Below are 54,515 nucleotides of genomic sequence, written 5' to 3'. Positions count from 1 at the left end.
GTGGCTTGCTGCTGGGTACCTGGCTGGGTGGATCACGGCGGGCGCAGACCCTGGTACTGCCTACCTTCATCGCCCTGGCGCAGATCCCGACCCTGGCCTGGATCCCGCTGTTCATGCTGTTCTTTGGTATCGGCGAACTGCTCAAGCTGGTGGTGCTGGTCAAGGCCGTGGTGGTGCCGGTCACGCTGCATACCCTGGTGGGTGTGCGCGATGCCCAACCTAAACTGCGCGAAGCCGCCGCCGTCCTGCGCCTGCCCCCTCACCTGCTGTTCCTGCGCCTGCTGCTGCCCGCCGCGCTGCCTGCGTTTCTTGCCGGTGTGCGGCTGGCCCTGGCCACCGGCTGGACGTCATTGCTGGCGGTGGAACTGCTGGCCTCCAGCGAAGGCATCGGCTACCTGATGGTCTGGGGGCGGCAGTTGTTCATGCTCGACCTGGTGTTCCTCTGCATCTTGCTGATCGGCCTGGTCGGCGCACTGATGGATCGCGGCTTCTCACGCCTGGAACGCGGCCTGTTGCACTGGCCGCAACCGGCCACGGGCGAACAGCTGCGCGGCCAGGTGCCACGCGGCTGGCAAAGCCTGCTGCTGCCCGCGGGGCTGTTGCTGCTGTGGCAGGCGGCCAACAGCCTTGGCTGGGTCGATGCCAACATCCTCTCTTCACCGCTGGATGTGCTGCGCAGCCTGTACGCAGGCCTGCTCGACGGTTCGTTACCCGAGGCCCTGCGCCTGAGCCTGCAACGCACCCTGGCCGGTCTGCTGCTCGGCGGCGGGGCAGGCTTCGTGCTGGGCCTGCTGCTGGGCCTGTCAGCCAACGCCGAGCGCCTGCTCGGCCCGAGCCTGTCAGCGTTGCGCCAGGTGGCGCTGTTCGCCTGGGTGCCACTGCTGACTGCCTGGTTCGGCCTGGGCGAAGGCGCCAAGCTGGTGTTCGTCGCCTTGGCGGCGTTCTTCCCGCTGCTGATCGCCACCCAGCGCGGCATCGCCAGCCTCCCGCCACAGCTGGGCGAGGCGGCACAGGCCCTGCGCCTGGACCTGCCACACCGGCTGCGCCTGCTGGTGCTGCCCGGCGCCGCCCCGGCGATCTTCGCCGGACTGCGCCTGGCGCTGATCTACGCCTGGCTCGGCACCATCGGTGCCGAGTACTTCATGCCCTCGGACGGCGGCATCGCCAGCCTGATGATCGGCGCCCAGCAATTGTTCCGCATGGACCAGGTGATGGCCGCCATGGTCCTGATCGGCCTGGTCGGCGCCCTGCTCGGCCACCTCGGCCAACGCCTCGAATCGCGCGCCACGCGCTGGAGATCCGCATGAACGCCTTCATCACCCCGGCCCTGCACGCGGCCAACCAACCCGACGCCACGCCGCCGCTGGTCAGTTTCGAGGGGGTCGGCAAGACCTTCAGCGTCGATGGCCAGCCGTTCGAGGCGATCCGCGACTTCGACCTGTCGATCAACGAAGGCGAGTTCATCGCCATCGTCGGCTCCTCCGGCTGCGGCAAGTCCACTCTGCTGCGTCTGCTGGTGGGGCTGGACACCGACTACAGCGGTACGATCCGGGTCGACGGCCAGCCGGTCAACGGCATCGGCGGCGAACGCGGCATCGTGTTCCAGGAGCACCGCCTGTTCCCATGGCTGACGGTGGCGCAAAACATCGGCCTGGGGCTGGTCAACGAGACACTCACCCAGGGCGAGCGCGCCCGGCGCGTGCACGAGTACGTGCAACTGGTGGGCCTGGTCGGCTTCGAATCGGCCTATCCGCACCAGCTGTCCGGCGGCATGGCCCAGCGCGTGGCCATCGCCCGCGGCCTGGTGGCCAGCCCACGGATCCTGCTGCTGGACGAACCCTTCGGCGCCCTCGACGCGCTGACCCGCCAACAGCTGCAGGATGAACTGCTGGCGATTCGCGAACGCTCGGGGATCACCATCCTGCTGGTCACCCACGATGCCGAGGAGGCGACCTACCTGGCCGACCGGGTGGTGGTGCTGGAGCCGAGGCCCGGACGGATCAAGGCGGTGGTGGAAATCGACCTACCGCACCCGCGCCAGCGCACCGGCGTGGCATTGCATGGCTTGCGCGAAAAGGTCCTGCACCAGATCACCGGGGATGGCGGGTATCTCAAGCCTGCGGGACAGCGGGTGGAGGGGCTACGGCCGGAGCTGATCGCGCTGTGACCGGCACCCGCTGTCCCCCCGGGAAAAAACTCCACAGATCAAGGCCATGGACGCCACCGACACAGATGGGTATCATGCGGCCCGTTGCACTCGTAGCTCAGCTGGATAGAGTACTGCCCTCCGAAGGCAGGGGTCGTGGGTTCGAATCCCGCCGAGTGCGCCATGACATCAGCAAAAGCCCCGCTCAGATCGCTCTGGCGGGGCTTTTTCGTTTCCAGGCCTCAGCACTGCACGATGATCTGGCCTTGCAAGTTCCGGAACAATGGTCTCGAGGGGGCTTCTCTGGTGACACGATGCTTATTACAAAAAACGCTAATGATACGCATTTTTGTCATAAACCTGCGGGCCGCGCCGTAGATGAAAGCTTGCACGTTTGTGCAGAAAAGCACATTGCCACCTCTCCCGTGCCGGTGGTCATTGGTGATAGCTTGAGCATCTTCCGTTTGCGTAAACGGTCACCCTCCACCCCTTGCAAAGGAATGCCCACACCCATGCCCTTCACCAAGCTATCCGCCGTATCGCTCCTGCTGGCCAGCGTGGCCATGTTCTCGATCCCGGCCCAGGCCAACCTCTCCCAGCAGCAGTCCGCCGCCATCATCAAGGCCTACGACGGCAGCGACCCGGCCGACTTCAAGCAGTTCCTCGGCAAGCTGGCCGGCAGCGACCTGGCCAAGGCCGCCAAGCTGGACGACACCCTCAAGCTGTACCTGGCCGGCAAGCCGCTGAGCGCCGAGCAGCAGGACGAGATCAACCGCCTGCTGGGCCTTTACACCCGCATCAAGTACGGCAAGGCCGCCAAGGAAACCCTGCGCGAGCTGGTGGAAATCCCGACCGTTCGCAAAGAGGGTGTGCCGCAGCACGAGAACCCTGAGTTCATCAAGATCGCCGACAAGATCAAGGCCCTGGCCGAGGGCTTCGGCCTGACGTTCCGCAACATCGACAACCGCGTCTACGAGATCACCCTCGGTGAAGGCAAGGAAGTGATCGGCATCCACGCCCACGCCGACGTGGTACCGGTCACTCCGGAAAACTGGAAGCTCAAGGACGGCACCAAGCTCGACCCGTTCAAGGTCACCCTGGTGGGCGACCGCATGTATGGCCGCGGCACCGAGGACGACAAGAACGGCATCGTCGTCGCGCTGTACGCGCTGAAGGTGGCCAAGGACGAGAAGCTGCCGCTGGCGCGCCAGTTCAAGCTGTTGGTGGACACCACCGAGGAAACCACCGGCGACGCCATCCCCTACTACTTCGAACGCAACGCCACCCCCGACTACAACCTGGCGCTGGATGGCGGCTACCCGGTGGTGATCGCCGAGAAGGGCTATGGCACCGTCATGGCCACCTTCGCCAAGCGTGCCGGTGACGGCAAAGGCGCCGAGGTGATCAACCTTACCGGCGGCCTGGCCACCAACCAGATCCCCGGCAGCTCGGTGGCGACATTGACCGGCGACAAGCCGGCCGACCTGGCCAAGGCGCTGAACAAGGCCGGTGAGGCCTACGTCAAACGCCATGGCGGCGACTTCAGCATCGACGCCAAGGTCGACGGCAAGCAGGTGCTGCTGACCGTGACCGGCGTGTCGGCGCACTCCTCCGAGCCCGAGTCCGGGGTCAACCCGGTGGCGCGCATGCTCGACTTCCTCAACGGCCTGGGCAAAGACGTACCGCTCAAGCACAACCACATCACCGACGCCGCCCGCTACGCCGCCGACAACTGGGGCCTGGACTACCTGGGCAACAAGCTCGGCGTCGGCTTCAAGGACGACTTCATGGGCCCGCTGACCACCTCGCTGACCTTCGTCGGCCTGGATGACCAGGCGCTGAAGCTGGCCGTGAACCTGCGCATTCCAAAGGGCAAGTCGCTCGACACCCTGAAGGGTGAGATCGCCGGCAAGCTCGATGCGTGGAAGGCCAAGAGCAAGACCCCGGTGGCCTTCGACTACACCCTCGACGAGCCGATGTACCGCAACCCCGAGGGCGAATGGGTCAAGGCCCTGCTGGCCGTGGCCAGCGAGAACCTGGGCATGAAGCACGAGTACGGCACCTCCGCCGGCGCCACCTCGGTGCATGACCTGCCCAATGGCGTGCAGTTCGGCCTGGCCATGCCGGACGTGAAGTACACCGGGCACAACGACAACGAGTTCAAGACCGTGGAGCAGTTCATGCTCGACCTGCAGATCGTCAGCGAGATGGTGGCGCGGATCGGGCAGATGCCGAAGCTCTGAGGTTCTCGTCGCCTTAGGTCCGTCCCTTTCAAGGCTTTTGCGATTTTTGGGATATGGCCGCTCCGATTCAAGATTGCCGGGGTCGCTTTGCGACCCTTTCGCGGCACAAGGCCGCTCCTACAGACGACCGCGCCCTGGTAGGAGCGGCCTTGTGCCGCGAAAGGGCTGCAGCGCGCCCTGGTGGACGCGATGACGTTTTTCAATCACCTCGATGCCGTTTCCTGCATTGCCGTGCAGAGCGCCGTGCCGGATGCTTTATTTACTCCGACACGTCGCGTTTCCACCCACAGAGGCCCGTATGAAGAACGTCGAACAAATCCTCAAAGCCAAGTCCCAGCACCACACCGTCTACACCATCAACCCTGACGACTCGGTGCTGGATGCCTTGAGGCTACTGGCGGAGAAAAACGTCGGTGCACTGCCGGTGGTAGAGAACGATCAGGTAGTGGGAATCGTCAGCGAACGCGACTACGCGCGCAAGCTGGTGCTCAAGGGTCGCTCTTCGGCGGCCACGCCGGTACGCGACATCATGAGCTCTCCGGTGGTTACGGTTGAGCCCAAGCAGAACCTCGAGTACTGCATGAACCTGATGACCAACCGCCATCTGCGCCACCTGCCGGTGGTTCACGAAGGCAAGCTGCTCGGGCTGCTGTCGATCGGCGACCTGGTCAAGGAAACCATTGCCGAACAGGCCAACCTGATCCTGCAGCTGGAACAGTACATCCGCGGTGAATGACCCTGCTCAGTGATAGGCGCGCTCCAGCTCGTCCAGCTGATGGTCGAAGCTGCGCAGGCGCGCCGACCAGGTGTACACCAGCACTTCCAGATCCCGGTTGAGCACGGCGGTGTTGCCGCCGTCACGGGCCGGCGCGTCGCACAGGTCCAGCTGGTAGCGCTCGCGGGCCATGGCCGTGGCCACGCTGGACAGGTCGCGGGCATTGGCCAGCCAGTGATGGTGGTGGTCGTGCACTTCCCGGTCGAGTTCCCGGCACTGGCGCTTGAGGGCGTCCAGGCTCTGCTCCAGCGGCGTGCCCTTGAGCTCGCCCATCACCTCCTCGAAGGTGCGCCCGGAGTGCCAGTAGCTGCCCCAGAAATAGCGGTCGAACACCGTCTCGACCCGGCGCAGGGCGACCTTGGTGTTCCAGATGGTCAGCAACGTTCGCCCCTGGGCGACTTCGCGCCTGTTCAGGTGCAGCTGCTGCCAGGCGATCCACGCCAGGCCGCACAACGCCACCGCCGCGGTCACGGCGGCGGCGGCATAGAGAAACTGCACGGCCTGGTTCATCGTGTGGGTGTGCCGGATACCGTAGAAGTAGCCGGCGGTCAGGGTGCCCAGGATCGTCACGGTGCACCAGAAACCGGGTGCGTAGGGATCTTTCATTGCGCCATCCCCTCTTGTTTTCCCTGAGCATAGCAACGGCCCGATCACCCATCAGGTGCCGCTCGGCGCTTTATTTGCGGGGACGGCGCAGCGCTTCGTTGAGTTGGTCGAACAACTCTGCCCAATCGGCATCCTCAAGGATGCTGTCCCTGAGGAACGAGCGCTGGGACTCGTTCCAGAACGGCGCATCCACCAGCTTCACATCCCCCTTGAGCGGCGAATGACTGGTGATGAACTGGTCGATGCCCAGCGCATCGTCCGGCAGCCCCAGTTGCTTGAACAGTTCGGAAAACTTGTGGATCGGCGCTTCCATGATTCACTCCTATGGCCGGGCCGGTCGTCCACGACGCCAGCTCGGCGTGGGTTGCGAGCATCAGCTCAGTTCGCGCACTTCGGCGTGCGGCACCAGTTTCAAGTATTGCTCCATGCTCATGTGGATAAGGTGATCGTGGTCACCTGCCTCGAGATAGACATCACCCTGGCGGGTAAGGGTCCGGTCGAGCAGCATGGGAATGTTGTAGGCGTCGCCCAGGGCCGGGATGGCGCCGCGTTCGCAGTCGCCGAACAGGCTCGGCAGGTTGCTTTCGCGGGTCAGCTGCCAGGCGCCGGTCATGCGTACCTCGGTCATGTCCAGGTGCCGGTTGGCCGGCAGCACGGCCATGATGTAGTTACCATGGCGGTCATCGAGCATCACCGACTTGGCGACCCGCTCGGCGGGTACGCCGGCCGTTCGCGCCGACTCCAGGCTGGTGGCCGAATGGGGATGGGGAATGATGTCGTAGTCGCAGTTGGCCTGGTCCAGGCGCTGCTGAAGGGTCTTGGCCATACGCATGATGCACCTCCGGTTTTGCCCCCACCCTCAAGTTTAGGCCGTGGCCCGGCAGCCACGGCTAAACTTCAAGGACAGGTCCGCATGAGGTGACGACAGGTGATCGCCCGGCGCTGGTGCGTGCTGCTGTTGCTACTGATCCTCGGCTTCGCCCCGGGCGGCCAGGCCGCGCCCGGCGGCAACGTGTGGCTGCTGAGCGTCGACGATGCCATCGGCCCGGCCAGCGCCGACTACCTGCTGCGCGGACTGGACCAGGCCCAGGCCCAGGGCGCGCAACTGGTGGTGATCCGCCTCGACACCCCCGGCGGGCTCGACAGCGCCATGCGCCAGATCATCAAGGCCATTCTCGCCAGCCCCGTGCCGGTGGCCACCTACGTCGCCCCGGGTGGCGCCAGGGCGGCCAGCGCCGGCACCTACATCCTCTATGCCAGCCACGTGGCGGCCATGGCCCCGGGGACCAACCTGGGCGCGGCGACGCCGGTACAGATCGGCGTCCCCGGCAAGGACGAAAAGCCCGCCGCGAACAACGAACAGGACACTCTCGCCCGCAAGCAGATCAACGACGCCGCGGCCTACATCCGTGGCCTGGCGCAACTGCGCGGGCGCAACGCCGACTGGGCGGAAAAGGCCGTGCGCGAGGCGGTGAGCCTGTCGGCCAGCGAAGCCCAGCGGCTGAAAGTGATCGACCTGGTCGCCGCTGACCTGCCCGACCTGCTGCGCCAGCTCGATGGCCGGACGCTGACCGTCGCCGGCCAGTCAGCATCAATGCAGACCGCCGGAGCCAGTGTGGTGGAGCACCTGCCGGACTGGCGCACTCGCCTGCTGGCAGTAATCACCAACCCCAGCGTGGCGCTGATCCTGATCATGATCGGCGTGTACGGCCTGCTGTTCGAATTCATGAATCCGGGCTCCGGGGTCGGCGGCGTGGTCGGCGGCATCTGCCTGCTGCTGGCGCTGTACGCCCTGCAATTGCTGCCGGTGAGCCACGCCGGGGTGGCGTTGATCCTGCTCGGGGTGGCGTTCATGGTCGCCGAGGCGTTCCTGCCCAGTTTCGGGGTGATCGGCTTCGGCGGCATCGTCGCCTTCGTGGTCGGCGCGGTGATCCTGATGGACACCGACGCCCCTGGCTTTGGCATTCCGCTGACGCTGATCATCAGCCTGGCGGTGCTCTCGGCGCTGTTGCTCGGTGGCGTGCTGGGCATGGCGCTGAAGGCACGCAAGCGCGCCCTGGTCAGCGGCGATGCCGGGCTGGTCGGCAGCCTGGTGACGGTGACCCAGGTCCGCGCGGACAACCCGTTCTGCGGCTCGGTACAGGCCCAGGGCGAACAGTGGCAGGCGCAGTGCGCGACACCGCTGCAGCCGGGCCAGCACGTGCGGGTAACGGCCCGTCATGGCGTGACGCTGGAGGTCAGCGCCACTGCGCCCACGGCGCAAGGAGAGTAGACGATGTTCATGCAATTCGGATTCAGCGCCGTGCTGGTGCTGCTGGGCATACTGCTGCTGTCGGCCCTGCGCATCCTGCGCGAGTACGAGCGCGGCGTGGTGTTCCAGCTCGGGCGCTTCTGGCAGGTCAAGGGCCCAGGGTTGATCATCCTGATTCCCGGTATCCAGCAGATGGTCCGCGTGGACCTGCGCACCGTGGTCCTCGACGTGCCGCCCCAGGATGTGATCACCCGCGATAACGTCTCGGTCAAGGTCAACGCCGTGCTGTACTTTCGCGTGCTCGACCCGCAGAAGGCGATCATCCAGGTCGAAGACTTCCTCACCGCCACCAGCCAGCTGGCCCAGACCACCCTGCGCGCCGTGCTCGGCAAGCACGAGCTGGACGAACTGCTGGCCGAGCGCGAGCAGCTGAACTCGGACATCCGCGAGGTGCTGGACGCGCAGACCGACGCCTGGGGCATCAAGGTGGCCAACGTCGAGATCAAGCACGTCGACCTCAACGAGTCGATGGTCCGCGCCATCGCCCGCCAGGCCGAGGCCGAACGCGAACGACGGGCCAAGGTGATCCATGCCGAAGGCGAGCTGCAGGCGTCGGAGAAACTGATGCAGGCGGCGCAGATGCTGGGCAAGGAGCCGGGGGCGATGCAGTTGCGCTACATGCAGACGCTGGGGTCGATCGCCGGGGACAAGAGCTCGACCATCGTGTTTCCGATGCCGATGGATCTGCTCAAGGGGCTGGTGGACAAGCAGAAATAGCGGCGCGGCATTCGCGGGTATACCACTCCTCTCCAGGACAGTGGCGTACCTGTGGGAGCGGGTTTACCCGCGAATGGCTTCATGCGATTGATCAGATCGGCGCCCGGCGCAGAGTGGCGAGGAACGTCGCCGCACCGATGAACAGCCCGGCAAAGGTGCGGTTCAGACGCTTCTGCTGCTTCGGTGTGCGCAACAGGCGCAGCACCCGCGAAGCCAGCCCGGTGTAGCCCGCCATCACCAGCAGGTCGACACTGATCATGGTCACGGTGATCGCCACATACTGCGGCAGCAACGCCTCGTGCGGGTTGATGAACTGCGGCAGCACCGCCAGCATGAACACCAGCGCCTTGGGGTTGCTGACGTTGACCAGGAAGCCGCGGAACACCAGGCTCAACGGCTTGCCGATCGGCCGCACACCGGACTCGTCGCTCATGTCCATCGGCAGGGCGCGCCATTGCTTGTAGGCGAGGTAGACCAGGTAGGCGACGCCGAACCACTTGATGACCTGGAAGGCAGTGGCCGACGCGGCGAGGATGGCGCCGACGCCGGCGGCGATGATGGCGATCTGCACGATCAGGCCCAGTTGCAGGCCCAGGGCGTTCCAGTAACCACGCCAGAAACCGTACTGCAGCCCGCTGGACATCGAGGCAATGGCCCCGGCGCCCGGCGACAGGCTGATCACCCAGCACGCGGCAAAGAAGGCCAACCACGTTTCCATCGACATCGCACACCTCGCTCGAACAGCTTTTGCAAACCGCTAAACTAAGGTGTTGGCGAAAAAATAACCAGTGGTTTTTGCAGTGTCTCAGCAGGCCTCTTCGCGGGTAAACCGCTGACCACGCCGACCTGCGCGTTCCCTGTAGGAGCGGCCTTGTGCCGCGAATGGGCTGCGAAGCAGCCCCAAGATTTCAGTACTGGCAACGTTGCCGGGGCCGCTTTGCAGCCCATTCGCGGCACAAGGCCGCTCCTACAGACGAATGAGCCAGACTTAATCGGCCTCGATGGCCGGGTCTATGGCTGGAGCAGGTACTTCAGCCCCCCGCCAACGGCGCACGGCCTTCTGGAAGAACTGGCTGTTCGGCACCTGTACCAGCGCCCCACCCGCCTCCGGCGTTTCCATCAGCGTGGTGTACAGCAGGTTGATGGCGATCACCCGGCCTTTCACCCCCGGCTTGTCGAGGGTATCGACCAGCTCGACCACATCGCCGATGCGAAACGGCCCGACGGTGAAGATCAGCACCGCGCACAGCAGGTTGGAGAGCACGCTCCAGATGGCGAAAAACGCCACCGCCGCCACCGCGACAAAGCCCGACAACGCCGTCCACAGCACCGTCGCGGACACCCCCATGCGCTCCAGCACGAACAGCAGCGCGCTGCCCATGATCAGCCAGCGCAGGGCACCGCGCACCGGCACCATCAGCTCGTGCGGCAACGGGTAGCGTTCGCCCAGGCTGCGCAGGCCGCGGGCGACCATGCGCTGCAGGATGAACGCGGCGATCAGGATCAGCAGGATCTGCAGCCCCAGCCAGAACGTGTCCATCCACTGCCCGGGCAGCAGCGAACGCAGCTCCTCCATCAGGACAGCGCCTCGAGCTCGGCCTGCATGCTTTCGAGCGTTTCCAGGGCTTCCATCCAGGCTTCCTCAAGCTCGCCTTCGCGTTGCTTGAGCTTGGTCTGGCGGGCCAACAGATCGCGCAGCTCGTCCTTGCGCGAGGCCTCGTACAGACCGCTGTCGCCCAACGCGGCTTCGATCTCGGCCAGTTGCTGGTGCACCTGGTTGAGTTCGGTCTCCAGCTTGTCAGCCGCCTTCTTGTGCGGCGCCAACTGCTGGCGCAAGGCCGCGGCGGCCTGGCGCTGGGCCTTCTTGTCGGTCTTGTCCGGGTTCGCGGGCGTGCTGCTCACCGGCGCGTTGCGCTGGCGGTACTCGACCAGCCAGCGGCTGTAGTCGTCCAGGTCACCGTCGAAGGTGTCGACCTTGCCGTCGGCCACCAGCAGGAAGTCGTTGGTGGTGCTCTTGAGCAGGTGACGGTCGTGGGACACCACCACCACGGCACCGGCGAACTCCTGCAGGGCCATGGTCAGCGCCAGGCGCATCTCAAGGTCGAGGTGGTTGGTCGGTTCGTCGAGCAGCAGCAGGTTCGGCCGCTCCCAGGCGATCAGCGCCAGGGCCAGGCGGGCCTTTTCGCCACCGGAGAAATTCACCACAGGCTCATCGACACGGTTGCCGTGGAAGTCGAAGCCGCCGAGGAAGTCGCGCAGGGTCTGCTCGCGCTCACCCGGGGCGATGCGCTGCAGGTGCAGCAGCGGGCTGGCCTTGTCGTCCAGCGAGTCGAGCTGGTGCTGGGCGAAGTAACCGACGGCGAGGTTCTCGCCGCGCACCAGGCGCCCGGACAACGGCTGCAGCTCGCCGGCGAGGTTCTTGATCAGGGTCGACTTGCCCGCGCCGTTGGGGCCAAGCAGACCGATGCGCGCACCCGGCGCCAGTTGCAGCTTGACCTTCTCGAGGATGGCCTTGTCGCCATAGCCCAGGCGGCCTTCGGACAGGTCGAGCAAGGGGCTGGAGATCTTCTCCGACTCGCGGAACACGAAGTCGAACGGCGAATCGACATGGGCCGCCGACAACTCCTCCATGCGCTCCAGGGCCTTGATCCGGCTCTGCGCCTGGCGGGCCTTGGTGGCCTGGGCCTTGAAACGGGCGATGTACTTTTCCATGTGCGCGCGCTGCGCCTGCTGCTTCTCGTAGGCCTGCTGCTGTTGCGCCAGGCGTTCGGCGCGGGTGCGCTCGAAGGCGCTGTAGCCGCCCTTGTAGAGATTGAGCTTGCGCTGTTCGACATGCAGCACATGGTCGACCACGGCATCGAGGAAGTCGCGGTCGTGGGAGATCAGCAGCAGCGTGCCCGGGTAGCCCTTGAGCCACTCCTCCAGCCAGAGGATGGCATCGAGGTCCAGGTGGTTGGTGGGCTCGTCGAGCAGCAGCAGGTCGGACGGGCACATCAGTGCCTGGGCCAGGTTCAGGCGCATCCGCCAGCCACCGGAGAAGTCGCCGACGCGGCGGTCCATCTGCTCGTTGCTGAAGCCCAGGCCGGCCAGCAGCTTGCGCGCACGGGCATCGGCGGTGTAGCCGTCGGCGCTGTCCAGCTCACTGTGCAGGCGCGCCAGGGCGGTGCCGTCGTGGGCCTGCTCGGCGGCCGCGAGATCCGCCTGGACCTTGCGCAGGCGGGCATCACCGTCGAGCACATAGTCCACGGCGATGCGGTCGAGGGTGTCGACCTCCTGGCGCATGTGGGCAATGCGCCAGTCGCCGGGCAGCAGGCAATCGCCGGCATCGGGCGACAGCTCACCGCGCAGCAGGGCGAACAGGCTGGATTTGCCGGCGCCGTTGGCGCCGATCAGGCCGGCCTTGTGACCGGTGTGCAGGGTCATCTCGGCGCCTTCTAGCAGGCGCTGGGGACCACGCTGTAAAGTGAGGTTCGATAGTCTGATCATGATGGTCGCGGAGTCTACCAGCTTCGCCGATCACTGGCGCGAGTGAAACCATGCACACCGACCTGTGGAATCACGCCCTGGCCTTGTATGCCCGGCCAGGCGTCGAGGCTGCCAGCCTGGCCCTCCAGGAACTGGGCGGCGATGTCTGCCTGCTGCTCTGCGGCACCTGGCTGCAGGCCCGCGGCGTGGCCGCCGATGAACAGCGGATCGCCGCCCTGCAGGCCCTGGCCGGCCCCTGGCAACGCGATGTGGTGACGCCGCTGCGCGCGCTACGCCGGCAATGGCGCGAGCAGGCGCTGGCCGACCCGCAACTGAGCGTGATGCGTGAGCAGGTGAAGGCGCTGGAGTTGCAGGCTGAACGCACCTTGCTGGAGCGTCTGGAGGCGTTGGCGCACGAGTGGCCTGCGCAAGCGGGCGCCGCGCAGGACTGGCTGACCCGGCTGGCGCCGGACCAGACCCGGGACCACGACGCACTGCATCAGCTGCGCGCCGCGGCCCGTGAGCTTCAGGACGCCGAAGTCGGCGACTGAGCCGGTGTGGCGGTTGCCGCAGGCGTGGCCGCGCTGGTCGCAGGCGTCGGGGTGGCGCTGGCGGTCGGTGTGGCTGGCTTGCTTTCGGCTGGCTTGCTGGCTACAGACTTGGCCGGAGCTTTGGCAGCGGCCGGTTTGGCTGCTGGCTTGGCTGCAGGTTTGGCGGCAGGCTTGGCCGCTACTGGCTTGGCCGGGGCCTTGGCGGCAGCAGGCTTGGCCGCTGGTTTGGCTGCTGGTTTCGCTGCAGCGGTCTTTGCCGGTGCCTTGGCAGCAGCTGGTTTGGCCGCTGGCTTGGCAGCAGGTTTCGCGGCGGCGGTCTTCGCCGGGGCCTTGGCAGTAGCAGGCTTGGCCGCTGGCTTGGCGGCAGGTTTCGCGGCGGCGGTCTTCGCCGGTGCCTTGGCGGCAGCAGGCTTGGCCGCTGGCTTGGCCGCAGGTTTCGCGGCGGCGGTCTTCGCCGGTGCCTTGGCAGCAGCAGGCTTGGCCGCTGGCTTGGCGGCAGGTTTCGCTGCAGCGGTCTTCGCGGGAGCCTTGGCAGCAGCCGGTTTGGCCGCTGGCTTGGCGGCAGGTTTCGCGGCTGCAGTCCTCGCCGGGGCCTTGGCCGCAGCAGGCTTGGCCGCTGGTTTGGCAGCAGGTTTCGCGGCCGCTTTCGGTGCCGCAGTACGCGAGTCCAGGGCCTTGGCGGCCGCCTCACGCACTTTGCCAACACCCTGGGCCAGTTTCAGGCTTTCCTGGGCATCACGCTTGAGTTGCTGGATGTAAGTTCGGGTCTGGGCCTGGCGATCCTTGAGCGAATCGAGCAAGTGTTCAAGTTCACCCGCGGCTTTTTGCGCCTTGCCCTGAGCCTTGGCTTTACCGGCCTTGGCGGCGTCCTGCAACTTCAGGCGAGCGTTATGCAGTTTTTCCTGGGCCTTGCCACGTTGTTTTTCCAACTTGGCCAACAGTTTCTCGGCATCCGCCAGCGCTTGGGAGCAGGCATCTTCCAAATGTTCGAGCAAGCTACCCGAAAGTTGCTGGAGCAGGTGCAACGGCGTACTGACTGCTTTCTTCTTGGCCGACATGGTTTACCTCCTGGCTGACGAGAGTGCGGCTCATACTATGCTTCTGCTGCTACCGCCGCTAGGGCATGTTGACAGTCTCAGTAGCGCCGCGTTGCATGCCTGGGCAAAGTTGTTGTCTTGCAGCTGGAAACAAGTGTAGTTGCCCATTAGTGCACTGCCGATATTTACACATCTTCGCCCAACAACGCTGGCATACTTTGCGCTCTTTACCGCAGGAACCGTCCATGCCTCGTTATCTGATTCTGGGCCTGTGCCTGGTGATGCCGCTCTCCCTGGCCAACGCCGAAACCGCCCCCGCCAACGACAGCGACCTGGCCTACAGCCTTGGTGCCAGCCTGGGCGAGCGCCTGCGCCAGGAAGTCCCCGGCCTGCAGCTCGACGCCCTGGTCGAAGGCCTGCGCCAGGCCTACCAGGGCCAGCCGCCACGCATTGCCAAGTCACGCATGCAGGCCATCCTCGAGCAGCACGAGACGCAAGCCAACGCCGCCGCCGAACAGGCCCAGGTGGACAAGCTGGTGGAAGCGGAGAAACGCTTCATTGCCGGCGAGCGGGCCAAGGCCGGGGTACGCGAGCTGCCCGAGGGCATCCTCTACAGCGAACTGGCCAGCGGCAGCGGCGCGCAACCCAAGGCCAGCGGTCGCGTGCAGGTGCGCTATGTGGGGAAACTGCCGGATGGCACGGTGTTCGACCAGAACCTGCAACCGCAATGGTTCAAGCTGGACTCGGTGATCGAGGGCTGGCAGGTGGCACTGCCACGGATGAAGGCGGGGGCGAAATGGCGCCTGGTGATCCCGTCGGCGCAAGCTTATGGCGCCGACGGTGCGGGTGACCTGATCGCACCCTATACCCCACTGGTGTTCGAGATCGAACTGCTGGACGTGGCCAACTGAATCAGGCCTGCAGCGCGTCCTCTTCCTTGTGCGCGGTATGCAGCACTTCGATGAGGCAGTCCTCCAGCTCGAAGCGTTCTCGCAACAGGCCACCCAGCTTGCCCAGCTTGTCCGCGAAGCGCTCGGGGTCGGTGCACTCGCCCTTCTCGCAATGGTCATTGAAAGCCAGCGCGATCTGGGTGCTGTCATCGATACGCGGGTTGATCTGTGTGGCAAGCTCCAGGGCCTTGGTATCGCCAAAGGCCTTGGCTTCGCTGACCAGCTGCTCGCTGACTTCGAAGTGCCAGGCCGAGACATAGTCGACCAGGAGCGCGCAAAAATCGCGGTTCTTGTCCTTGTCGGCAAAGGCCGGCTTGGCATCGCGCAAGGCGCGGAAGGCATGCACCAACTCCTGGCGCTCCTCCAGCCAACGATCGATCAGCTTGTGAACACCGCCCCAGCGTTCCTGGGCGTTCTGGCAACTATCGAGCATGGCGATCTCTTCCCTTCTGGGTAGATGCCGCTGCACCTCGCGACACAACACCGTGGCACAAAGGTGACGTCAGCAAACGGCATCGAGCAGTTGTATTTTCGGTAAGCGTGCTGGGAGATTATTCCCGTGCGACCTGCCCTTCAAGGTACGCAGCAGACTAAGTTCATACAAGCGTTTAATCCCGCCGTCGGCCACCGCTGGTCGCGCAATCCCAGGTGCATTGCCGTGGATCAACCCGCCGCGTCCTGGCGCAATCGATACAGCACCAGCCACGACAACGGCACCGCCGCCAGCAACAGGAACGCCAGCAGGCTCCATTCCGGCAGGGTCAGGTCGAGGAAGCTCCAGTTGACCGACACGCAGTCCGGGCTGCCCAGCAGGAATGCCTGCAGGATCTCGCTCCACGGGCGTTCGACCACATGCGCCAGGGGCAGGTGGCAACCACTGGCGGGCAGCGGCTCGGCCTGCAGCCAGACATGCCGCCCGGCCAGCAAGGCGCCAGCCAACGCGAACAGCAGCGCCAGCCAGGCAGGCCAGCGGCGGCCGCCAGCGTGGAACATGGCAACCAGGCAGGCCAGCGCAAAACAGCCCAGCATCAGGCGCTGGCTGAAACACAACGCGCAGGGGTCCAGGCCGACCACGTTTTCGAGACGAAACGATGCGACCAGCACCGCCACGGCGGCCAGGAAGGCGGGAAGGAACGAGCTGCGCAAGCAGGCCAGCGACATGGGCAGAAGTGATCCGAAAATGAAGGAAGTGGTGTGAAACGGTAGAGGAAAGGGGCGCTTTGTATCAAGGCGCTACAGTGCAGACAAGTCGCTGAATGGCTAGGGAATCATTTTCGCGGAACGTGGGAATATTCCGACGCGGACGAAGGACGATTCGACGCCCTCTACGCAGAGGGCGTCTTGAGTCATCGCTCATCAGATAATGCAACGCGCCGCTGGCAAAACATCGCACCGGCACAAGCAGGTATGCCCGCGATGCGCGACAGGTCCATCCCTTTCAAGGTCTTTGCGCTTTTTCGGATATGGCCGCTTCAATTCAATATTGCCGGGGCTGCTTTGCAGCCCATTCGCGGCACAAGGCCGCTCCTACAGGATTGCGCGATCACCTGTAGGAGCGGCCTTGTGCCGCGAAAGGGTCGCAAAGCGACCCCGGCGAGTCCAAGTCGAACGCCCCTTCTCAACACCTTGAAAGGGTTGGGTCTCAGGCCCGAACCCCCTCCGGCAGCGGCAACGCCAGCAGGCGCTCATCCAGCAGCCCCAGGCCCTCCTGGAACAGCTGATTGCTGCGCTCGGTCTCGCCGAGACCGGCCAGCAAGCGTGCCAACTCGGCGCAGGTTTCCGGATTACGCTCCAGGCGCAGACTGCTTTCCAGATAGTCCCGCGCCTTGCCCCACAAGCGGTTCTGCAGGCTCAGCCGGCCGAGGGTGAGCAGCAGGCTAGGATCCTGCGGATGCTCCTTCAGCCAGCCTTCGGCCGTCTGCAGCTGGCGCGCCGGATCGTCGCCGCGCACCAGCCCGTAAAGGCGCGCCAGATGGCTTTCGTAGCCGCGCTTGAGCGCGCCGCGAAGCACCTGTTCGGCCTCGCCCTGGGCACCGACCTGACGCAGTTGCTCGGCATAGGCCGACACCAGTTGCGGTTCCTGGCGCTGGGCATTGGTCAGCTGCTGCCAGGCGCGCTCGAGCGCCTGGCGTGCCGTCTGCGGATCCTCGCCACGGGCCGCCGCCAGGCCCAGGTTCTGGCCCCAGGCGCGCTGCTCCAGGTCAGCCAGTTCCGCCGCAGGCAACACCTTGTGCTTGCGCAGGTCCGGCAGCAGGCGGATCAACGCCGGCCAGTCGCCCCTCTCCAGGTGCAGGCGCTGCAACAGGCGCAGCACCTGGGCGTTGTGCGGATGACGCTCCTGCATCGCCTGCAGGGCCTCCAGGGCACCCTCGCTCTCGCCCCGGTCCATCTGCAATTGGGCATGGGTCAGGGCGACGGCGAGCTCGGCCTGGGGCTGGCGTTCCAGGGCGCGTTCGAGCAGATTGTCGCGTTCCTCGACCCGTCCCTGTTCGTTGGCGGCACGCGCGGCGCCGAGGTAGTAGAGCAGCGGCTGGCGGTCGGACTCGGCAGCACGCTGCAAGTGCCGCTGGGCACTGGCCCAGCGCCCCTCGGCCAGGTCCAGCTGGCCTTGCTCGACAGCGATACGGGTGCGGCGGCTGCGATTGCGTCGCGACCACGGGTTGACCACCCCGGACGAAGTCAGCACCAGCCCGACCAGGTAACGCACCAGCAACAGCAGCAGGATGATACCGACCAACGCGCCGAGCGCCGCCCACAGTCCCGACTGGTAGCGGAAGCTGCCGTAGGCGATCAGTACGTAGCCACTGTGCTTGGCGATCGCGATGCCCAGCGCCGCGGCGACGACAATCGCCAATACCGCCAGCAGGTAGACACGCTTCATGGCTTGGCCCCTTCGGCGGCAGCCGGCAGGTGGCGACGCTGGATATAGGCCTGCACTGCGGCCAGGCTCTCGCTCAGGTCAGGCGTGACCACCGACACTGGCTGTTCGGCCAGCTGGTTGAGGTTGTCGAGCATCGCCTTGCTTTGCGGGTTGTCCGGGTTGAAGTTGGCCAGCAACACGCTGCGCGCATCGTCCAGGGCCTGGGCATAGACCTTGGCCTCGCCGTTGAGCGCCGCCCACTGCGCCTGCTCGATGGTCAGGCTCAGGGCCAGGCGCAGCTGGTTGAGCGACTGCCCGGACAGCAACGGGCGCACGTTGTCGTCGGCATTGAACTCGATCTGGAAGTACTTGGAGATCTCGGCCCACCACTGCGACCAGCGGCTGGCGCCATCGCCATCGGCGGTCAGCGCGCCCATGGCGTCAGCCTTGCTGTCGAATTCCGGCGACTGGGCACTGAGCTGCTGCACCAGCTCGCGTTGCGCGGCGAGCTTGAGGAACAGCCCGGTGCGATCCGGCTGCTCGGTGCCGGATAGCGTCGCCAGGCTGCGGGCCAACTGTTCGCGGGCGGCGAAGGCGCCGGGATCGCTCTGCTCGCGAAGGATCTCATCGGCACCTTCGACCAGCGCCTTGGCGCTGGTGATGTCCTGCAACGCCGACAGGCGCAGGGTGGCCAGGCGCAGCAGGTGCTCGGCCTCGGCCAGGCGCCACTCCTTGCGGCTCTCCCCGAGCACGGTCTCCAGGCGCTGGCTCAGGCGTTGCTGGTCGCCCTGCAGTTGCGCCACCAGGCGCCGGCGGTCTTCCAGCTCACTGGCCGCCGGCAGGCTGCCCAGCTGCGCACTGAGCTGCTGCTCACGCTGCTGCAGCGCGTCGGCGCGCTGATTGAGCGCTTGCAGGTGTTCGCCCTGGTCATGCTCGCTGCCTTGCAGCTGGCGGACCTGCCAGGCGCCCCAGCCGCCAACCGCGACGCCGGCGGCGCCCAGCAGCAGGGCCAGTAGCGCCAAGCCGTTGCCGGAGCGTCGGGCGGGTTTGGCGGTGACGGATTGCGACGCTTCTGGCGCCGAGGGCTGTTCGGTGTTGGACAAGACAGTTTCGCTCACGTATCCATCCTTTGCATGGTGGCGCATCGCTCTCTAGCTTAGCGCCTTAAGAGGCAGGCGCAGCGCTTCGCTGCACGGCTGCCAGCAAGGCCGCGGCGCTGGCGCCACGGCAATCCACAATGTCTTTTGCCCCGAGTGCACGGGCCTGCTCGGCCACCCGGGGGCTGGGCACGAACAGCGGCAAGCGGGAAAACCGCGGCCAATCCGCACCTGCCAATCGATGCAAGTGTTCCAGACCCTGCCCACTGCTGACCACCAGGCCATTGAGGCGTTCCCCATCGATGCGCTGGGCGAGGGTCGTGGCGGGGTAGTGCGGCAGGCAGCGGCGATACAATTCCAGATAATCGACACTAGCACCTTGCTCGGCAAGACGCTCGGCCAGCAGTTCACGACCTCCGACACCGCGAACGATAAGGACGCGGGGTGCCGGCACGGCCATAGCCTCGCGCAGGGCGGGCAGTGCGAGCAAGGCTTCGCTGTCATCGCCGGCCGCCGGAAAGGCCACCTGCAACCGGTGCTCCTGAAGGATCCGCGCCGTCGCCTCGCCCACCGTGAACCAACCGGCGGACGGCGGCGTCACCCCTGTCTCGGCGAGCTGCTCCAACAGCAGGCGGGCCGCCGGCTTGCTGACCACGATGATGGCCCGGGCCTCGCCGATCGCCCGCAGGCGCTGCACCTGCTCAGGGCCTGGAGCAATCGCCTCGATCACCAGCAACGGCAGGCTGGCGCTGGCGATGCCCGCGTCGGCCAGGGTCTGCGCCAGCGCCGCACAGTCCTCTTCAGGCCGGGTCAGCAGCAGGCGCCAGGGGCTCACGGGTGGCCGGCCTCGCCGTAGACTTCCTTGAGGATCGCCTCGGCGCCCTGCCCGAGCAGGTCTTCGGCGACCTGCACGCCCAGGCGCTCGGCATCGGCACGCGGCGCCCGGGCCTCGGCCACCAGCAAGATGCCGCCGGAGGGCTGCCCGACCAGGCCGCGCAGCCACAGCTGCTCGCCTTCGAGCACCGCGTAGCAGGCGATCGGCACCTGGCAGCCGCCATTGAGGCGCTTGTTCAGGGCACGCTCGGCCACCACCCGGTCGGCGGTGTCGGCATGGTGCAACGGCGCCAGCAAGGCATGAATCTCGGCGTCGGCGCTGCGGCATTCGATGCCCACCGCGCCCTGGCCGCCCGCCGGCAGGCTGTCATCGACGCTGATGGAGGCAGTGATGCGGTCCTCGAAGCCGAGGCGGATCAGGCCGGCGGCGGCGAGGATGATGGCGTCGTACTCGCCGGCATCGAGCTTGGCCAGGCGGGTGTTGACGTTGCCGCGCAGGAAGCGGATTTCGAGGTCGGGCCGGCGCGCCAGCAACTGGGCTTGGCGGCGCAGGCTGGAAGTGCCGACGATGCTGCCGGCCGGCAAGGCCTCAAGACTGGCGAAGTTGTTGGAAACGAAGGCGTCGCGCGGGTCTTCACGCTCGCAGATGCAGTACAGGCCCAGGCCCTCGGGGAAGTCCATGGGGACATCCTTCATCGAGTGCACGGCGATATCGGCCTCGTTGTCGAGCAGGGCGGTTTCCAGCTCCTTGACGAACAGGCCCTTGCCGCCGATCTTCGCCAGCGGCGCGTCGAGCAGCTTGTCGCCGCGGCTGACCATTGGCACCAGGGTCACCAGAAGGCCGGGATGCGCCTGTTCCAGGCGGGCTTTGACGTATTCGGCCTGCCACAGGGCCAAGGCACTTTTACGGGTGGCAATGCGGATTTCGCGAGTGGACATGAAACGCACCGATCCAGAGAAATACCGCCGATGATAACAGCTCCTCCGGTTGTGCCCGCAGATTCAGATCAGCAATCACGCTCCCTGCACAGTCGATACTGGTCGCGATTTGCGTGGGAGCGGGCTTGGCCCGCGATTGCGATGGCGGATCTTGCACTGCTATCGCGGGGCAAGCCCGCTCCCACGTTCCCTGAGGCCTTTCAGTGCAGGCTCTGCATCATCTTGCGCACCCCCGCCACATGGCGGCGGCTGACGGTCAGGGCGTCGCCTTCCAGGCCCTTGAGATAGAGCTGGAAATGCCCCAGCGGCGTGCGCTGCAGGCGCTCGATGCGCTCACGGGCGACCAGCGCGTTGCGGTGGATGCGCACGAAACGCTCGCCAAACTCGTCCTCCAGGGCCTTGAGCGGTTCATCGAGCAGTACCTCGCCCGCTTCATGGCGCAGGGTGACGTACTTGTGGTCGGCGATGAAGTAGATGACCTGGGGAATGGGGATCAACTCGATGCCTTTGCGGGTACGGGCACTGATATGGCTGCGCGGGCCGCCACCGGCCTCGCCGGCCGGGCGGGTCAGCGCCGCCAGTTGGGCACGGTTGGGTTTTTCCGCCCGGCGCAGGGCGTCGCGCAGGGCCTGGGGCTGGATGGGCTTCTCGACATGGCTCAGGGTGCTGTCCCTGAAGGCTTCGCTGCCGTATTCATCGTCGCCGGTGCAGAACACCACCGCCGGCGGCGACTCGCGCTCGCACAGCCGGGCGGCGACCTGCAGGCCATCGAGGCCCGGCATGCCGATATCCAGCAGCACTACATCGGGCTTTAGGCTTTCGATCAGGGTCAGGGCCTCCTCGCCGTTGGTGGCGCTGGGCTCCATCACGGTGTAACCCTCCAGCTCGCCAAGCAGCCGGCTCAGGCGCTCGCGGCCCAGGGGTTCATCATCAACGATCAGGACATTCATAATTGCGCTGGATTCCTGAGTGAGTCTCGCACGGGTATAGCGTAGACAAGTGTGGGGCGACCGAAACGCGGTCACGCTACAGACCGGTGCGAAGGCCAAAGATTCACTGGTCTGGCAGATTCACCGCCAGTCCTTTGTCCAACTGTAGACGCTCCGTGGAACACTGCCGTTCAATCGTTGAATATGCCGCACCCCCTTGTAACCGGACGATTCTCGCGACCAGCGCCCTGCGGCGGCGGGCGCAACCCTGCTATGATCGCGACACTTTTTCCGTTCACGCCTTCAACGAGTGAATCCATGAGCACCGACAAGACCAATCAGTCCTGGGGCGGCCGCTTCAGTGAGCCCGTCGACGCCTTCGTCGCCCGCTTCACCGCCTCGGTCGATTTCGACAAGCGCCTGTACCGCCACGACATCATGGGTTCGATCGCCCACGCCACCATGCTGGCGCAGGTCGGCGTCCTCACCGATGCCGAGCGCGACACCATCATCGATGGCCTGAAGACCATCCAGGGCGAAATCGAGGCCGGCACCTTCGACTGGCGCGTCGACCTCGAAGACGTGCACATGAACATCGAAGCGCGCCTGACCGACCGCATTGGCATCACCGGCAAGAAGCTGCACACCGGCCGCAGCCGCAACGACCAGGTGGCCACCGACATCCGCCTGTGGCTGCGCGACGAGATCGACCTGATCCTGGCCGAGATCACTCGCCTGCAGCAGGGCCTGCTGGAGCAGGCCGAACGCGAGGCCGAGACCATCATGCCCGGCTTCACCCACCTGCAGACCGCGCAGCCGGTGACCTTCGGCCACCACCTGCTGGCCTGGTTCGAGATGCTCAGCCGCGACTACGAGCGCCTGGTGGATTGCCGCAAGCGCGCCAACCGCATGCCCCTGGGCAGCGCCGCGCTGGCCGGCACCACCTACCCGATCGACCGCGAACTGACCTGCAAGCTGCTGGGCTTCGAAGCCGTGGGCGGCAACTCGCTGGACAGCGTCTCGGACCGCGACTTCGCCATCGAATTCTGCTCGGCGGCGAGCATCGCGATGATGCACCTGTCGCGCTTCTCCGAAGAGCTGGTGCTGTGGACCAGCGCCCAGTTCCAGTTCATCGACCTGCCCGATCGCTTCTGCACCGGCAGCTCGATCATGCCGCAGAAGAAGAACCCGGACGTGCCGGAGCTGGTGCGCGGCAAGAGCGGCCGCGTGTTCGGCGCCCTGACCGGCCTGCTGACCCTGATGAAAGGCCAGCCGCTGGCCTACAACAAGGACAACCAGGAAGATAAGGAGCCGTTGTTCGACGCCGCCGACACCCTGCGCGACTCGCTGCGCGCCTTCGCCGACATGATCCCGGCGATCAAGCCCAAGCACGCGATCATGCGCGAAGCGGCCCTGCGCGGTTTCTCCACCGCCACGGACCTGGCCGACTACCTGGTGCGCCGCGGCCTGCCGTTCCGTGACTGCCACGAGATCGTCGGCCACGCCGTGAAGTACGGCGTCGATACCGGCAAGGACCTGGCCGAGATGAGCCTGGACGAGCTGCGCCAGTTCAGCGACCAGATCGAGCAGGACGTGTTTGCCGTGCTGACCCTGGAAGGCTCGGTCAACGCCCGCAACCACATCGGCGGCACCGCGCCGGCCCAGGTGCGCGCGGCAGTGGTTCGCGGCAAGGCCCTGCTGGCTTCGCGCTAAACCACAATCGCGGGGCAAGTCGCATCGGCGCACCGCCGCTCCCACCAGCCTCGCTCAGGCTCGTGGGAGCGGCGGTGCGCCGATGCGACTTGCCCCGCGATCGTTTGTGGCCTCAGCGCTTGCTCTTGATCATTTCGAGGAACGCCGGCATCGCCGCGTCCTTGTCCGCCACGATCCGCGCCATGTGCGGGTTCTCGCGCAGTTTCTCCAGCAACGCCGTCGCCTGCGGGAAATCCGCCAGGAAGTCGATGTTCAGCACCTTCTTGCCCACCGCGCAGGCCAGGTCGACCGAGAAGCAGAACATCAGGTCGGCGATGGTCAACTGCTCCCCGGCCACGTATGGCTGGAACCGTCCATTGCGCTTGAGGGTGGCGAAGCCTGCCAGCAGGTCCGCCCGCGCCCGCTCCTTGATCAGCGGCTCCACCGCCGCGCCGAAGAACGCCTCGGCGTAGCAGGTACGCGCCGGCAACTCGATATACAGCTCGATCTCCCGCAGCAGCTCGCGGACCTTGGCCTGGCCGAAGGCATCGGCTGGCAGCAGCGCCTTGCCCGGCTGGGTCTGCGCGATGTAGTCGAGGATCACCCCGGTCTCGCTGATGAAACCATGCTCGGTCTGCAGCGCCGGCACCTTGCCACGCGGGCTTTTGGCCAGGGCCTCGGGGGCCTGGCCGCCGAAGAATGGTACCTCTTCGAAGGGCACGCCTTTCTCCAGCAAAGCCAGCTTGACCATGTTGTAGTAGTTGCTGACCGCGAATCCATGAAGCTTGAGCATTGAGACAGCCTCCAAGGCCGTATGGGGTTGGCCCGGCTTTTATAGCCCCCTTCCCCACCCTTGGCCAGCGTCATGCCCGGCGTCGATGACCGGGCATTGCCGGCACGGGCGTGGCACACTGTGCATCCCACCACAGGAGTAACGCCATGAGCGAGCCCACCGACATCGACAATGACGACGAAGACTTCGCCGAGGCGACACTGACCCAGGCCATCGAGAACCAGATCGAAAGCGGCGAGCCGCCGGCGGCCAAGGCCACGTTCAACAAACTGAGCCTGGTCGGCTACGAGCGCGAGGACATCCTCAACCTCATGGCCCACGTGCTGGCCATCGAAATCGACGCCATGCTCGACGAAGACCGCCCGTTCAACACCGAATGGTACGAAACCGCCCTGCGCGCCCTGCCGGAGCTGCCACCTGAGGCGGATCAAGGCGACATCGAATAAACCTGACTACACTCCTGACTTCCATCCTTGTCTCGAAGTCAGGAGTAGCCCATGCCCTTCAACCCCGAACTGATCGCCGAACTGGAAGTGCTTGCCCAGTTCAACCTGGACAGTCACCAGGAAGGCATCAAGGTTTGTAGCGACGCCTCCCCGGCATTGGTCGCCGCAGCCAAGCGCCTGCACGACAAAGGTCTTACTGACCAACCCGACGGCGGCTACCTCACCAGCCTGGGCACTGATGCCGCCGAAAGTATGCAGTTACTCCTCAGGGTGCTTAAAACTCCGCAGCCTGCCTGAGTTCACCAAGCCCGCCCCCGTGGGAGCGGGCTTGCCCCGCGATGAGCCCCAGAGAATCGCTGTAAATCTGACGTCAAAAAGCCACCAACCCCTTATCCGACCGCCCCACTCAGGCTAAACTCGCCAGTGCTCCCCCTGCCTGCCTGAGTGCGCAATGAACCACCCCCATGAAATCCGCCCCGATCTCGACCAAGGCATCGACCGCAAGGAGCTGTCCAAGCTGCGCGCGCGTTTCCTGAAGATCAACCAGGGCCGCCTGGCACGGGCCATGGAGGGGCTGTCCACGCGCCAGCAGCAGGTCCTCACCCTGTTGCCGCTGTTCTTTCACGTCAATCACCCGCTGCTGCCGGGTTATGTCTCGGGCACCACCCCCGCTGGCGTGTCCGGCTTCGAACCCGACAGCGACCTGCTGGCCGAGGCCCAGCGCCTGACCCGCTCGTTCACCTACAAGCCGCGCCACGGCAAGCCGCCGCAACCGATCCACGGCCTGTTCCTGATGGGCAGCCTGGGCACCCTGGCCCAGGCCGAGCAGAGCGACATGGACCTGTGGGTCTGCCACGCCCCCGACCTGGACGAGCAGGCCCTGGCCGACCTGCGGCGCAAATGCCAGCTGCTCGAGGCCTGGGCCACCAGCCAGGGCGCCGAGGCGCACCTGTTCCTGATCGAGCCACGCGGCTTCGTCCAGGGCGAGCGCGACAGCCAGCTCAGCTCCGACGACTGCGGCACCACCCAGCATTACCTGCTCCTCGACGAGTTCTACCGCACCGCCATCTGGCTGGCCGGACGCACGCCGCTGTGGTGGCTGGTGCCGGTCTACCAGGAGCACAACTACCGCGACTACACCCAGACCCTGCTGTCCAAGCGCTTCATCCGCGCCCAGGACGATCTCGACCTCGGCCACCTGGCGCACATCCCGTCGGGCGAGTTCGTCGGCGCCGGGCTGTGGCAGCTGTTCAAGGGCATCGACTCGCCCTACAAGTCGCTGCTCAAGCTGCTGCTCACCGAGGCCTACGCCAGCGAGCACCCGCAGGTGCGCTGCCTGAGCCTGGACTATAAGCAGGCCGTGTTCGCCAACCAGCTGGACCTGGACGAGCTCGACCCCTACGTCATGGTCTACCGGCGCATCGAACGCTACCTGCTCCAGCGTGGCGAATCGGCACGCCTGGAGCTGGCGCGGCGCAGCCTGTACCTGAAGGTGAACAAGAAGCTCAGCGACCTGGGCCGCACCCGCAGCGGCGGCTGGCAGCGCCAGCTGCTCGGGCGCCTGACCGAGGAATGGGGCTGGGACGAGCGCCAGCTGGCGCTGCTCGACAGCCGCAGCCAGTGGAAAGTGCGCCAGGTGGCGGTCGAGCGCCGTGAGCTGGTGGCCGAGCTGAACCACAGCTACCGCTTCCTGACCCAGTTCGCCCGCCTGCAGAACGCCAACAGCCGAGCCGACCAACGCGACCTCAACGTCCTCGGCCGGCGCCTGTACGCCGCCTTCGAGCGTCGGGCCGGCAAGATCGAGGTGATCAACCCGGGCATCGCCCCGGACCTGGCCGAAGACACTCTCACCCTGGTCCACTCGCCCAACCGCAAGGAACCGGGCACCCATCACTGGGGCCTGTACAACGGCAACCTGGGCGTGCACGAGTGGGAACACTTCAGCCCGATCAAGCGCTGCCGCGAGCTGCTCGAGCTGCTCACCTGGGCCCATCGCAATGGCGTGATCGACAGCGGCACACGCCTGGCCCTGCACCCTGGCGCCAGCGACCTCAGCGAGTTCGAGCTGTTCAACCTTGTCGGCAGCCTGCAGCAGAGCATCCCCCTGCCGTTGGAGACGGTCAGCGAGGTGCGCCTGCTGCAACCGAGCGTGGCCGACGAGATCCTGCTGCTGGTGAATGTCGGGGTCGATCCGCTGCGCCATCACCGCGACCTGAATATCCTGATGACCACCGAGCGCACCGACTCGCTGAGCTACGCCGGGGTGCGCGAGAACCTTGTACTGACCCTCGACCAGATCACCCTCAACAGCTGGAACGAGGTGCTGGTGCATCGCTACGACGGCGAGCATGCGCTGATGCGCTGCCTGCGCGACTTCCTCAACAGCCTGGGCCAGCGCAGCCACCGCCCGCGGGTGCGGGTGCGCTGCTACTGCCACAACCGCGCCCAGGCCATCAGCCAGCGGGTCGAGGACATCTTCGACACCGTGCAGCTGCTGCTCGACCAGGGCCTGAATCACCGCTACCTGCTGCAGGTCGCCCAGCACACCCACATCCTCGACTTGCAGCCCGGGCAAGTCACCCTGGCCAGCCTCGCCGACCATGATGCGGTGCTGGCGGCCCTAGGCGAAGAGCGCATCCGCTACAGCCCGCTGCACCTGGACGCCCACGCCTTGCAGGACCACGACCTGCCGCTGGTCCTGGGCCAGGGTCGCCCCGGCTGCATCCAGGTGTTCTACCGTCTGCTCGAAGGCTGGGCCGACCTGTACGTGCTCGACGAGCACAACGCGCTTTGGCAACAACGGTTGCCGTTGCAGGACGAGCAGCACCTGCTGCTGCCGCTGCAACGTTTCCTGCAATCGATGCTGATGCGCCGCGATGCCCAACTGCCCCTGGACAGCCTGCCGCTGGCGTCGCTGGACATCCTTTACTACCAACTGCTGCCTTCAGGCATTGGCAAGGCGCGCAGCCTGGAGCCGCGGCAGACACGGCTGGACAGCCAGAGCCAGGCGCACTACGAGGTCCAGGCGATCCTCCAGACGGGTACCGGCGACGAGGTGCATGTCACGCTCTACTGCGACCAGCAGGAGTTTTCCGAACTGGAGCACGGCGACCAGCTGTATGCCGTGGTCGCCCGGCAGATCCTGGGCCAGCGCCGCAGCAGCGGCCGTTACCGCTGCTACATCACCGACCTCGACCTGTCCGAGCTGCTGGAAGACGAGCAGGGGTCCACCAGCCTGTACCTGCGCTACAAGCGCGAGCTGGAGCAGGCGCTCAACGATGGGCTGGAACAGCTGCAGGCGCGGCTGGAGCCCTGATTTTCTCTGCCTTCACCGATCCCTCTGTAGGAGCGGCCTTGTGCCGCGAAAGGGCCGCGAAGCGGCCCCGGCACTATATGCCCTGGCACAGCAGGTGGGGCCGCTTCGCAGCCCTTTCGCGGCACAAGGCCGCTCCTACAGGGCATTTACGCAGCATCAGAGATCGAAATCCCCCGCCGCCTCCGGCTGGTACTCGACCGCCAGCAGCTCCAGCTTGAGGGTCTTGCCGCCCGGCGCCGGCCAGTCGATCTGGTCGCCCACCGACAACCCCAACAAGGCACAGCCGATTGGCGCGAGGATCGAGACATTGCCCTCGGGGCCGGCATCCTTCGGGTACACCAGGGTCAGGTGATAGTCCTTGCCACTGGCGATCTCGCGGCAGTGCACGCGCGAGTTCATGGTCACCACGCCGGCCGGTACTTCCTCGTGACCCACCACATTCTCGGCACGGTCCAGCTCGTCCTGCAGGGCGAGCACACCCGGGGTGCTTTCATCGAGGTCGTCGAGCAGGCGCTCAAGACGCTGCACGTCCAAGCGGGTGAGGATGAGGGAAGGCTTGGTGCTCATGATCCAGTCAGACTCCTTTGAACAGGCAATTTTCAACAGGCAGATAAAGCAAAACCCCGCCCAAGGGCGGGGTTTGCGAAATGCTGTGGCGTCATCGACGCAGACCCTGACACTACCACAGCGGGGCAAATACTCAAGCCCACACCTTCGTTGTGCCTATGCCGATGCCCGCGATTTCAGGGCCAGCGCCTCACGACAGATCTGCCGGCGCCGCTCGTCATCGGCCGAGCGCCACTCGCGGATATGCTCGACGTGGCGGTGGCAGCCGGTGCAGACCTTGTGCTCATCCAGCCGACATATGCTGATACAAGGTGACGGCACCGCCGGGCTCACGTTGCTGTAGAGCGGCTTGGGTGGCCGGGGCAGGTCGCTCATCTCAGATCTCGTCGAAGTCCAGCTTCTCGCCGGCGCGCTCCCAGACGATGCGCTCGAGCATCTCGCCCAGCAGCTCTTCGCTCTTCTCGCAGACCCACTTGCCGCTCTCTTCGTCGTAGTCGAAGTGGAAGCCGCCGGACTTGTCCGCCAGCCACAGCTGGCGCAGCGGCTCCTGGCGGCTGAAGATCAGCTGGCTGCCGTTGTCGAACTTGACGGTGAGAACGCCGGCGGAGTTCTCCATGTCCAGGTCCATGCCGCTTTCATCGAACAGGTCTTCCAGGGCCTGTTGGGTCGCATCGACCAGGTCGTGGAAACGCGCTTCGCTCAAACTCATTGCAGGGACCTCGAAAAATGGCTGTACACACGCAAGCCGGGCACGATAAGGGCGAACGCCTCAAGCTACAAGCTAATCGCTGTAAGAAAAAGCCGCATGTCCTTCGGTCGCCCACGCCCGCCGAGCGGGGGCGCCCCTTGCATAGGCAATCAGGTGGGCGCTCGGTATACTCGGCCGCAATACTGCATATTTCCAAGGATTTCACCCATGAAACGCCTGATTTCCTCCCTCGCGGCGCTGGTCGCGGTTGCCTGCCTCGTTTCGGCCTGCGGTCAGAAAGGCCCCCTGTACCTGCCTGAAGACGGCAAGGACGGCAAAGGCCCGCGCAAATCGCACCAGCATGCCAAGCCTGTCCAGCCGCAACCGGTGCTGGTGCAGCCGCAAGAGCAGCCAGAAGAGTCGCCCGCGCAGTAAGGAAATCTCATGGACGCATTCAACTACCGCGGCGGCGAGCTGTTCGCGGAAGGGGTGGCCCTGACGGCGATCGCCGAACGCTTCGGCACGCCCACCTACGTGTACTCGCGCGCCCATATCGAGGCCCAGTACCGCAGCTACACCGACGCCCTGCAAGGGGTCGAGCACCTGGTCTGCTTCGCGGTCAAGGCCAACTCCAACCTGGGCGTGCTGAACCTGCTGGCGCGCCTCGGCGCGGGCTTCGACATCGTCTCGGGCGGTGAGCTGGAGCGCGTCCTGGCTGCCGGCGGGCGCGCCGATCGCGTGGTGTTCTCCGGGGTCGGCAAGACCCGTGAAGACATGCGCCGCGCCCTGGAAGTGGGCGTGCACTGCTTCAACGTCGAGTCCACCGACGAGCTCGAGCGCCTCCAGGTCGTTGCCGCCGAAATGGGCAAGACGGCCCCGGTTTCGCTACGTGTGAATCCGGACGTCGACGCCGGCACCCATCCGTACATTTCCACCGGCCTCAAAGAGAACAAGTTCGGCATCGCCATCGCCGACGCCGAGGCAATCTACGTGCGCGCCGCGCAGTTGCCCAACCTGGATGTGGTCGGCGTCGACTGCCACATCGGCTCGCAGCTGACCACCGTCGAGCCCTTCCTCGACGCCCTCGACCGCCTGCTGGTGCTGGTCGATCGCCTGGCCGAGTGCGGCATCCACTTGCGCCACCTGGACCTCGGTGGTGGTGTCGGCGTGCGCTATCGCGACGAACAGCCACCGCTGCTGGCCGACTACATCGCCGCCATTCGCGAGCGCGTCGGCGAGCGTGACCTGACCCTGGTGTTCGAGCCGGGCCGCTACATCGTCGCCAACGGCGGCGTGCTGCTGACCCGCGTGGAATACCTCAAGCACACCGAGCACAAGGACTTCGCCATCATTGACGCGGCCATGAACGACCTGATCCGTCCTGCCCTGTACCAGGCCTGGATGGACGTCAGCGCGGTCAAGCCCCGTGACGGCGAAGGCCGCGCCTACGACCTGGTCGGCCCGATCTGCGAGACCGGCGACTTCCTGGGCAAGGACCGCGTAATGGACCTGGCCGAGGGCGACCTCCTGGCCGTCCGCTCCGCAGGCGCCTATGGTTTCGTCATGAGCTCCAACTACAACACCCGTGGCCGTTGCGCCGAAGTGTTGGTCGATGGTGACCAGGCCTTCGAAGTGCGCCGCCGTGAAACCATTGCCGAACTGTTCGCCGGCGAAAGCCTGCTGCCGGAGTGAACCCATGTTGCTGCGTTTTACCAAGATGCACGGGCTGGGCAACGACTTCATGGTCCTCGACCTGGTCAGCCAGCACGCACACATCCAACCCAAGCACGCCAAGCAATGGGGCGATCGCAATACCGGTATCGGCTTCGACCAGTTGCTGATCGTCGAGGCGCCGAACAATCCGGAAGTGGACTTCCGCTACCGGATCTTCAATGCCGACGGCTCCGAAGTCGAGCAGTGCGGCAACGGCGCGCGCTGCTTCGCCCGCTTCGTGCTGGACAAGCGCCTGACCGCCAAGAAGCGCATTCGCGTCGAGACCAAGGGCGGCATCATCGAGCTCGATGTGCGCAACGACGGCCAGATCTGCGTCGACATGGGCCCGCCGCGCTTCGTGCCGGCCGATATCCCGTTCATTGCCGACGAGCAGGCCAGCAGCTACGCGCTGGAAGTCGATGGCCAGGTGCACCAGATAGCCGCCGTGTCCATGGGCAACCCGCATTCGGTACTGCGCGTCGACGACGTGCGCAGTGCGCCGGTTCATGAGCTGGGGCCGAAGATCGAGCATCACCCGCGCTTCCCGCAGCGGGTCAATGCTGGCTTCATCCAGGTGGTCGACCGCCACCGCGCCAACCTGCGGGTATGGGAGCGTGGCGCCGGCGAGACCCAGGCCTGCGGTACCGGCGCCTGCGCCGCGGCCGTGGCGGCGATCAGCCAGGGCTGGATGGACTCGCCGGTGACCATCGACCTGCCGGGTGGCCGTCTGAGCATCGAGTGGGCAGGCCCTGGCAAACCGGTGCTGATGACCGGCCCTGCAGTCCGCGTGTTCGAAGGACAAGTTCGTCTCTAAGCGAGTATCCGCCATGACCGATCAGCCTAACGTTGCATCCCCGCAGGCCAGTGAGCTCGATGCCGAAGCGGTGGTCGCCTACCTGCGCGACCACCCGACCTTCTTCGCCGAGCACGACGAACTGCTGCTCGAACAGCGCATCCCCCACCAGCGCGGCGATAGCGTGTCGCTGGTGGAGCGCCAGCTCAAGCTGCTGCGCGACCGCAACATCGAGATGCGCCATCGCCTGTCGCAGCTGATGGACGTGGCCCGCGACAACGACCGGCTGTTCGACAAGACCCGCCGGCTGATCCTCGACCTGCTCGACGCCGGCACCCTCGAAGAGGTGGTGATGGCGGTCGAGGACAGCCTGCGCCAGGAATTCCAGGTGCCCTTCGTCAGCCTGATCCTGTTCGGCGAAAACGCCGCGCCCGTGGGCCGCTGGGTCTCCGGTGCCGAGGCGCAACAGGCCATCGGTGGCCTGATCGGCGGCGGCAAGACCATCAGCGGCAGCCTGCGCGAGCATGAGCTGGCCTTCCTGTTCGGTGATGCCCAGCACAAGGAAGTCGGTTCCAGCGCCGTGGCCACCCTCGAGTACCAGGGCCTGCACGGCGTGCTGGCGATCGGCAGCCGCGACCCGCAGCACTACAAGAGCAGCGTCGGCACCCTGTTCCTCAGCTACATCGCCGAGGTGCTTGGCCGCGTGGTGCCGCGCTTCACCCAGACGCTGCGCTCGGTGCGCTGATGGAACGCCAGCTGGAGGCTTATTGCGCTCACCTGCGCAACGAGCGCCAGGTGTCCGAGCACACCCTGCTGGCCTACCGTCGCGACCTCGAGAAAGTCATCGAATTCTGCAACACCCAGGGCATCGCCGGCTGGGGCGCCCTGCAGGTCCAGCAGCTACGCCAGCTGGTCGCCCGCCAGCACCACCATGGCCAGTCCTCGCGCAGCCTGGCGCGCCTGCTTTCGGCGGTGCGCGGCCTGTACCGCTTCCTCAACCGCGAAGGCGATTGCCAGCACGACCCGGCCAACGGCCTGGCGCCGCCCAAGGGTGAGCGGCGCCTGCCCAAGGTGCTGGACACCGACCGCGCCCTGCAACTGCTCGATGGCGGCGTCGACGACGAATTCATCGCCCGTCGCGACCAGGCGATCCTCGAACTGTTCTACTCGTCCGGCCTGCGCCTGTCGGAGCTGACCGGGCTCGACCTTGAACACCTGGACCTGGCCGCCGGGCTGGTGCAGGTGCACGGCAAGGGCGGCAAGAGCCGCGTGTTGCCGGTCGGCCGCAAGGCCCGCGAGGCGATGCAGGCGTGGCTCAAGCTGCGCGGTATCGCCGGCCCACGGGACGGCGCGTTGTTCCTCAGCCGCCAGGGCAAGCGCCTCGGCCCCCGCGCCATCCAGCTGCGGGTGAAGGCCGCCGGCGAGCGCGAGCTCGGCCAGCACCTGCACCCGCACATGCTTCGCCATTCCTTCGCCAGCCACCTGCTGGAATCGTCCCAGGACCTGCGCGCGGTGCAGGAGATGCTCGGTCATGCCGACATCAGTACCACGCAGATCTATACCCACCTGGACTTCCAGCACCTGGCCGCGGTGTACGACAGCGCCCACCCTCGGGCCAAACGCAGCAAGGACACGGACTCATGAGCATCAAGCTGATCACCTTCGACCTGGACGACACCCTCTGGGACACCGCGCCGGTCATCGCCAGCGCCGAAGTCGTCCTGCGCGACTGGCTCGAAGCCAACGCGCCGATCCTCGGCGGCGTGCAGGTGGAGCACCTGTTCGCCATCCGCGAGCGCCTGGTACAGGCCGAGCCGGGCCTCAAGCACCGTATCAGCGCCCTGCGCCGGCGGGTGCTGTTCCACGCCCTGGAAGAGGTCGGCTACAGCGAGAAACACGCCCAGGAGCTGGCCAACGAAGGTTTTGAAGTGTTCCTGCATGCCCGGCACCAGGTCGAGGTGTTCCCCGAGGTGCAGCCGGTGCTGGAGATCCTGCGCCACCACTACACCCTCGGCGTGGTCACCAATGGCAATGCCGACGTGCGCCGCCTGGGACTGGCGGACTACTTCCGCTTCGCCCTGTGCGCCGAGGACCTGGGCATCGGCAAACCGGACCCGGCACCGTTCCTCGAAGCGCTGAAGCGCGGCGAGGTGGACGCGGGGGCGGCGGTGCACGTCGGCGACCACCCGGGCGACGACATCGCTGGCGCCCAGCGCGCCGGGTTGCGGGCGGTGTGGTTCAACCCGCAACACAAGCCCTGGAGCGGCGAGCAAGCGCCGGATGCCGAGATCCAGCGGCTGTCGCAGTTGCCCGATGTGCTCGCGCGCTGGCGCTGAGCAGGCTTCGCTATCCCTGTAGGAGCGGCCTTGTGCCGCGAAAGGGCTGCGCAGCGGCCCCAGGATTTTAGTATCGACAACGACCCTGGGGCCGCTTTGCGACCCTTTCGCGGCACAAGGCCGCTCCTACAGAGACCGTGCCAACCTGACAGGCACAAAAAAGCCCGCAGCGACGGCGGGCTTTTTTGCGTTCAGCCACTCAGATAGGGCGGCTGCCGTACTTGTTGTCCGGCTTCTTGGGCGGATCGGCGACCACGTTGGCCTCCACTTCCTGCACCTTGCCACCGCGCGACAGGAACTCTTCCATCGCCTTGGCCAGCGCATCGCGCTCTTTCTGCTTGGCTTCCATGCTCGGCATCTCGTCTACCGAGACCGCCGCCTTGGACTTGCCCTTGGCCGCCGGAGCCGGGCTGCTGTCGTCGTCGCCGGAGTCTTCCGCGCCGTCGTCAGCCGCTGCCTCAAGGCCTTCATCAGCCTCGTCTTCGTCGCCTACCTCGAGGTCGTCATTTTCCAGATCGTCGTCGCTCATGTTCTACCTCATGACTTGCGAAAAGCAGGTTAGTTATAGACCGGTGCAGCCGTAGACCGGCAGCCACCAGTGAAAATTCAACTGGCCGTGGATTGGCCACTGCCCTGGGTGTCCACCCCCTCATGGGGGGTCCGGCACCCTGCAGGCCCTGCTCCTGGCAAGGCCTGACAAAATTTTTTGAGCCCTTGCTGGCCACAGGCTATTGGCAAGCCTAGCAAAGGGTAGCGAAGTGTGTGGACTACTCGTCCAGCTTCCTTCGGCGCGCATTCTAGCGCGCTCGCAGAAAAAGCAAAGCACCAGAAACACCCGATGGCTTGTAAGTTTTAACCCCAGGTCGCGATCAGCGCAGGGAAACCGTTTGCCCCAGGCCAAACGGTAAATTACAGGCAAAAAAATGCCCGGCGAACCGGGCAAGTTTTCCAGCATCGCGGTTACAGGTTGTAGCCGCGCTCGTTGTGTTGAGCCAGGTCGAGGCCGACCGACTCTTCTTCTTCGCTGACCCGCAGGCCCATCACCAGGTCCAGGACCTTGAGGATCACGTAGGTGACAATGGCGGTGTAGACCACGGTGAAGATCACACCCTTGGCCTGGATCCAGAACTGCGCGGCGATGTCGGTGACCGCGCCGAAACCGCCCAGGGCAGGCGCCGCGAACACACCGGTGAGCAGGGCGCCGATGATCCCGCCGATGCCGTGTACGCCGAAGGCGTCCAGGGAGTCGTCATAGCCCAGCTTGCGCTTGAGGCTGGTGGCGCAGAAGTAGCAGACCACGCCGGACACCAGGCCGATCACCAGCGCGCCCATCGGGCCGACGGTGCCGGCGGCCGGGGTGATGGCGACCAGGCCGGCGACCACGCCCGAGGCGATGCCCAGGGCGCTTGGCTTGCCGTGGAAGATCCACTCGGCGAACATCCAGCCCAGGGCGGCGGCGGCGGTGGCGATCTGGGTCACCAGCATGGCCATGCCGGCGGTGCCGTTGGCGGCAGCGGCGGAACCTGCGTTGAAGCCGAACCAGCCGATCCACAGCATGGCCGCGCCCATCAGGGTGTAGCCCAGGTTGTGCGGGGCCATCGGCGTGGTCGGGTAACCCTTGCGCTTGCCCAGCACCAGGCAGCAGACCAGGCCGGCGATACCGGCGTTGATGTGCACCACGGTGCCGCCGGCGAAGTCCAGCACGCCCCAGTCCCACATCAGCGCGCCGTCACCGCTCCAGACCATGTGCGCGATCGGCGCATAGACCAGGGTGAACCACACGCCCATGAAGATCAGCATGGCCGAGAACTTCATGCGTTCGGCGAAGGCACCGACGATCAGCGCCGGGGTGATGATGGCGAAGGTCATCTGGAAGGTGATGAACACCGCCTCGGGGAACAGCGCGGTGGCCGAGGTCAGGCCCGACGGCGTGACACCGCTGAGGAAGGCCTTGGAGAAGCCACCGATGAAGGAATTGAAGTTGAGCACGCCCTTTTCCATACCGGCGGTATCGAAGGCGAGGCTATAGCCGTAGATGACCCACAGGATGCTGATCAACCCGGTGATGGCGAAACACTGCATCATCACCGACAGCACGTTCTTCGAGCGCACCATGCCGCCGTAGAACAGGGCCAGGCCCGGGATGGTCATGAACAGGACCAGTGCCGTCGAAGTGAGCATCCAGGCGGTGTCGCCGGAGTTCAGCACGGGGGCGGCAGTTTCCTCGGCCAGGGCCAGCCCTGGCATTACGAGGGACAATAGGGCTCCTAGCCCTGCGATCTTGCGCAGAGTCATGTTGTTTTCTCCTGGGGCGTTGGGTTTGGTGAGGCTTTGCTTGGCGCTTAGATCGCGTCGGTATCGGTTTCGCCGGTACGGATGCGGATCGCCTGCTCCAGATTGACCACGAAGATCTTGCCGTCGCCGATCTTGCCGGTGTTGGCCGCCTTGGTGATGGCTTCGATCACCCGATCGAGGTCCTTGTCGTCGATGGCGACATCGATCTTCACCTTGGGCAGGAAATCGACCACATATTCAGCGCCGCGATACAGCTCGGTGTGACCCTTCTGCCGGCCGAAGCCTTTGACTTCGGTCACGGTGATGCCCTGCACGCCGATTTCCGACAGCGACTCGCGCACGTCGTCCAGCTTGAACGGCTTGATGATGGCAGTGACTAGCTTCATGAAACTCTCTCCCGATTTGGTGGACTTGCCCCAGGAAAACAAACCCGTCTCAAGTCTAAGCGCAGCGCCTGGCTTTGTAACGCGTCGTCGGCTCCATCCTCCCCGCCGACGCACGATCCGGCTGTGACGAAGAACCTTCCGGCTCCGCCTGCGCACTGCCTGGTCACAAGGGACTGCATCAGTGCATGGCTCGCTCAGGTCATTGCAGAAACCTTGCCAGTTGGCGCAAGTCACGGGAAAACAGGTAGTTGCGTGAACCGGTAGGGATTGGCCAATCGCCAGCAGGGAAAAAGCGCACAAAATCGGTGCGCGACCTTTGGCCGCCCTGCGCGAAAAGCGTGCAGCGCAAGTGGCCCGGGGGCCCGTGCTACACTGCTGCCCTTTCAGTGATCAGCGGATACCAGACATGCTCGCGCCCAAAGCCTTCCTCGATGCCCTGAGCGACCAGGCATCGCGCCTGTTCAGCGGTGACACCGCCGCGCCCCGCGCCGAACTGGAAAGCCAGTTCAAGGTGCTGATGCAGGGCGCCTTCAGCAAGCTCGACCTGGTCAGCCGCGAGGAATTCGACAGCCAGATGGTGGTGCTGGCCCGCACCCGCGCCCGCCTCGAAGCCCTCGAGCAGCAATTCGCCGAGCTGGAAGCACGGATCGCCCCTCCTCCTCAGGAATAAGCCCTATGAGGTGTCGGACTACAAGCGTATCGCCGTCGGCCTCGCCTCGGGGCTGACCGCCTGGGTTTATGTACGCGCCTGAATGCCTCGGGCGTGGTGATTGATCACACGGAGTGCTTCCCCATGAAAGTCAGTGCACGCAATGTTTTCGAAGGAAAGGTCAGCAAAGTTCAGCCAGGTGCGGTGAATGCCGAAGTCGAGCTGACCCTGGGCGGCGGCGAAAAACTGGTCGCAGTGGTGACCATGGCCAGTCTCAAGAACCTCGACATCAAAGAGGGCAAGCAGGCCATAGCCTTGGTCAAGGCGCCGTGGGTTGTGCTGACGACCGATGCTGGTGGCTACCAGTTCTCTGCACGCAACAGTCTCAAAGGCACCGTGCAGCGCATCGACGACGGTGCAGTGAATGCCGAAGTGGTACTGAAGCTGACCGGGGGTACCGAGCTGTATACCATCGTCACCCGTGATGCTGTGAAGGATCTTGGCCTCAAGCCAGGCGTCGAGGCCACCGCGCTGATCAAGGCCTCGCACATCATCCTGGGCGCCAAGCCCTGAAAGCCGAGGGCGCGTTGCACAGAGAACCGAGTTGATAGCATTACCAGCGTGGGAGCGGGCTTGCCCCGCGATTGCACTTGAGCAACACGCTGGATTAATTCACCTTGCACCAGATGAAACATATTTAAGTTACGCCTTCACGGTTGACTTCCCCGCTATGCTTTGCATAAAGTTCACCCGCCCCGAACAGCGGGCCTTTATGTCAACTCACGAAGAATTCAATGGACACAGTATCTAGTCGCTGTCTGGCAGCCTTTGGCCGCCAGGCACTTGAACCGGAACTCCGGGCCCGCCCCTAGGTCGGGCAAGCCGCGCCAGAGCCTGCTGCTCCGCCGTAGCTTGTCGCCCCGGGTGCCCGCCCGGTCGGAGGCAAGCTCATGAACCTCGATATCGCCATCCCTCGCCTGCGCGCCTGTGCGCACAAGGCCCCGCACCGTCCTGTCCTCGGCTGGGGTCTGACCTCGTCCCTGGAACCGCCCAGTCGATAGCGCGCCCGTTGCTGCCTGCAGTGACGCGCGCCGTGCTGTCCATTCGCTGAACTGACGCCATATAAATCGTCAGAAACTTCCGAACTTTAAGTAATTAAAGTTCGTTGAATTTTTATTGCCCGCCATTTAACAAATGGATTATCCGACCATGGAATCAGCCAGTAGAAAGTTCGCTGCCGATCTTATTTCCGGCATTCGCCAGCGAACACGTAAACGTCGGAAAAACCACGTTTTTCATTGTTTGAATCATTGCGACACGGGACACGTTCACTCACCTTCCCTACCGTGAGTCGACTGTGTGTCGTGCCGCCTCCTGCGGCAGGAGCACAGCCAAATGACCGTAAAAGACCGCAACACCCGCAGCAAAGCCGGCGAAGACACCCGCCTGTCCATGCGCGCCGCCCGCGAGGCACGCAACGGCCTGGCCGTGACCCTGGCCAACCTCGACGCCAGCGAGCTGGGCCTGACCGAGCACGAAGCCGCCAAGCGCCTGCAGCGTGACGGCGCCAACCAAGTCGCCCATGACAAGCCGCAACCGGTCCTGATGCAACTGCTCAAGGCCCTGCACAACCCCTTCATCTACGTGCTGCTCACCCTCGCCGGCATCAGCTTCGTCACCGACTACTGGCTGCCGGTACGCGCAGGCGACATGGAAGAAGCGGACCTGACCAAGGTCATCATCATCATGACCATGGTCAGCCTCAGCAGCCTGCTGCGCTTCTGGCAGGAATACCGCTCAGCCAAGGCCGCCGATGCGCTCAAGGCCATGGTCCGTACCACCGCCACCGTGCTGCGCCGCGAGCGCCACGACCAGCCGGCGCGCCTGCGCGAAGTGCCGATGAACGAACTGGTGGCCGGCGATATCGTGCAACTGGCCGCCGGCGACATGATCCCCGCCGATATCCGCCTGATCGAGTCCCGCGACCTGTTCATCAGCCAGGCCGTACTGACCGGCGAAGCGCTGCCGGTGGAGAAATATGACACCCTCGGCCACGTCGCGCAGAAATCCGCCGCCGACAGCGCCAACGATGAAAACGGCCTGCTGGACCTGCCCAACATCGGCTTCATGGGCACCAACGTGGTCAGCGGCCGCGCCCGCGCCGTGGTTGTTGCCACCGGCAAGCGCACCTACTTCGGTTCGCTGGCCAAGGCCATCGTCGGCTCGCGCAGCCAGACCGCCTTCGACCGTGGGGTGAACAGCGTCAGCCGTCTGCTGATCCGCTTCATGCTGGTAATGGTGCCAGTGGTGTTCATGCTCAACGGCGTGGTCAAGGGCGACTGGAGCGACGCCTTCCTGTTCGCCCTGGCCGTGGCCGTGGGCCTGACCCCGGAAATGCTGCCGATGATCGTCAGCGCCAACCTGGCCAAGGGCGCCGTGGCCATGGCCCGGCGCAAGGTGGTGGTCAAGCGCCTGAACGCCATCCAGAACTTCGGCTCGATGGATGTGCTGTGCACCGACAAGACCGGTACCCTGACCCAGGACCGCATCATCCTCGAGCACCACGTCGACCCCAGCGGTCACAAGGACTCGCGCCTGCTGGAACTGGCCTGGCTCAACAGCCACCACCAGAGCGGCGTGAAGAACCTGATGGACCAGGCCGTGCTACGTTTTGCCGGCGAAGACCAAGGCTTCCAGCCACCCTATGCCTACGCCAAGGTCGACGAGCTGCCCTTCGACTTCATCCGCCGGCGCCTGTCGGTGATCGTCAAGGATGCCCTGGGCGACCACCTGCTGGTGAGCAAGGGCGCCGTCGAGGAAATGCTGGCCATCGCCACCCATGTCGAAGAACGCGGCCAGCGGGTCGTCCTGGATGCCGGGCGACGCCAGCAACTGCTGGATACCGCCAGCGCCTACAACCAGGAGGGCTTCCGCGTGCTGCTGGTTGGCACCCGCGACATTCCGGCCGCCGCCGGCAAGCCCCAGTACCACACCGATGACGAGCGCGAGCTGGTGATCCGGGGCTTCCTGACCTTCCTCGACCCGCCCAAGGAAACCGCCGGCCCGGCCATCGCCGCCCTGCGCGAGATGGGCGTGAAGGTGAAGGTGCTGACCGGCGACAACCCGGTGGTCACCTGCAAGGTCTGCCGCGAAGTGGGCCTTGCGCCCGGCCAGCCGCTGCTCGGCCAGGACATCGAGCGCCTGGACGACACCCAGCTCAAGGCGCTGGTCGAGGAACGCACGGTGTTCGCCAAGCTCACCCCGCTGCAGAAGTCGCGGGTACTCAAGGCGCTGCAGGCCAACGGCCACACCGTGGGCTTCCTTGGCGACGGCATCAACGACGCCCCGGCGCTGCGCGATGCCGACGTGGGCATCTCGGTGGACAGCGGTACCGACATCGCCAAGGAATCGGCCGACATCATCCTCCTGGAAAAGAGCCTGATGGTGCTGGAAGAAGGCGTGCTCAAGGGCCGCGAAACCTTCGGCAACATCATGAAGTACCTGTGCATGACCGCCAGCTCCAACTTCGGCAACGTGTTCTCGGTGCTGGTGGCCAGCGCGTTCATCCCGTTCATGCCGATGCTGGCGATCCACCTGCTGCTGCAGAACCTGATGTACGACTTCTCCCAGCTGTCGCTGCCGTGGGATCGCATGGACAAGGAATTCCTGCGCGAACCACGCAAATGGGATGCCCGCAACATCGGCCGTTTCATGCTGTGGATCGGCCCCACTTCGTCGATTTTCGACATCACCACCTTCGCCCTGATGTGGTACGTGTTCGCCGCCAACAGCGTGGAAATGCAGGCGCTGTTCCAGTCCGGCTGGTTCATCGAGGGCTTGCTGTCGCAAACGCTGGTGGTGCACATGCTGCGCACCCGCAAGGTGCCGTTCTTCCAGAGCACCGCGGCGCTGCCGGTGATCCTGGCCACCGGCCTGGTGATGTGCCTGGGCATCTACATCCCGTTCTCGCCGCTGGGGGCGATGGTCGGGCTGGTGCCGCTGCCTTGGGAATACTTCCCGTGGCTGGCCGCCACCCTGCTGGGCTACTGCCTGGTGGCCCAGGGCATGAAGACCCTGTACATCCGCCGCTTCGGCCAGTGGTTCTGAGGGGGTGGGCATGCGCGTACTGATCTGCGCAGGGCGCAACTACGCCGACAGCCAACGCTGCCGCCAGGCGCTGGACGTCCTCCAGCGCCAGCAACCGATCCGGGTGCTGATCCACGGCGGCAGCCAACACCTGGGCGGCGAGATCGAAGGCTGGGCCCGGGAACAGGGCGCCGACATCGTGCGCTACCCGCCCAACTGGCAGCTACACGGCAAGCTGGCCGAGCGCCTGCGCAACGTCTTCATGCTGCGCGACAGCCGGCCCGACCTGGTGCTGGCGCTGCCGGGCGGCGACGACACCGAGGAGCTGCTGGCGCGGGCGCGGGGTTCGGGGATTCCGGTGCTCTGTGGCAGGCAGCCTCGGGCGGCAGGCGCCAACGGTATTGAGTGCCAGGCCGGACAAAACTCGACGCACTCTTCTCGTCCACCTGCCCAGGAGCACCACTAAGCTTTGCCAGGCCGCAGGATGCGGCCATCACCTGCAAACACGGAGTGCCCATGTCCCTCGCCCTCGTCCACAGCCGCGCCCAGGTGGGCGTGCAGGCCCCCGCCGTCAGCGTCGAAACCCATCTGGCCAACGGCCTGCCCACGCTCACCCTGGTCGGCCTGCCGGAAACCACGGTCAAGGAGAGCAAGGACCGGGTACGCAGCGCCATCGTCAATTCCGGACTGGACTACCCGGCCCGACGCATCACCCAGAGCCTCGCCCCCGCCGACCTGCCCAAGGACGGTGGCCGCTACGACCTGGCCATCGCCCTGGGCATCCTCGCCGCCAATGGCCAGGTGCCGGTAGCCACCCTCGACGATATCGAATGCCTGGGCGAACTGGCCCTGTCGGGTGCATTGCGCCCGGTACAGGGCGTGCTGCCCGCGGCATTGGCGGCCCGGGATGCGGGCCGGGCGTTGGTGGTGCCTCGGGAGAATGCCGAGGAGGCCAGCCTGGCCAGCGGCCTGGTGGTGTATGCAATGGGGCACCTGCGCGAGCTGGTGGCCCACCTGAACGGCCAGCCCGCGCTGTCTCCCTACGCAGCCAATGGCTTGCTGCTGGAACAACGCCCCTATCCGGACCTCAGCGAAGTCCAGGGCCAGATCGCGGCCAAGCGCGCCCTGCTGGTCGCCGCGGCCGGTGCGCACAACCTGCTGTTCACCGGCCCGCCGGGCACCGGCAAGACCCTGCTTGCCAGCCGCCTTCCCGGGCTGCTGCCGCCGCTGGACGAGCGCGAGGCACTGGAGGTGGCGGCGATCCGCTCGGTCAGTGGCCATGCACCGCTCGACAGCTGGCCGCAGAGACCCTTTCGTCACCCCCATCATTCCGCATCCGGCCCGGCATTGGTGGGCGGCGGCAGCCGGCCGCAACCCGGCGAGATCACCCTGGCGCACCATGGCGTGCTGTTTCTCGACGAGCTGCCCGAGTTCGAACGGCGCGTGCTGGAGGTGCTGCGCGAACCGCTGGAGTCCGGCGAGATCGTGGTGGCCCGGGCCAAGGACCGCGTACGTTTTCCGGCGCGCTTCCAGCTGGTGGCGGCCATGAACCCCTGCCCCTGCGGCTACCTGGGCGACCCCACCGGCCGCTGCCGGTGCAGCAGCGAGCAGGTCCAGCGTTATCGCAACAAGCTGTCGGGCCCACTGCTCGACCGCATCGACCTGCACCTGACGGTGGCTCGGGAAAGTACCGTGCTGACCCACCAGCCCAGTGGCGAGACCAGCGCCAGCGTCGGCCAGAGGGTGGCCGAGGCCCGGGCGCTGCAGCAGCGCCGGCAGGGCTGCGCCAACGCCTTCCTCGACCTCAAGGGGCTGCGTCGGCATTGCCCGCTGGAGCCGGTTGACCAGGCCTGGCTGGAGCAGGCCTGCGAACGGCTGACACTGTCGTTGCGGGCGGCGCACCGGCTGCTGAAGGTGGCCCGCACGCTGGCGGACCTGGAGGGCGCGCAATCCATCGCCAGGGCGCACCTGGCGGAAGCGTTGCAGTACCGCCCCGGCGCTTGATGCTGCCCCCCTGTGGGAGCGGGTTTACCCGCGAAACAGACAACGCGGTGCCTGGCACCCGCTTCGCGGGTGTTCGCGGGTAAACCCGCTCCCACAGAAGCTGGCCAAGACGCACTCAATCAGCGTCATAGCGGAAATATATTTTGCGCGCTAAATATTTGCGCGCAATATTCACCTCAAGCAGCAAGCAGTCGCCAACCCCACTCAGCAGAACCCGGAGAACGATCATGACCCTTCGCAAAGCCTTCGCCCTCACCGTCACCACCCTGGCCCTCGGCACCAGCGCCGGCAGCTTCGCCAACGAGGCCACCCCGTACCGCTACGGCATGGACCTGGATATCGCCAAGGTCGTCAGCGTCGATGCACCCGCCAGCGCCCAGGGCCAGACCAGCACCGCCACCCTGACCTACCGCGACAGCAGCGGCCAGCTGCGCGCCGTGAGCTACGTGCAACCCACCGTCCTCGCCAACCAGAACTGAGCCACGGCTCGAACCCTAAAGGAGCTAGAACATGAAACTGTCCCACACCCTGACCGCCGGCCTGTTGGCCCTCGCCGTGAACAGCGCCTTCGCCGCCGGCAGCCCCGGCGTCGAGCACACCACCCAGGGCTTCCTCGAGGCCCTGGCCGCTGGTGGCGGCAAGCCGCTTGAAACCCTCTCGCCCAAGGATGCCCGTGCGGTGTTGAGCGGTGCCCAGGCCGGGGTGAAGGTCGACCTGTCGGGGATCCGCGTCGAACGCCGGACCATCCAGGCCGATGGCCAGCCGCTGGAGATCCGCGTGGTGCGGCCCGAAGGCGCCAAGGGTGAACTGCCAGTGTTCATGTTCTTCCACGGCGGCGGCTGGGTGCTGGGCGACTACCCCACCCACGAACGCCTGATCCGTGACCTGGTGGTGGGCTCCGGTGCTGCGGCGGTGTACGTCGACTACACGCCATCGCCGGAGGCCAAGTTCCCCACCGCGATCAACCAGGCCTACGCCGCCACCCGCTGGGTCGCCGAGCACGGCAAGGAGATTGGCGTGGACGGCAGCCGCCTGGCGGTGGCCGGCAACAGCGTCGGCGGCAACATGGCCGCGGTGGTGGCACTGAAGGCCAAGGAGGCCGGCACGCCCAGGCTGCGCTTCCAGGCCCTGTTGTGGCCGGTGACCGACGCCAACTTCAACAACGCGTCGTATAACCAGTTCGCCGAAGGGCACTTCCTGACCCGCAACATGATGCAGTGGTTCTGGAACAACTACACCACCGACCCGCGCCAGCGCGACGACATCCACGCCTCGCCGCTGCGCGCCAGCCTCGAGCAGTTGAAAGGTCTGCCGCCGGCCCTGGTGCAGACCGCCGAGATGGACGTGCTGCGCGACGAAGGCGAAGCCTATGCCCGCAAGCTCGACGCCGCCGGGGTACCGGTGACCGCCGTGCGCTACAACGGTCTGATCCATGACTACGGCCTGCTCAATGTGCTGAGCACCGTGCCCAGTGTGCGCAGTGCCATGGACCAGGCGGCACAGGCCTTGAAAACCCATCTTCAATAAGTGGCCGATCACCATCGCGGGGCAAGCCCGCTCCCACGCAAGGTGTCAGACCTTCTTCGGAGTGTGCGCAGTGCCATGGACTAGGCGGCGCAGGCCTTGAGAATCCATCTGCAATAAGTGGTTGATCGCCATCGCGGGGCAAGCTCGCTCCCACGCAAGGTAGCTGACCTTCGTGGGAGCGGCGATGCGGCGGCCCGACTTGCCCCGCGATTGATTCGGCAAAGGTCCTACTTTCAGAACGCTGCTTCCTGTAACCCCAGGATTGTCCTGTTTCCCTCCCGGCCCGAAAATGCCCGCCTCTTTCATCGATGGCATAAGCTGTTGCATCAAACGCTGCCGCACGCAGTTCAAGGAGTCCGAGCAATGCCACACGAAGGCAGCCTTCTACAAACCGCCGTCATCTTCCTCCTCGCCGCCGTGGTCGCCGTGCCCCTGGCCAAGCGCCTGCAACTGGGCGCCGTGCTCGGCTACCTGCTGGCCGGCGTGGCCATCGGCCCGCAGGCCCTGGGGCTGATCCGCGACACCGAGAGCGTCGCGCACATCTCCGAGCTGGGCGTTGTCCTACTGCTGTTCATCATCGGCCTGGAGCTGTCGCCCCGGCGCCTGTGGCTGATGCGCAAGTCGGTGTTCGGCGTCGGCACCGCGCAGGTGGTCCTGACCGGCGCGGCGCTCGGCGCCATCGCCCTGTTCGGTTTCAGCCAAAGCCTGCCGGCGGCCATCGTGCTCGGCCTGGGCCTGGCGCTGTCGTCCACCGCCCTGGGCCTGCAGAGCCTGGCCGAGAGCAAGCAGCTCAACGCGCCCCACGGCCGCCTGGCCTTCGCCATCCTGCTGTTCCAGGACATCGCCGCGATCCCACTGATCGCCCTGGTGCCGCTGCTGGCCGCCAGCGGCCCGGACACCAGCCAAGGCGACAGCTTCGAGCATGGCCTGAAGGTATTCGCCAGCATCGCCATCGTCATCGTCGGCGGCCGCTACCTGCTGCGCCCGCTGTTTCGCACCGTTGCCCGCACCGGCCTGCCGGAGGTGTCCACCGCCACCGCGCTGCTGGTGGTGATCGGCACTGCCTGGCTGATGGAGGAAGCCGGTATTTCCATGGCCCTGGGCGCCTTCCTCGCCGGCCTGTTGCTGGCCGACTCCGAATACCGCCACGAACTGGAAGCGCAGATCGAACCGTTCAAGGGCCTGCTGCTGGGGCTGTTCTTCATCAGCGTCGGCATGGGCGCCAACCTGCGCCTGCTGTTGGAAATGCCGCTGGTGCTGCTGGGCATGACCATGCTGTTGATCGCGGTGAAGCTGGTGCTGCTGATCGGCGTCGGCCGCATCGCCGGGGGCCTCAACAGTGCCAGCGCGCTGCGCCTGGGCATGGTGCTGGCCGCCGGTGGCGAATTTGCCTTCGTGGTGTTCAAGCTGGGCAAGGACCAGGGCCTGTTCGACACCCTGACCTACGACCTGCTGCTGATGACCATCACCCTGTCGATGGCCCTAACCCCGCTGCTGATGATCGGCTGCGCCCGCGCCCTCAAGCGTCCGCAACCCGCCCGGGAAGTGCCCGAGCAGTACAAGCAGATCGACGCCGGCACGCCACGGGTGGTGATCGTCGGCATGGGCCGCATGGGCCAGATCGTGGCGCGCATCCTGCGGGCGCAGAAGATCCCCTTCGTCGCCCTGGAAACCTCAGTGGACACCATCGAGATGACCCGCATGTTCGAGCAGGTGCCGGTGTTCTACGGCGACCCATCGCGCACCGAGGTGCTGCATGCGGCCAAGGTCGGCGAAGCCGAGTACGTGATCATCACCATCGATGACCCCGAGGCCGCCACCCGCACGGCCGAGCGGGTCAAGCGCCTGTACCCGCACCTGAAGGTCATTGCCCGGGCGCGCAACCGCCAGCATGTGCACAAGCTGGTGGACGTGGGCGCCGAGCCGATTCGCGAGACCTACCATTCCAGCCTGGAGATGAGCCGGCGGGCGCTGGTCGGGCTGGGGCTGACCGAGGCCCAGGCGGCGGATCGCATCGCCCGGTTCACCGAGCATGACGAGCAGGTGCTGGAGGCCCAGGGGCATGTGCGCGACGACCGGGCCAAGGTGATGCAGACGGCCAAGGAAGCGCGGGTGGAGCTGGAGCGGTTGTTTGCGTCGGATGAGGATTGAGGCTCAGGCGAACGCGAGCCGCTCGATGGGTGGATGCTCGCGGTGCGCGGCCTGCCACAGGTCGTAAGCCGCCTGCTCGGCCAGGTACTGACGGGCACTGCCAAGACCGGCCAGTTCGAGGCGATAGGCCAGGTCGGCTGAAATGGCTGCATGGCCGTTGAGCACTGTGGATAACTGACCACGTGAATAGCCCAGGTGGCGGGCCAGGGAAGAGACGTTCATGCCGATGGCGGGCAGGACGTCTTCGCGCAGGGCTTCGCCGGGGTGGGGTGGGTTGTGCATAGGCATGGTTTCAGCCCCTTAGTGATAGTCCAGATAATCGACCAGCTCGACATCAGTACCGATAAAACGGAACACCAAACGCCAGTTGCCCGAAACATTTACGGCCCAGAAGGTGTCCAAACGCCCCCGCAACGGATGAAGACGATTGCCCGGACGGTCCAGCTCCGAAGGGCTTTGCGCGACATCCAGCGATGCAAGTAAACGCCGCAGACGTGCTACGTGATCAAATCGGACACCTGAGGTATCACCCTGCAGGTGAAGTGATTTCAGGCCTTTGTGCCTGAAACTCCGAATCATGGTTGAAGAAGTGTAAGGCCACACCTTACACCTATCAAGGCTGCTTGAGTCATGATGCGTCCCTGTGGAATGGAAAGAACGCAGTTTGATCACTCAGGCCAACTCGATGAGAGCCCCCGCTCTCTGGAGTTCTTGTCAGATCGTTCCTGAGCTGCTGCGAGTGGCTGGCAACCTCAAGTTAGAACAATCCCAACCACTTCCTACGAGCTCTGCAGACCTTTCCCACTGGGCAGCCTGCAGCCCAAGAAATACCCTACAAAGTCTGTCGATACCCTTCTGATTGTCCGGGGAAATCATGCCCTCTAGGCTGACCGGGTCGCTGTCGGTTCAGCGATCGGGCGTGGAAACCCGGCTGGTTGGTTATCGGATTATCTGTCGTGACGGCAGCTGTACGCGGGAGGCCGCAAAGCCTGCCGGGGTTCTCCGATAACCTGGTTTTCCACCCCGTGTACAGCCGCCACCCTTCGCGTGGAAACGGACGGTGCCGGTCAATTTCTATCGGAGTTTGACCATGAAAAAAATCGTCCCCGACCCACCCCTCCCCGACACCCGCCACCACCCCTTCGGCAAATGCGACGCCGGCCACCCACCGCTGTTCGCGGTAAACCCCAACATCAACGCCCACGACGCCCTGGTGCATGTCGCCGAGTACCTGCGCAGTGCCTACAACGTCGGCTACAAGGCGCTGGAGCATATGGATGAAACCGGCAGGAGCCTGTTGTGGGCCAGCCTGCATGGCATCGAGATGGCCGAAGGCCTGACGGAGGCGATGCTGGAGGGTATTGAGTCGTCCTGAGAAGCAGATCGCATGAGGGCCGCCAAGCGCTTGCCGATGGCCTTGCAGCGCCTATCAGATCGAGCGCCGCCCGCGCGGCGCATCGCGGCACAAGGCCGCTCCTACATCTGTTTCGGGCCAGTCAATCCTGTGCCATTACCGGGTCCGCCTTGTGGGTACGACGCGGTTTCAGCGTGGGCACTACTGGCGCTTCACCTGTCTCAAGACATGCGCCAAGGCGGGCAACCATGGCCTGACAGGTTCGGCACGTTGCAACAAATGTAGGAGCGGCCTTGCGTCGCGATGCGCCGCGCGGGCGGCGCTCGATCTCATAGGCGCTACAACTCTATCGCCCTGCACGCCAGCCCCACCACCCGGTAGACTGCGAACCACCCCCTGCCCCGTCGCGGAGACCGCTCTTGGAAGACCTCAACTCCCTCTACTACTTCACCCAGGTGGTCGAGCACGGTGGCTTTGCCCCGGCCGGACGGGCGCTGGACATGCCCAAGTCCAAGCTCAGCCGGCGCATCGCCGACCTGGAGGAGCGCCTCGGTGTGCGCCTGCTGCACCGCACCAGCCGGCACTGCTCGCTGACCGAGATCGGCCAGGCCTACTACAACCGTTGCCTGGCCATGCGCGTGGAAGCCGAGGGTGCCGCCGAGATCATCGAGCGCAACCGCAGCGAACCACGCGGGCTGGTGCGCATCAGCTGCCCGACCACTCTGCTCAACTCCTGGGTCGGACCGATGCTGACCCGCTACATGCTCAAGTATCCGCAGGTGGAGCTGTTCATCGAGAGCACCAACCGCCGCGTCGATCTGCTGCATGAGGGCTTCGACGTGGCGCTGCGGGTGCGTTTTCCGCCGCTGGAGAACACCGATATGGTGATGAAGGTGCTGAGCAACAGCACCCAGTGCCTGGTCGGCCACCCGTCGTTTCTCGAACAGCTAGCGAAAGGCTTTGACCCGCTGCAACTCAGTGAGCTGCCCAGCGTGCATTGGGGTGGCGCCCAGCGTGAATACCAGTGGGAGCTGTTCCAGGGTGAGGACATGAGCCGCAGCCTGGTGATCCCGCACACGCCGCGGATGGTCACCGACGACCTGTTCGCGCTGCGGCATTTCGTGGTGGCGGGCGTGGGGATCGCGCACCTGCCCAGGGTGGCGGTGCGCGAGGACCTGGCGGCGGGGCGGTTGGTAGAGATGCTGCCGGACTGGCATCCGCGTTGCGGCATCGTGCATGCGATCTTCCCGTCGCGGCGCGGGTTGCTGCCGTCGGTGCGGTCGTTGATCGATCATCTGGCGGAGGAATTCGCCATCAGCGACATGGCTTAGATACTGGGGCTGCGTTGCAGCCCTTTCCGGCCGGTCCGACGCCTCGGCAAGGCCGCTCCTACATGGGAATGCGCTCGCCTGTAGGAGCGGCCTTGTGCCGCGAAAGGGCCGCAAAGCGGCCCCTGGCCCACTCAGAAGGCGAAGCAGGAACAACCCAACGCACCCCAGAAGCCCTGGTAATCACTCACCGGAACACTGGAATGCCGCGCCTTCTCATGGCTGTGGGCATGCACCCCGCACGGCCCGACACACTGGTGCAGCGCCGCCGCCATCGGCGCACCGGCGCGCCAGTGCCCCGGCACCTTGGCCACCGGCGACCACTCCGGCAACACCGGCACCTGCGCAGGGCCCAGCTTGTCGAACTCGGCGGCGCCGTACACCACCTTGCCGTCGACGATGGTCAGCACCGACTCGATGCCCTTGATCGCCTCTTCATCAACGCTGAAGAAGTCCAGCGACAGCGCCGCCAGGTCCGCCAGCTGACCGACCTTGATCTGCCCCTTCTTGCCCTGCTCGCTGGAGAACCAGGCGCTGCCATGGGTGAACAGCTGCAGCGCGGTCTCGCGGCTAAGGCCCTCCGGATACAGTTCCAGCCCGCCGACGGTCTTGCCGCTGACCATCCAGTACAGCGAAGTCCACGGGTTGTAGCTGGACACCCGGGTAGCGTCGGTACCCGCCCCCACCGGCACGCCCATGTCGAGCATGCGCTTGATCGGCGGGGTGTGCTCGGCGGCCTTGGCGCCATAACGGTCAACGAAATACTCACCCTGGAAGGCCATGCGGTCCTGGATGGCGATGCCACCGCCCAGTGCCCGGACCCGCTCGATGTTCTGCGGGGTGATGGTTTCGGCATGGTCGAAGAACCACGGCAGGCCATTGAACGGGATGTCGCGGTTGACCTTCTCGAACACGTCGAGCATGCGCGAGATCGACTCGTCGTAGGTGGCGTGCAGGCGGAACGGCCAGCGCTGCTCGACCAGGTGACGCACCACCGGCTCCAGCTCCTGCTCCATGGTCTGCGGCAGGTCCGGACGCGGCTCGAGGAAGTCCTCGAAGTCGGCGGCGGAGAACACCAGCATCTCGCCGGCGCCGTTGTGGCGCAAGAAGTCGTTGCCGTCGCCCGGCTTGACCTTCTGCGTCCAGTTCTTGAAGTCGGCCAGTTCTTCCTTGGGCTTCTGGGTAAACAGGTTGTAGGCGATGCGCACGGTCAGCTGGTCGTTGTTGGCCAGCTCCTGGATCACCTGGTAGTCGTCCGGGTAGTTCTGGTAGCCGCCGCCGGCATCGATGGCGCTGGTCAGACCCAGGCGGTTGAGCTCGCGCATGAACTGGCGGGTGGAGTTGACCTGGTACTCCAGCGGCAGCTTCGGCCCCTTGGCCAGGGTGGCGTAGAGAATGGTGGCGTTGGGCCTGGCGATGAGCATGCCGGTGGGATTGCCGAACTTGTCGCGCTGGATCTCGCCACCCGGGGGATTGGGCGTGTCCTTGCTGTAGCCCACCGCCCTGAGCGCGGCGCGGTTGAGCAGCGCGCGGTCGTAGAGGTGCAGCAGGAACACCGGGGTGTCCGGCGCGGCCTGGTTGATCTCTTCCAGCGTGGGCATGCGTTTCTCGGCGAACTGGAACTCGTTCCAGCCACCGACCACGCGCACCCACTGCGGGGTCGGCGTGCGCTCGGCCTGGTCCTTGAGCATGCGCAGGGCGTCGGCCAGCGACGGCACGCCTTCCCAGCGCAGTTCGAGGTTGTAGTTCAGGCCGCCGCGGATCAGGTGCAGGTGCGAGTCGTTAAGGCCGGGGATCACCGTGCGCTGCTTGAGATCGATGATCTGCGTGGCGGTCCCCTTGTGGGCCATGGCTTCGGCGTCGCTGCCCACGGCGAGGAACTTGCCGTCCTTGATGGCGACGGCGCTGGCGGTGGGCTTCTCGCGGTCAACGGTGTGCAACTTGCCATTGAACAAGATGAGGTCGGCGGTCATGGGATCTCCTGAAAGGGCGGCATGGGCGGAATCGGTGAACGGCAATGCGCTCCACAGCGCGCCGGCGGCACCGAGCACGGTGCTGGTGGCGAGAAACTTGCGGCGGCTCTGGTCGGTAGGGTCCTGGCTCATGGTGCTCTCCGTCCGGGTGGGTGATCGGCAGGCGGTTGAAGGCTAGCAATGGATCACGGCGGGCGCTCAGCGGCGCAACCAGCCGGCGCAGCGGCGGGTCACCCAGGGCATGATGTAGAACACCACGGGCAAGATGACGAACAGGTTGGTGATCAAGTTGCCGGTGATCTGGCCACCCAGCAGCGGATAGCGGGCAAACAGCGGCGCCAGCAGCTGGGGAATGACCAGGGTCATCGGGCAGATCACCAGGTAGGTCAGCAGGGCCTGTTTCCAGCGCGGCGGTTGCGCGGCGCCGACGCTGGGCGGGGTGAACCAGAACTCCGGGTCATCGTGCACCTGGGTCTGGTCGCCGTCTTCCAGCAGTGGCAGCACTTCACTGATCAGCGCCTGACGCTCGGCAGAGTTGACCCAGGCCTGCAGCAGGCCGGCGTCGGCGAAGCGCACCACGGTGGTGAAGTGGCGACCGCCGTCGTCCGGGCGGATGACATTGACGTCCAGATGACCGGGCTGCTGGCGAGCGGTAGTCACGGCGCGCTTGAGCCAGGTTTCGTAGTGCACCAGCGCCTGGGCACGGACCTTGTGCTGGATCACCAGCGTGACGACGCTGCGGTTGCCTTCGGTTGCGGTGTTCATCGCTGACATTCCCTGGAGATGAGCTGGCCTGCATCCACTGTGCAACAGCAGACGAGCGCTGGATTGGATGGGTGTGCTGCCTTGCCTGGCACCTCGCGGTGCCAGGCTGGCGGCGGCTTACTTGCCGGCGGTCAGGGCGTTGTAGCTGGTGATCAGGTTGCGGTAGTCCGGGATGTGGTTGGAGAACAGCGCGGCCAGCCCTTCGACGTCGTTGCGCCAGTCGCGGTGCAGCTCACAGGCGACGCCGAACCAGGTCATCAGTTGCGCGCCGGCCTGGCTCATGCGGTCGTGGGCAGCATCGCGGGTCATTTCGTTGAAGGTGCCGGAAGCATCGGTGACCACGAACACCTCGAACTCTTCTTCCAGGGCCGCCAGCGCCGGGAAGGCCACGCACACTTCGGTCACCACGCCGGCGATGATCAGCTGCTTCTTGCCGGTGGCCTTCACCGCCTTGACGAAGTCTTCGTTGTCCCAGGCGTTGATCTGGCCGGGGCGAGCGATGTACGGGGCATCCGGGAACAGTTCCTTGAGTTCCGGCACCAGCGGGCCGTTGGGGCCTTGCTCGAAGCTGGTGGTGAGGATGGTCGGCAGGTTGAAGTACTTGGCCAGGTCCGCCAGGGCCAGCACGTTGTTCTTGAAGCGGTCCGGCTCGATGTCGCGGACCAGGGACAGCAGGCCGGCCTGGTGGTCGACCAGCAGTACGGCGGCGTCGTCTTTGTTCAGGCGGTTGTATTTGAAGTTGTTCATTGCCGGTGCTCCTTGGGTTTCGATCTTCAGTGGGGTGGGTGTTTCGCGTTGATGGGAGAAGATTAAAACCAGGACCTTTGTGGCGGTAGATAGTGAAATTTGGCTGTAGCGTTCTATTTCATGAACGATTGGGCGTGCTGGCTTCTTCGCGGGTAAACCCGCTCCCACAGGGATCGCACAGGCCTTGAAGGCGGCGAAGAACCTGTGGGAGCGGGTTTACCCGCGAAGAGGCCATCAGCACTATCGCCACCCCATTGCCTGCCACCCCAACCTGCTCTATTACTACCCACAGCCCTCCCCCGCACCGAGACCACCATGCTGGCGTTCATCCAGTCATACCCGCTGTTGCTCGGCACCTTGCTGATCCTGCTCGACCTGCTGCTGTGGCAGCTGATTCCGCTGCACCACCGGGCCTGGCGCATCGCCACGCGGCTGGTGTGCTTCCTGGTGTTCAGCACGGTGCTAATGACGGCGGGCATGAGCCCGCTGCAACCGCCGCCCTGGGCCGACGATGTGCCGCGCAACCTGATGGCCACGGTGCTGGCGATCGGCTGGTGGCTGTTCGGCGCACGCACGGTGACGGTGGTGTTCGGCCTGTTGCTGGTGGCACGCGGCAGCCACGGCGGGCGCCTGCTGCAGGATGTGGTCGGGGCGCTGATCTTCCTGGTCGCGGCGGTGGCGGCGGCGGCCTATGTGATGCAATTGCCGGTCAAGGGCCTGCTGGCGACCTCCGGGGTGATGGCCATCGTCATCGGCCTGGCGTTGCAGAGCACCCTGGCCGACGTGTTCTCCGGCATCGTGCTGAACACCACGCGGCCCTACCAGATCGGCGACGCGATCTCGATCGACGGCACCGAGGGCAAGGTGGTCGACATCGACTGGCGCGCCACCCGCCTGATCACCGGCAACAGCAGCCTGGCGGTGATCCCCAACTCGGTGGCGGCCAAGGCCAAGATCCTCAATTTCAGCCGCCCGGCCGAAGTGCATGGGGTGTCGATCAGCGTGGTGGTGCCAGCCAAGGTGCGTCCGCAGCGGGTGTTCGATGCGCTGGAAAAGACCCTGCAGGGCACCAGCATCCTGCTCGACAAGCCGGCGCCCAAGGTCACGGTGAAGGCTTCGAGCCTGGAGTCAGTGGAGTACGAAGCCAGTGGTTTCATCGCCGAGATGTCACGCAAGACCGAGGTGCGCAACCAGCTGTTCGACCTGGCCCACCGCCACCTGGAAGCCAGCGGCGTGACCTGGAATACCGAGCTCGGCGCCCCCGTGCGCAGCCGCCAGCGCGAGCTGCTGGAGGAGGTGCGGGTGTTCCGCTCACTGAGCAACGAAGAGCGCGATGCCCTGAGCCAGCGCATGACCACGGTGGAGTACCTGGCCGACCAGGTCATCCTCGGCATCGGCGAGCGCTCGGAGCATGTGCTGCTGATCAGCCGTGGCGTGGTGCTGGCC

The 54,515-nt window shown here is 65.5% G+C and carries 55 protein-coding genes, 1 tRNA gene and 1 pseudogene (2 of these 57 cut by a window edge); 31 read left to right on the top strand and 26 right to left on the bottom strand.

Annotation, left to right across the window (positions count from 1 at the left end; all coding sequences use genetic code 11):
• The 5 genes from NMG10_RS04705 to NMG10_RS04685 all read left to right on the top strand — a co-directional run.
• Window positions 1-1,307, top strand: partial view of an ABC transporter permease gene (locus NMG10_RS04705; protein WP_203648903.1) — the 3' portion only. The gene continues 277 nt to the left of window position 1, outside the view; only the last 1,307 of its 1,584 coding nucleotides appear in the window; its start codon lies beyond the left edge, outside the window; it ends in the stop codon at window positions 1,305-1,307.
• The gene (locus tag NMG10_RS04700; protein WP_203648904.1) at window positions 1,304-2,167 is read left to right on the top strand and encodes an ABC transporter ATP-binding protein; all 864 of its coding nucleotides are present in this window, start codon (window positions 1,304-1,306) and stop codon (window positions 2,165-2,167) included. The genes NMG10_RS04705 and NMG10_RS04700 overlap by 4 nt, the downstream gene beginning before the upstream one ends.
• An 86-nt stretch (window positions 2,168-2,253) precedes the next feature.
• Window positions 2,254-2,330, top strand: a tRNA-Arg gene (locus tag NMG10_RS04695).
• A 328-nt stretch (window positions 2,331-2,658) separates the two neighbouring features.
• Window positions 2,659-4,389 (top strand): dipeptidase, encoded by a 1,731-nt coding sequence (locus NMG10_RS04690; RefSeq protein WP_254463887.1) that lies wholly within the window; start codon window positions 2,659-2,661, stop codon window positions 4,387-4,389.
• 298 nt (window positions 4,390-4,687) lie between these two features.
• A complete protein-coding gene (locus NMG10_RS04685; RefSeq protein WP_050703295.1) occupies window positions 4,688-5,125 on the top strand; it encodes a CBS domain-containing protein in 438 nt (145 codons plus the stop codon).
• A gap of 6 nt (window positions 5,126-5,131) precedes the next feature.
• Here the strand turns inward: NMG10_RS04685 and NMG10_RS04680 are convergent, their stop codons facing one another.
• From NMG10_RS04680 to NMG10_RS04670, 3 genes are all read right to left on the bottom strand, one after another.
• Complete coding sequence (locus tag NMG10_RS04680; RefSeq protein WP_028688591.1) at window positions 5,132-5,770, bottom strand: hypothetical protein; 639 nt, start codon at window positions 5,768-5,770, stop codon at window positions 5,132-5,134.
• 70 nt (window positions 5,771-5,840) lie between these two features.
• Window positions 5,841-6,083, bottom strand: a complete 243-nt coding sequence (locus NMG10_RS04675) for a DUF2789 domain-containing protein (RefSeq protein WP_110734134.1) — start codon at window positions 6,081-6,083, stop codon at window positions 5,841-5,843.
• Between the two features lie 60 nt (window positions 6,084-6,143).
• Window positions 6,144-6,602 carry an aminoacyl-tRNA deacylase gene (locus NMG10_RS04670; RefSeq protein WP_028688593.1) on the bottom strand — a complete coding sequence of 153 codons (459 nt, stop codon included), beginning with the start codon at window positions 6,600-6,602 and terminating at the stop codon, window positions 6,144-6,146.
• Between the two features lie 96 nt (window positions 6,603-6,698).
• Here NMG10_RS04670 and NMG10_RS04665 point away from each other — a divergent pair, with 96 nt between their 5' ends.
• Entirely contained in the window at window positions 6,699-8,042 is a 1,344-nt protein-coding gene (locus NMG10_RS04665; RefSeq protein ID WP_254463886.1) for a nodulation protein NfeD, read from the top strand.
• A 3-nt stretch (window positions 8,043-8,045) separates the two neighbouring features.
• Window positions 8,046-8,798 carry a slipin family protein gene (locus NMG10_RS04660; protein ID WP_203648914.1) on the top strand — a complete coding sequence of 251 codons (753 nt, stop codon included), beginning with the start codon at window positions 8,046-8,048 and terminating at the stop codon, window positions 8,796-8,798.
• A 91-nt stretch (window positions 8,799-8,889) separates the two neighbouring features.
• On the opposite strand, the gene NMG10_RS04655 is transcribed toward NMG10_RS04660, so the two are convergent.
• From NMG10_RS04655 to NMG10_RS04645, 3 genes are all read right to left on the bottom strand, one after another.
• The gene (locus NMG10_RS04655) at window positions 8,890-9,522 is read right to left on the bottom strand and encodes a LysE family transporter (RefSeq protein WP_203648922.1); all 633 of its coding nucleotides are present in this window, start codon (window positions 9,520-9,522) and stop codon (window positions 8,890-8,892) included.
• Between the two features lie 264 nt (window positions 9,523-9,786).
• Window positions 9,787-10,374 carry a mechanosensitive ion channel family protein gene (locus tag NMG10_RS04650; protein ID WP_232854803.1) on the bottom strand — a complete coding sequence of 196 codons (588 nt, stop codon included), beginning with the start codon at window positions 10,372-10,374 and terminating at the stop codon, window positions 9,787-9,789.
• Window positions 10,374-12,284, bottom strand: coding sequence for an ATP-binding cassette domain-containing protein (locus tag NMG10_RS04645; protein WP_254463885.1), 1,911 nt, complete (start codon window positions 12,282-12,284; stop codon window positions 10,374-10,376). The genes NMG10_RS04650 and NMG10_RS04645 overlap by 1 nt, the downstream gene beginning before the upstream one ends.
• A gap of 50 nt (window positions 12,285-12,334) precedes the next feature.
• On the opposite strand from NMG10_RS04645, the gene NMG10_RS04640 reads away from it, so the two are divergent.
• On the top strand, window positions 12,335-12,814 hold the full coding sequence (locus NMG10_RS04640) for a TIGR02444 family protein (protein ID WP_232854801.1): 480 nt from the start codon (window positions 12,335-12,337) through the stop codon (window positions 12,812-12,814).
• Here NMG10_RS04640 and NMG10_RS04635 read toward each other — a convergent pair.
• Window positions 12,790-13,872, bottom strand: coding sequence for an AlgP family protein (locus NMG10_RS04635; protein ID WP_203648944.1), 1,083 nt, complete (start codon window positions 13,870-13,872; stop codon window positions 12,790-12,792). The genes NMG10_RS04640 and NMG10_RS04635 overlap by 25 nt on opposite strands.
• Window positions 13,873-14,096: 224 nt before the next feature.
• On the opposite strand from NMG10_RS04635, the gene NMG10_RS04630 reads away from it, so the two are divergent.
• The gene (locus NMG10_RS04630) at window positions 14,097-14,762 is read left to right on the top strand and encodes an FKBP-type peptidyl-prolyl cis-trans isomerase (protein WP_203648946.1); all 666 of its coding nucleotides are present in this window, start codon (window positions 14,097-14,099) and stop codon (window positions 14,760-14,762) included.
• 1 nt (window position 14,763) lies between these two features.
• Here NMG10_RS04630 and NMG10_RS04625 read toward each other — a convergent pair whose 3' ends face one another.
• The 7 genes from NMG10_RS04625 to NMG10_RS04595 form a co-directional block, all read right to left on the bottom strand.
• A complete protein-coding gene (locus NMG10_RS04625; RefSeq protein WP_050703285.1) occupies window positions 14,764-15,234 on the bottom strand; it encodes an Rsd/AlgQ family anti-sigma factor in 471 nt (156 codons plus the stop codon).
• A gap of 230 nt (window positions 15,235-15,464) precedes the next feature.
• Complete coding sequence (locus NMG10_RS04620) at window positions 15,465-15,962, bottom strand: disulfide bond formation protein B (RefSeq protein WP_232854799.1); 498 nt, start codon at window positions 15,960-15,962, stop codon at window positions 15,465-15,467.
• 481 nt (window positions 15,963-16,443) lie between these two features.
• Window positions 16,444-17,682, bottom strand: a complete 1,239-nt coding sequence (locus NMG10_RS04615; protein ID WP_232854798.1) for a heme biosynthesis protein HemY — start codon at window positions 17,680-17,682, stop codon at window positions 16,444-16,446.
• A complete protein-coding gene (locus tag NMG10_RS04610) occupies window positions 17,679-18,779 on the bottom strand; it encodes a uroporphyrinogen-III C-methyltransferase (RefSeq protein ID WP_232854797.1) in 1,101 nt (366 codons plus the stop codon). The genes NMG10_RS04615 and NMG10_RS04610 overlap by 4 nt, the downstream gene beginning before the upstream one ends.
• Window positions 18,780-18,825: 46 nt before the next feature.
• The gene (locus NMG10_RS04605; RefSeq protein ID WP_234562472.1) at window positions 18,826-19,593 is read right to left on the bottom strand and encodes a uroporphyrinogen-III synthase; all 768 of its coding nucleotides are present in this window, start codon (window positions 19,591-19,593) and stop codon (window positions 18,826-18,828) included.
• The gene (hemC, locus tag NMG10_RS04600; protein ID WP_232854795.1) at window positions 19,590-20,531 is read right to left on the bottom strand and encodes a hydroxymethylbilane synthase; all 942 of its coding nucleotides are present in this window, start codon (window positions 20,529-20,531) and stop codon (window positions 19,590-19,592) included. The genes NMG10_RS04605 and hemC overlap by 4 nt, the downstream gene beginning before the upstream one ends.
• Window positions 20,532-20,731: 200 nt before the next feature.
• The gene (locus NMG10_RS04595; protein WP_234562473.1) at window positions 20,732-21,481 is read right to left on the bottom strand and encodes a LytTR family DNA-binding domain-containing protein; all 750 of its coding nucleotides are present in this window, start codon (window positions 21,479-21,481) and stop codon (window positions 20,732-20,734) included.
• A gap of 297 nt (window positions 21,482-21,778) precedes the next feature.
• Between NMG10_RS04595 and argH the strand changes: the two genes are divergently transcribed.
• Window positions 21,779-23,173, top strand: a complete 1,395-nt coding sequence (argH, locus tag NMG10_RS04590) for an argininosuccinate lyase (RefSeq protein ID WP_254463884.1) — start codon at window positions 21,779-21,781, stop codon at window positions 23,171-23,173.
• 112 nt (window positions 23,174-23,285) lie between these two features.
• Here argH and NMG10_RS04585 read toward each other — a convergent pair whose 3' ends face one another.
• Window positions 23,286-23,945 (bottom strand): glutathione S-transferase, encoded by a 660-nt coding sequence (locus NMG10_RS04585; protein WP_234561863.1) that lies wholly within the window; start codon window positions 23,943-23,945, stop codon window positions 23,286-23,288.
• A gap of 146 nt (window positions 23,946-24,091) precedes the next feature.
• Between NMG10_RS04585 and NMG10_RS04580 the strand changes: the two genes are divergently transcribed.
• The 3 genes from NMG10_RS04580 to NMG10_RS04570 all read left to right on the top strand — a co-directional run bounded on the left by NMG10_RS04580 (window position 24,092) and on the right by NMG10_RS04570 (window position 27,707).
• Window positions 24,092-24,391: a hypothetical protein gene (locus NMG10_RS04580; RefSeq protein ID WP_203648973.1), complete on the top strand. Its 300-nt coding sequence runs from the start codon at window positions 24,092-24,094 to the stop codon at window positions 24,389-24,391.
• Between the two features lie 51 nt (window positions 24,392-24,442).
• A complete protein-coding gene (locus NMG10_RS04575; protein ID WP_050703275.1) occupies window positions 24,443-24,688 on the top strand; it encodes a TIGR02647 family protein in 246 nt (81 codons plus the stop codon).
• Between the two features lie 154 nt (window positions 24,689-24,842).
• Complete coding sequence (locus tag NMG10_RS04570) at window positions 24,843-27,707, top strand: class I adenylate cyclase (RefSeq protein WP_254463883.1); 2,865 nt, start codon at window positions 24,843-24,845, stop codon at window positions 27,705-27,707.
• A gap of 156 nt (window positions 27,708-27,863) precedes the next feature.
• Here NMG10_RS04570 and rnk read toward each other — a convergent pair whose 3' ends face one another.
• The 3 genes from rnk to cyaY all read right to left on the bottom strand — a co-directional run bounded on the left by rnk (window position 27,864) and on the right by cyaY (window position 28,983).
• Window positions 27,864-28,274 carry a nucleoside diphosphate kinase regulator gene (gene rnk, locus NMG10_RS04565; RefSeq protein WP_232854790.1) on the bottom strand — a complete coding sequence of 137 codons (411 nt, stop codon included), beginning with the start codon at window positions 28,272-28,274 and terminating at the stop codon, window positions 27,864-27,866.
• A 156-nt stretch (window positions 28,275-28,430) separates the two neighbouring features.
• On the bottom strand, window positions 28,431-28,649 hold the full coding sequence (locus NMG10_RS04560) for a DUF1289 domain-containing protein (RefSeq protein WP_234561869.1): 219 nt from the start codon (window positions 28,647-28,649) through the stop codon (window positions 28,431-28,433).
• Between the two features lies 1 nt (window position 28,650).
• Window positions 28,651-28,983: an iron donor protein CyaY gene (gene cyaY / locus NMG10_RS04555; RefSeq protein ID WP_028688616.1), complete on the bottom strand. Its 333-nt coding sequence runs from the start codon at window positions 28,981-28,983 to the stop codon at window positions 28,651-28,653.
• Between the two features lie 207 nt (window positions 28,984-29,190).
• Between cyaY and NMG10_RS04550 the strand changes: the two genes are divergently transcribed.
• Genes NMG10_RS04550 through NMG10_RS04525 form a run of 6 tightly spaced genes read left to right on the top strand, consistent with a single transcriptional unit; the run spans window position 29,191 to window position 33,804 of the window.
• Window positions 29,191-29,397, top strand: coding sequence for a lipoprotein (locus tag NMG10_RS04550; protein WP_050703271.1), 207 nt, complete (start codon window positions 29,191-29,193; stop codon window positions 29,395-29,397).
• A 9-nt stretch (window positions 29,398-29,406) separates the two neighbouring features.
• Window positions 29,407-30,654, top strand: a complete 1,248-nt coding sequence (gene lysA, locus NMG10_RS04545) for a diaminopimelate decarboxylase (RefSeq protein WP_254463882.1) — start codon at window positions 29,407-29,409, stop codon at window positions 30,652-30,654.
• A 4-nt stretch (window positions 30,655-30,658) separates the two neighbouring features.
• Window positions 30,659-31,489: a diaminopimelate epimerase gene (gene dapF, locus NMG10_RS04540; RefSeq protein ID WP_110734086.1), complete on the top strand. Its 831-nt coding sequence runs from the start codon at window positions 30,659-30,661 to the stop codon at window positions 31,487-31,489.
• Between the two features lie 13 nt (window positions 31,490-31,502).
• Window positions 31,503-32,213 carry a DUF484 family protein gene (locus tag NMG10_RS04535; RefSeq protein ID WP_254463881.1) on the top strand — a complete coding sequence of 237 codons (711 nt, stop codon included), beginning with the start codon at window positions 31,503-31,505 and terminating at the stop codon, window positions 32,211-32,213.
• The gene (gene xerC, locus NMG10_RS04530) at window positions 32,213-33,112 is read left to right on the top strand and encodes a tyrosine recombinase XerC (protein WP_254463880.1); all 900 of its coding nucleotides are present in this window, start codon (window positions 32,213-32,215) and stop codon (window positions 33,110-33,112) included. Before NMG10_RS04535 ends, xerC begins: the two co-directional genes overlap by 1 nt.
• On the top strand, window positions 33,109-33,804 hold the full coding sequence (locus tag NMG10_RS04525) for an HAD family hydrolase (protein ID WP_254463879.1): 696 nt from the start codon (window positions 33,109-33,111) through the stop codon (window positions 33,802-33,804). Before xerC ends, NMG10_RS04525 begins: the two co-directional genes overlap by 4 nt.
• Window positions 33,805-34,003: 199 nt before the next feature.
• Here the strand turns inward: NMG10_RS04525 and sutA are convergent, their stop codons facing one another.
• From sutA to glnK, 3 genes are all read right to left on the bottom strand, one after another.
• Window positions 34,004-34,333, bottom strand: coding sequence for a transcriptional regulator SutA (gene sutA, locus NMG10_RS04520; protein WP_110734080.1), 330 nt, complete (start codon window positions 34,331-34,333; stop codon window positions 34,004-34,006).
• Between the two features lie 431 nt (window positions 34,334-34,764).
• Window positions 34,765-36,099: an ammonium transporter gene (locus NMG10_RS04515; RefSeq protein WP_186594498.1), complete on the bottom strand. Its 1,335-nt coding sequence runs from the start codon at window positions 36,097-36,099 to the stop codon at window positions 34,765-34,767.
• Between the two features lie 47 nt (window positions 36,100-36,146).
• Window positions 36,147-36,485, bottom strand: coding sequence for a P-II family nitrogen regulator (glnK, locus tag NMG10_RS04510; RefSeq protein WP_002555808.1), 339 nt, complete (start codon window positions 36,483-36,485; stop codon window positions 36,147-36,149).
• 406 nt (window positions 36,486-36,891) lie between these two features.
• Between glnK and NMG10_RS04505 the strand changes: the two genes are divergently transcribed.
• The 9 genes and pseudogenes from NMG10_RS04505 to NMG10_RS04465 all read left to right on the top strand — a co-directional run bounded on the left by NMG10_RS04505 (window position 36,892) and on the right by NMG10_RS04465 (window position 46,902).
• Window positions 36,892-37,155 carry an accessory factor UbiK family protein gene (locus NMG10_RS04505; RefSeq protein ID WP_110734078.1) on the top strand — a complete coding sequence of 88 codons (264 nt, stop codon included), beginning with the start codon at window positions 36,892-36,894 and terminating at the stop codon, window positions 37,153-37,155.
• Window positions 37,156-37,159: 4 nt separating this feature from the next.
• Window positions 37,160-37,237 (top strand): annotated as a pseudogene (locus NMG10_RS04500) (gamma-glutamylcyclotransferase); the annotation flags it as partial.
• 41 nt (window positions 37,238-37,278) lie between these two features.
• Window positions 37,279-37,707 (top strand): molybdopterin-binding protein, encoded by a 429-nt coding sequence (locus NMG10_RS04495; RefSeq protein WP_254463878.1) that lies wholly within the window; start codon window positions 37,279-37,281, stop codon window positions 37,705-37,707.
• Window positions 37,708-38,529: 822 nt separating this feature from the next.
• Window positions 38,530-41,241 carry a magnesium-translocating P-type ATPase gene (mgtA, locus tag NMG10_RS04490; protein ID WP_254463877.1) on the top strand — a complete coding sequence of 904 codons (2,712 nt, stop codon included), beginning with the start codon at window positions 38,530-38,532 and terminating at the stop codon, window positions 41,239-41,241.
• 10 nt (window positions 41,242-41,251) lie between these two features.
• Complete coding sequence (locus NMG10_RS04485) at window positions 41,252-41,686, top strand: DUF2493 domain-containing protein (RefSeq protein ID WP_254463876.1); 435 nt, start codon at window positions 41,252-41,254, stop codon at window positions 41,684-41,686.
• Window positions 41,687-41,736: 50 nt separating this feature from the next.
• Window positions 41,737-43,224, top strand: coding sequence for a YifB family Mg chelatase-like AAA ATPase (locus NMG10_RS04480; RefSeq protein ID WP_232854785.1), 1,488 nt, complete (start codon window positions 41,737-41,739; stop codon window positions 43,222-43,224).
• A gap of 227 nt (window positions 43,225-43,451) precedes the next feature.
• A complete protein-coding gene (locus NMG10_RS04475; protein ID WP_234561883.1) occupies window positions 43,452-43,703 on the top strand; it encodes a DUF2790 domain-containing protein in 252 nt (83 codons plus the stop codon).
• A 31-nt stretch (window positions 43,704-43,734) separates the two neighbouring features.
• A complete protein-coding gene (locus NMG10_RS04470) occupies window positions 43,735-44,751 on the top strand; it encodes an alpha/beta hydrolase (protein ID WP_254463875.1) in 1,017 nt (338 codons plus the stop codon).
• A 363-nt stretch (window positions 44,752-45,114) separates the two neighbouring features.
• Complete coding sequence (locus NMG10_RS04465) at window positions 45,115-46,902, top strand: monovalent cation:proton antiporter-2 (CPA2) family protein (protein WP_203649045.1); 1,788 nt, start codon at window positions 45,115-45,117, stop codon at window positions 46,900-46,902.
• 3 nt (window positions 46,903-46,905) lie between these two features.
• On the opposite strand, the gene NMG10_RS04460 is transcribed toward NMG10_RS04465, so the two are convergent.
• Together NMG10_RS04460 and NMG10_RS04455 are read right to left on the bottom strand one after the other, a co-directional pair.
• A complete protein-coding gene (locus tag NMG10_RS04460; protein WP_046853662.1) occupies window positions 46,906-47,190 on the bottom strand; it encodes a HigA family addiction module antitoxin in 285 nt (94 codons plus the stop codon).
• A 12-nt stretch (window positions 47,191-47,202) separates the two neighbouring features.
• A complete protein-coding gene (locus tag NMG10_RS04455; protein WP_232854950.1) occupies window positions 47,203-47,481 on the bottom strand; it encodes a type II toxin-antitoxin system RelE/ParE family toxin in 279 nt (92 codons plus the stop codon).
• Window positions 47,482-47,992: 511 nt separating this feature from the next.
• Here NMG10_RS04455 and NMG10_RS04450 point away from each other — a divergent pair.
• Both NMG10_RS04450 and NMG10_RS04445 read left to right on the top strand, forming a co-directional pair.
• Window positions 47,993-48,277, top strand: coding sequence for a DUF3077 domain-containing protein (locus NMG10_RS04450; protein WP_028688634.1), 285 nt, complete (start codon window positions 47,993-47,995; stop codon window positions 48,275-48,277).
• 398 nt (window positions 48,278-48,675) lie between these two features.
• The gene (locus NMG10_RS04445; RefSeq protein WP_232855492.1) at window positions 48,676-49,587 is read left to right on the top strand and encodes a LysR substrate-binding domain-containing protein; all 912 of its coding nucleotides are present in this window, start codon (window positions 48,676-48,678) and stop codon (window positions 49,585-49,587) included.
• A gap of 131 nt (window positions 49,588-49,718) precedes the next feature.
• On the opposite strand, the gene NMG10_RS04440 is transcribed toward NMG10_RS04445, so the two are convergent.
• The 3 genes from NMG10_RS04440 to ycaC form a co-directional block, all read right to left on the bottom strand.
• Window positions 49,719-51,689, bottom strand: a complete 1,971-nt coding sequence (locus NMG10_RS04440) for an amidohydrolase (RefSeq protein ID WP_232855491.1) — start codon at window positions 51,687-51,689, stop codon at window positions 49,719-49,721.
• Between the two features lie 66 nt (window positions 51,690-51,755).
• Window positions 51,756-52,322 carry an antibiotic biosynthesis monooxygenase gene (locus tag NMG10_RS04435; protein WP_203649053.1) on the bottom strand — a complete coding sequence of 189 codons (567 nt, stop codon included), beginning with the start codon at window positions 52,320-52,322 and terminating at the stop codon, window positions 51,756-51,758.
• 117 nt (window positions 52,323-52,439) lie between these two features.
• Entirely contained in the window at window positions 52,440-53,069 is a 630-nt protein-coding gene (gene ycaC / locus NMG10_RS04430) for an isochorismate family cysteine hydrolase YcaC (protein ID WP_110735958.1), read from the bottom strand.
• 315 nt (window positions 53,070-53,384) lie between these two features.
• Between ycaC and NMG10_RS04425 the strand changes: the two genes are divergently transcribed.
• Window positions 53,385-54,515, top strand: the 5' portion of a protein-coding gene (locus NMG10_RS04425; RefSeq protein ID WP_232855490.1) for a mechanosensitive ion channel family protein. The gene runs 297 nt beyond the window's last position; the window shows 1,131 of its 1,428 coding nt (coding positions 1-1,131); the start codon lies at window positions 53,385-53,387; its stop codon lies off the right edge, out of view.

The sequence above is a fragment of the Pseudomonas sp. DVZ6 genome, assembly GCF_024259445.1.
GTDB classification, from domain to species: domain Bacteria; phylum Pseudomonadota; class Gammaproteobacteria; order Pseudomonadales; family Pseudomonadaceae; genus Aquipseudomonas; species Aquipseudomonas peradeniyensis.
Note: the sequence above shows the minus strand (reverse complement) of the source record. Positions and strands in the feature narration are given on the sequence as shown.

What these genes read in the sequence shown, in the direction of transcription:
- NMG10_RS04700 (WP_203648904.1), top strand. Translation starts at nt 1,304, where the DNA reads ATGAACGCCTTCATCACCCCGGCCCTGCACGCGGCCAACCAACCCGAC.
- NMG10_RS04690 (WP_254463887.1), top strand. Translation starts at nt 2,659, where the DNA reads ATGCCCTTCACCAAGCTATCCGCCGTATCGCTCCTGCTGGCCAGCGTG.
- NMG10_RS04685 (WP_050703295.1), top strand. Translation starts at nt 4,688, where the DNA reads ATGAAGAACGTCGAACAAATCCTCAAAGCCAAGTCCCAGCACCACACC.
- NMG10_RS04680 (WP_028688591.1), bottom strand. Translation starts at nt 5,770, where the DNA reads ATGAAAGATCCCTACGCACCCGGTTTCTGGTGCACCGTGACGATCCTG.
- NMG10_RS04675 (WP_110734134.1), bottom strand. Translation starts at nt 6,083, where the DNA reads ATGGAAGCGCCGATCCACAAGTTTTCCGAACTGTTCAAGCAACTGGGG.
- NMG10_RS04670 (WP_028688593.1), bottom strand. Translation starts at nt 6,602, where the DNA reads ATGCGTATGGCCAAGACCCTTCAGCAGCGCCTGGACCAGGCCAACTGC.
- NMG10_RS04660 (WP_203648914.1), top strand. Translation starts at nt 8,046, where the DNA reads ATGTTCATGCAATTCGGATTCAGCGCCGTGCTGGTGCTGCTGGGCATA.
- NMG10_RS04655 (WP_203648922.1), bottom strand. Translation starts at nt 9,522, where the DNA reads ATGTCGATGGAAACGTGGTTGGCCTTCTTTGCCGCGTGCTGGGTGATC.
- NMG10_RS04650 (WP_232854803.1), bottom strand. Translation starts at nt 10,374, where the DNA reads ATGGAGGAGCTGCGTTCGCTGCTGCCCGGGCAGTGGATGGACACGTTC.
- NMG10_RS04645 (WP_254463885.1), bottom strand. Translation starts at nt 12,284, where the DNA reads ATGATCAGACTATCGAACCTCACTTTACAGCGTGGTCCCCAGCGCCTG.
- NMG10_RS04640 (WP_232854801.1), top strand. Translation starts at nt 12,335, where the DNA reads ATGCACACCGACCTGTGGAATCACGCCCTGGCCTTGTATGCCCGGCCA.
- NMG10_RS04635 (WP_203648944.1), bottom strand. Translation starts at nt 13,872, where the DNA reads ATGTCGGCCAAGAAGAAAGCAGTCAGTACGCCGTTGCACCTGCTCCAG.
- NMG10_RS04630 (WP_203648946.1), top strand. Translation starts at nt 14,097, where the DNA reads ATGCCTCGTTATCTGATTCTGGGCCTGTGCCTGGTGATGCCGCTCTCC.
- NMG10_RS04625 (WP_050703285.1), bottom strand. Translation starts at nt 15,234, where the DNA reads ATGCTCGATAGTTGCCAGAACGCCCAGGAACGCTGGGGCGGTGTTCAC.
- NMG10_RS04620 (WP_232854799.1), bottom strand. Translation starts at nt 15,962, where the DNA reads ATGTCGCTGGCCTGCTTGCGCAGCTCGTTCCTTCCCGCCTTCCTGGCC.
- NMG10_RS04615 (WP_232854798.1), bottom strand. Translation starts at nt 17,682, where the DNA reads ATGAAGCGTGTCTACCTGCTGGCGGTATTGGCGATTGTCGTCGCCGCG.
- hemC (WP_232854795.1), bottom strand. Translation starts at nt 20,531, where the DNA reads ATGTCCACTCGCGAAATCCGCATTGCCACCCGTAAAAGTGCCTTGGCC.
- NMG10_RS04595 (WP_234562473.1), bottom strand. Translation starts at nt 21,481, where the DNA reads ATGAATGTCCTGATCGTTGATGATGAACCCCTGGGCCGCGAGCGCCTG.
- argH (WP_254463884.1), top strand. Translation starts at nt 21,779, where the DNA reads ATGAGCACCGACAAGACCAATCAGTCCTGGGGCGGCCGCTTCAGTGAG.
- NMG10_RS04585 (WP_234561863.1), bottom strand. Translation starts at nt 23,945, where the DNA reads ATGCTCAAGCTTCATGGATTCGCGGTCAGCAACTACTACAACATGGTC.
- NMG10_RS04580 (WP_203648973.1), top strand. Translation starts at nt 24,092, where the DNA reads ATGAGCGAGCCCACCGACATCGACAATGACGACGAAGACTTCGCCGAG.
- NMG10_RS04575 (WP_050703275.1), top strand. Translation starts at nt 24,443, where the DNA reads ATGCCCTTCAACCCCGAACTGATCGCCGAACTGGAAGTGCTTGCCCAG.
- NMG10_RS04570 (WP_254463883.1), top strand. Translation starts at nt 24,843, where the DNA reads ATGAACCACCCCCATGAAATCCGCCCCGATCTCGACCAAGGCATCGAC.
- rnk (WP_232854790.1), bottom strand. Translation starts at nt 28,274, where the DNA reads ATGAGCACCAAGCCTTCCCTCATCCTCACCCGCTTGGACGTGCAGCGT.
- NMG10_RS04560 (WP_234561869.1), bottom strand. Translation starts at nt 28,649, where the DNA reads ATGAGCGACCTGCCCCGGCCACCCAAGCCGCTCTACAGCAACGTGAGC.
- cyaY (WP_028688616.1), bottom strand. Translation starts at nt 28,983, where the DNA reads ATGAGTTTGAGCGAAGCGCGTTTCCACGACCTGGTCGATGCGACCCAA.
- NMG10_RS04550 (WP_050703271.1), top strand. Translation starts at nt 29,191, where the DNA reads ATGAAACGCCTGATTTCCTCCCTCGCGGCGCTGGTCGCGGTTGCCTGC.
- lysA (WP_254463882.1), top strand. Translation starts at nt 29,407, where the DNA reads ATGGACGCATTCAACTACCGCGGCGGCGAGCTGTTCGCGGAAGGGGTG.
- dapF (WP_110734086.1), top strand. Translation starts at nt 30,659, where the DNA reads ATGTTGCTGCGTTTTACCAAGATGCACGGGCTGGGCAACGACTTCATG.
- NMG10_RS04535 (WP_254463881.1), top strand. Translation starts at nt 31,503, where the DNA reads ATGACCGATCAGCCTAACGTTGCATCCCCGCAGGCCAGTGAGCTCGAT.
- xerC (WP_254463880.1), top strand. Translation starts at nt 32,213, where the DNA reads ATGGAACGCCAGCTGGAGGCTTATTGCGCTCACCTGCGCAACGAGCGC.
- NMG10_RS04525 (WP_254463879.1), top strand. Translation starts at nt 33,109, where the DNA reads ATGAGCATCAAGCTGATCACCTTCGACCTGGACGACACCCTCTGGGAC.
- sutA (WP_110734080.1), bottom strand. Translation starts at nt 34,333, where the DNA reads ATGAGCGACGACGATCTGGAAAATGACGACCTCGAGGTAGGCGACGAA.
- NMG10_RS04515 (WP_186594498.1), bottom strand. Translation starts at nt 36,099, where the DNA reads ATGACTCTGCGCAAGATCGCAGGGCTAGGAGCCCTATTGTCCCTCGTA.
- glnK (WP_002555808.1), bottom strand. Translation starts at nt 36,485, where the DNA reads ATGAAGCTAGTCACTGCCATCATCAAGCCGTTCAAGCTGGACGACGTG.
- NMG10_RS04505 (WP_110734078.1), top strand. Translation starts at nt 36,892, where the DNA reads ATGCTCGCGCCCAAAGCCTTCCTCGATGCCCTGAGCGACCAGGCATCG.
- NMG10_RS04495 (WP_254463878.1), top strand. Translation starts at nt 37,279, where the DNA reads ATGAAAGTCAGTGCACGCAATGTTTTCGAAGGAAAGGTCAGCAAAGTT.
- mgtA (WP_254463877.1), top strand. Translation starts at nt 38,530, where the DNA reads ATGACCGTAAAAGACCGCAACACCCGCAGCAAAGCCGGCGAAGACACC.
- NMG10_RS04485 (WP_254463876.1), top strand. Translation starts at nt 41,252, where the DNA reads ATGCGCGTACTGATCTGCGCAGGGCGCAACTACGCCGACAGCCAACGC.
- NMG10_RS04480 (WP_232854785.1), top strand. Translation starts at nt 41,737, where the DNA reads ATGTCCCTCGCCCTCGTCCACAGCCGCGCCCAGGTGGGCGTGCAGGCC.
- NMG10_RS04475 (WP_234561883.1), top strand. Translation starts at nt 43,452, where the DNA reads ATGACCCTTCGCAAAGCCTTCGCCCTCACCGTCACCACCCTGGCCCTC.
- NMG10_RS04470 (WP_254463875.1), top strand. Translation starts at nt 43,735, where the DNA reads ATGAAACTGTCCCACACCCTGACCGCCGGCCTGTTGGCCCTCGCCGTG.
- NMG10_RS04465 (WP_203649045.1), top strand. Translation starts at nt 45,115, where the DNA reads ATGCCACACGAAGGCAGCCTTCTACAAACCGCCGTCATCTTCCTCCTC.
- NMG10_RS04460 (WP_046853662.1), bottom strand. Translation starts at nt 47,190, where the DNA reads ATGCCTATGCACAACCCACCCCACCCCGGCGAAGCCCTGCGCGAAGAC.
- NMG10_RS04455 (WP_232854950.1), bottom strand. Translation starts at nt 47,481, where the DNA reads ATGATTCGGAGTTTCAGGCACAAAGGCCTGAAATCACTTCACCTGCAG.
- NMG10_RS04450 (WP_028688634.1), top strand. Translation starts at nt 47,993, where the DNA reads ATGAAAAAAATCGTCCCCGACCCACCCCTCCCCGACACCCGCCACCAC.
- NMG10_RS04440 (WP_232855491.1), bottom strand. Translation starts at nt 51,689, where the DNA reads ATGAGCCAGGACCCTACCGACCAGAGCCGCCGCAAGTTTCTCGCCACC.
- NMG10_RS04435 (WP_203649053.1), bottom strand. Translation starts at nt 52,322, where the DNA reads ATGAACACCGCAACCGAAGGCAACCGCAGCGTCGTCACGCTGGTGATC.
- ycaC (WP_110735958.1), bottom strand. Translation starts at nt 53,069, where the DNA reads ATGAACAACTTCAAATACAACCGCCTGAACAAAGACGACGCCGCCGTA.